50 protein-coding genes (1 of these 50 running past the window's edge) are annotated in these 57,671 nt (G+C 40.2%); 7 read left to right on the forward strand and 43 right to left on the reverse strand.

All coding sequences use genetic code 11. The annotated features are described in order from the left end of the window. Positions 1-457: 457 nt before the first annotated feature. From leuD to HF078_RS08720, 12 genes are all read right to left on the reverse strand, one after another. Positions 458-1,048 (reverse strand): 3-isopropylmalate dehydratase small subunit, encoded by a 591-nt coding sequence (leuD, locus tag HF078_RS08665; RefSeq protein ID WP_169290776.1) that lies wholly within the window; start codon positions 1,046-1,048, stop codon positions 458-460. Beyond that, complete coding sequence (gene leuC / locus HF078_RS08670; protein WP_169290777.1) at positions 1,048-2,469, reverse strand: 3-isopropylmalate dehydratase large subunit; 1,422 nt, start codon at positions 2,467-2,469, stop codon at positions 1,048-1,050. Before leuC ends, leuD begins: the two co-directional genes overlap by 1 nt. Positions 2,470-2,690: 221 nt before the next feature. After that, positions 2,691-3,782: a 3-isopropylmalate dehydrogenase gene (gene leuB, locus HF078_RS08675; RefSeq protein WP_169290778.1), complete on the reverse strand. Its 1,092-nt coding sequence runs from the start codon at positions 3,780-3,782 to the stop codon at positions 2,691-2,693. Next, positions 3,779-5,329, reverse strand: coding sequence for a 2-isopropylmalate synthase (locus tag HF078_RS08680; RefSeq protein WP_169290779.1), 1,551 nt, complete (start codon positions 5,327-5,329; stop codon positions 3,779-3,781). Before HF078_RS08680 ends, leuB begins: the two co-directional genes overlap by 4 nt. Then, positions 5,316-6,341: a ketol-acid reductoisomerase gene (gene ilvC, locus HF078_RS08685; RefSeq protein ID WP_169290780.1), complete on the reverse strand. Its 1,026-nt coding sequence runs from the start codon at positions 6,339-6,341 to the stop codon at positions 5,316-5,318. Before ilvC ends, HF078_RS08680 begins: the two co-directional genes overlap by 14 nt. A gap of 200 nt (positions 6,342-6,541) precedes the next feature. Next, on the reverse strand, positions 6,542-6,799 hold the full coding sequence (gene ilvN, locus HF078_RS08690) for an acetolactate synthase small subunit (protein WP_010192589.1): 258 nt from the start codon (positions 6,797-6,799) through the stop codon (positions 6,542-6,544). Then, entirely contained in the window at positions 6,796-8,511 is a 1,716-nt protein-coding gene (gene ilvB / locus HF078_RS08695; protein WP_169290781.1) for an acetolactate synthase large subunit, read from the reverse strand. Before ilvB ends, ilvN begins: the two co-directional genes overlap by 4 nt. 27 nt (positions 8,512-8,538) lie before the next feature. Further along, the gene (gene ilvD / locus HF078_RS08700; protein WP_169290782.1) at positions 8,539-10,206 is read right to left on the reverse strand and encodes a dihydroxy-acid dehydratase; all 1,668 of its coding nucleotides are present in this window, start codon (positions 10,204-10,206) and stop codon (positions 8,539-8,541) included. Positions 10,207-10,380: 174 nt separating this feature from the next. Further along, positions 10,381-11,325, reverse strand: a complete 945-nt coding sequence (ilvE, locus tag HF078_RS08705) for a branched-chain-amino-acid transaminase (protein WP_168866058.1) — start codon at positions 11,323-11,325, stop codon at positions 10,381-10,383. Between the two features lie 527 nt (positions 11,326-11,852). Further along, on the reverse strand, positions 11,853-13,115 hold the full coding sequence (gene ilvA, locus HF078_RS08710) for a threonine ammonia-lyase IlvA (protein WP_169290783.1): 1,263 nt from the start codon (positions 13,113-13,115) through the stop codon (positions 11,853-11,855). Between the two features lie 117 nt (positions 13,116-13,232). Next, positions 13,233-14,027: a (2Fe-2S)-binding protein gene (locus HF078_RS08715; RefSeq protein WP_169290784.1), complete on the reverse strand. Its 795-nt coding sequence runs from the start codon at positions 14,025-14,027 to the stop codon at positions 13,233-13,235. A gap of 60 nt (positions 14,028-14,087) precedes the next feature. Then, on the reverse strand, positions 14,088-15,077 hold the full coding sequence (locus HF078_RS08720) for an ABC transporter substrate-binding protein (protein WP_169290785.1): 990 nt from the start codon (positions 15,075-15,077) through the stop codon (positions 14,088-14,090). 232 nt (positions 15,078-15,309) lie between these two features. On the opposite strand from HF078_RS08720, the gene HF078_RS08725 reads away from it, so the two are divergent. After that, on the forward strand, positions 15,310-16,155 hold the full coding sequence (locus HF078_RS08725) for a patatin-like phospholipase family protein (RefSeq protein WP_169290786.1): 846 nt from the start codon (positions 15,310-15,312) through the stop codon (positions 16,153-16,155). A 20-nt stretch (positions 16,156-16,175) separates the two neighbouring features. Then, on the forward strand, positions 16,176-17,543 hold the full coding sequence (locus HF078_RS08730; protein ID WP_169290787.1) for an MFS transporter: 1,368 nt from the start codon (positions 16,176-16,178) through the stop codon (positions 17,541-17,543). A gap of 106 nt (positions 17,544-17,649) precedes the next feature. Here HF078_RS08730 and HF078_RS08735 read toward each other — a convergent pair whose 3' ends face one another. Continuing rightward, positions 17,650-17,799, reverse strand: a complete 150-nt coding sequence (locus HF078_RS08735) for a hypothetical protein (protein WP_169290788.1) — start codon at positions 17,797-17,799, stop codon at positions 17,650-17,652. A gap of 241 nt (positions 17,800-18,040) precedes the next feature. On the opposite strand from HF078_RS08735, the gene HF078_RS08740 reads away from it, so the two are divergent. Beyond that, positions 18,041-19,315, forward strand: a complete 1,275-nt coding sequence (locus tag HF078_RS08740) for an ATP-binding protein (protein WP_169290789.1) — start codon at positions 18,041-18,043, stop codon at positions 19,313-19,315. 68 nt (positions 19,316-19,383) lie between these two features. Here the strand turns inward: HF078_RS08740 and HF078_RS08745 are convergent, their stop codons facing one another. From HF078_RS08745 to HF078_RS08765, 5 genes are all read right to left on the reverse strand, one after another. Continuing rightward, positions 19,384-19,758 (reverse strand): TraR/DksA family transcriptional regulator, encoded by a 375-nt coding sequence (locus HF078_RS08745; protein ID WP_169290790.1) that lies wholly within the window; start codon positions 19,756-19,758, stop codon positions 19,384-19,386. A gap of 67 nt (positions 19,759-19,825) precedes the next feature. After that, positions 19,826-20,713, reverse strand: a complete 888-nt coding sequence (locus tag HF078_RS08750; protein ID WP_169290791.1) for a TIGR01777 family oxidoreductase — start codon at positions 20,711-20,713, stop codon at positions 19,826-19,828. A 63-nt stretch (positions 20,714-20,776) separates the two neighbouring features. Beyond that, positions 20,777-21,634 carry an STAS domain-containing protein gene (locus tag HF078_RS08755; protein ID WP_169290792.1) on the reverse strand — a complete coding sequence of 286 codons (858 nt, stop codon included), beginning with the start codon at positions 21,632-21,634 and terminating at the stop codon, positions 20,777-20,779. A gap of 88 nt (positions 21,635-21,722) precedes the next feature. Beyond that, on the reverse strand, positions 21,723-22,601 hold the full coding sequence (locus tag HF078_RS08760) for an alpha/beta hydrolase (protein ID WP_169290793.1): 879 nt from the start codon (positions 22,599-22,601) through the stop codon (positions 21,723-21,725). Between the two features lie 39 nt (positions 22,602-22,640). Continuing rightward, positions 22,641-23,291, reverse strand: a complete 651-nt coding sequence (locus tag HF078_RS08765) for an RNA polymerase sigma factor (protein WP_169290794.1) — start codon at positions 23,289-23,291, stop codon at positions 22,641-22,643. A 95-nt stretch (positions 23,292-23,386) separates the two neighbouring features. On the opposite strand from HF078_RS08765, the gene HF078_RS08770 reads away from it, so the two are divergent. Further along, entirely contained in the window at positions 23,387-23,812 is a 426-nt protein-coding gene (locus HF078_RS08770) for a VOC family protein (RefSeq protein ID WP_169290795.1), read from the forward strand. Positions 23,813-23,962: 150 nt separating this feature from the next. Here HF078_RS08770 and HF078_RS08775 read toward each other — a convergent pair whose 3' ends face one another. The 20 genes from HF078_RS08775 to HF078_RS08870 form a co-directional block, all read right to left on the reverse strand. After that, on the reverse strand, positions 23,963-24,622 hold the full coding sequence (locus HF078_RS08775; RefSeq protein ID WP_169290796.1) for a DNA alkylation repair protein: 660 nt from the start codon (positions 24,620-24,622) through the stop codon (positions 23,963-23,965). Between the two features lie 243 nt (positions 24,623-24,865). Then, positions 24,866-26,488, reverse strand: a complete 1,623-nt coding sequence (locus HF078_RS08780; RefSeq protein ID WP_169290797.1) for a long-chain fatty acid--CoA ligase — start codon at positions 26,486-26,488, stop codon at positions 24,866-24,868. Between the two features lie 39 nt (positions 26,489-26,527). Then, positions 26,528-27,625, reverse strand: coding sequence for a CaiB/BaiF CoA transferase family protein (locus HF078_RS08785; protein WP_169290798.1), 1,098 nt, complete (start codon positions 27,623-27,625; stop codon positions 26,528-26,530). Continuing rightward, positions 27,622-29,196, reverse strand: a complete 1,575-nt coding sequence (locus HF078_RS08790; RefSeq protein ID WP_169290799.1) for a fatty acid--CoA ligase — start codon at positions 29,194-29,196, stop codon at positions 27,622-27,624. The genes HF078_RS08785 and HF078_RS08790 overlap by 4 nt, the downstream gene beginning before the upstream one ends. Before the next feature lie 165 nt (positions 29,197-29,361). Then, positions 29,362-30,510 carry a thiolase family protein gene (locus tag HF078_RS08795; protein ID WP_169290800.1) on the reverse strand — a complete coding sequence of 383 codons (1,149 nt, stop codon included), beginning with the start codon at positions 30,508-30,510 and terminating at the stop codon, positions 29,362-29,364. Positions 30,511-30,528: 18 nt separating this feature from the next. Then, positions 30,529-31,704 carry an acyl-CoA dehydrogenase family protein gene (locus HF078_RS08800; RefSeq protein ID WP_169290801.1) on the reverse strand — a complete coding sequence of 392 codons (1,176 nt, stop codon included), beginning with the start codon at positions 31,702-31,704 and terminating at the stop codon, positions 30,529-30,531. A 12-nt stretch (positions 31,705-31,716) separates the two neighbouring features. After that, the gene (locus HF078_RS08805) at positions 31,717-33,240 is read right to left on the reverse strand and encodes a class I adenylate-forming enzyme family protein (RefSeq protein WP_169290802.1); all 1,524 of its coding nucleotides are present in this window, start codon (positions 33,238-33,240) and stop codon (positions 31,717-31,719) included. 281 nt (positions 33,241-33,521) lie between these two features. After that, positions 33,522-35,270: a sigma 54-interacting transcriptional regulator gene (locus tag HF078_RS08810; protein WP_169290803.1), complete on the reverse strand. Its 1,749-nt coding sequence runs from the start codon at positions 35,268-35,270 to the stop codon at positions 33,522-33,524. A gap of 259 nt (positions 35,271-35,529) precedes the next feature. Continuing rightward, positions 35,530-36,012, reverse strand: a complete 483-nt coding sequence (gene essA / locus HF078_RS08815) for a type VII secretion protein EssA (RefSeq protein ID WP_169290804.1) — start codon at positions 36,010-36,012, stop codon at positions 35,530-35,532. Further along, positions 36,002-38,863, reverse strand: a complete 2,862-nt coding sequence (gene esaA, locus HF078_RS08820) for a type VII secretion protein EsaA (RefSeq protein ID WP_169290805.1) — start codon at positions 38,861-38,863, stop codon at positions 36,002-36,004. Before esaA ends, essA begins: the two co-directional genes overlap by 11 nt. Beyond that, positions 38,860-43,281, reverse strand: coding sequence for a type VII secretion protein EssC (gene essC, locus HF078_RS08825; RefSeq protein WP_169290806.1), 4,422 nt, complete (start codon positions 43,279-43,281; stop codon positions 38,860-38,862). The genes esaA and essC overlap by 4 nt, the downstream gene beginning before the upstream one ends. A 26-nt stretch (positions 43,282-43,307) precedes the next feature. Beyond that, complete coding sequence (gene essB / locus HF078_RS08830; RefSeq protein ID WP_169290807.1) at positions 43,308-44,495, reverse strand: type VII secretion protein EssB; 1,188 nt, start codon at positions 44,493-44,495, stop codon at positions 43,308-43,310. A 14-nt stretch (positions 44,496-44,509) separates the two neighbouring features. Further along, positions 44,510-44,749, reverse strand: a complete 240-nt coding sequence (gene yukD, locus HF078_RS08835; protein ID WP_169290808.1) for an ESX secretion system protein YukD — start codon at positions 44,747-44,749, stop codon at positions 44,510-44,512. 110 nt (positions 44,750-44,859) lie between these two features. Beyond that, positions 44,860-45,153: a WXG100 family type VII secretion target gene (locus tag HF078_RS08840; protein WP_010192515.1), complete on the reverse strand. Its 294-nt coding sequence runs from the start codon at positions 45,151-45,153 to the stop codon at positions 44,860-44,862. 192 nt (positions 45,154-45,345) lie between these two features. Continuing rightward, the gene (locus HF078_RS08845; protein WP_169290809.1) at positions 45,346-45,684 is read right to left on the reverse strand and encodes a hypothetical protein; all 339 of its coding nucleotides are present in this window, start codon (positions 45,682-45,684) and stop codon (positions 45,346-45,348) included. Between the two features lie 5 nt (positions 45,685-45,689). Next, positions 45,690-47,729 carry a DUF6792 domain-containing protein gene (locus HF078_RS08850; RefSeq protein ID WP_169290810.1) on the reverse strand — a complete coding sequence of 680 codons (2,040 nt, stop codon included), beginning with the start codon at positions 47,727-47,729 and terminating at the stop codon, positions 45,690-45,692. A gap of 5 nt (positions 47,730-47,734) precedes the next feature. Continuing rightward, positions 47,735-48,394 (reverse strand): hypothetical protein, encoded by a 660-nt coding sequence (locus HF078_RS08855; protein ID WP_169290811.1) that lies wholly within the window; start codon positions 48,392-48,394, stop codon positions 47,735-47,737. 638 nt (positions 48,395-49,032) lie between these two features. Further along, positions 49,033-49,800 carry a 3-hydroxyacyl-CoA dehydrogenase gene (locus tag HF078_RS08860; protein ID WP_169290812.1) on the reverse strand — a complete coding sequence of 256 codons (768 nt, stop codon included), beginning with the start codon at positions 49,798-49,800 and terminating at the stop codon, positions 49,033-49,035. 173 nt (positions 49,801-49,973) lie between these two features. Next, positions 49,974-51,305 carry a DUF4179 domain-containing protein gene (locus HF078_RS08865; RefSeq protein WP_169290813.1) on the reverse strand — a complete coding sequence of 444 codons (1,332 nt, stop codon included), beginning with the start codon at positions 51,303-51,305 and terminating at the stop codon, positions 49,974-49,976. Then, positions 51,298-51,819: a sigma-70 family RNA polymerase sigma factor gene (locus HF078_RS08870; RefSeq protein WP_169290814.1), complete on the reverse strand. Its 522-nt coding sequence runs from the start codon at positions 51,817-51,819 to the stop codon at positions 51,298-51,300. The genes HF078_RS08865 and HF078_RS08870 overlap by 8 nt, the downstream gene beginning before the upstream one ends. 297 nt (positions 51,820-52,116) lie before the next feature. On the opposite strand from HF078_RS08870, the gene HF078_RS08875 reads away from it, so the two are divergent. The 3 genes from HF078_RS08875 to HF078_RS08885 all read left to right on the forward strand — a co-directional run bounded on the left by HF078_RS08875 (position 52,117) and on the right by HF078_RS08885 (position 54,399). After that, positions 52,117-53,079 (forward strand): D-2-hydroxyacid dehydrogenase, encoded by a 963-nt coding sequence (locus HF078_RS08875; RefSeq protein ID WP_169290815.1) that lies wholly within the window; start codon positions 52,117-52,119, stop codon positions 53,077-53,079. 59 nt (positions 53,080-53,138) lie between these two features. After that, entirely contained in the window at positions 53,139-53,984 is an 846-nt protein-coding gene (locus HF078_RS08880) for an STAS domain-containing protein (RefSeq protein ID WP_169290816.1), read from the forward strand. A 154-nt stretch (positions 53,985-54,138) separates the two neighbouring features. Continuing rightward, the gene (locus tag HF078_RS08885; protein WP_169290817.1) at positions 54,139-54,399 is read left to right on the forward strand and encodes a hypothetical protein; all 261 of its coding nucleotides are present in this window, start codon (positions 54,139-54,141) and stop codon (positions 54,397-54,399) included. A 49-nt stretch (positions 54,400-54,448) separates the two neighbouring features. On the opposite strand, the gene HF078_RS08890 is transcribed toward HF078_RS08885, so the two are convergent. The 5 genes from HF078_RS08890 to HF078_RS08910 all read right to left on the reverse strand — a co-directional run. Beyond that, positions 54,449-54,976, reverse strand: a complete 528-nt coding sequence (locus HF078_RS08890) for a mismatch-specific DNA-glycosylase (RefSeq protein ID WP_169290818.1) — start codon at positions 54,974-54,976, stop codon at positions 54,449-54,451. Between the two features lie 222 nt (positions 54,977-55,198). After that, complete coding sequence (locus tag HF078_RS08895; RefSeq protein WP_205831567.1) at positions 55,199-55,525, reverse strand: cyclic-phosphate processing receiver domain-containing protein; 327 nt, start codon at positions 55,523-55,525, stop codon at positions 55,199-55,201. A gap of 145 nt (positions 55,526-55,670) precedes the next feature. Then, positions 55,671-55,949 carry a hypothetical protein gene (locus HF078_RS08900; RefSeq protein ID WP_169290819.1) on the reverse strand — a complete coding sequence of 93 codons (279 nt, stop codon included), beginning with the start codon at positions 55,947-55,949 and terminating at the stop codon, positions 55,671-55,673. A 633-nt stretch (positions 55,950-56,582) separates the two neighbouring features. After that, complete coding sequence (locus HF078_RS08905; protein ID WP_169290820.1) at positions 56,583-57,320, reverse strand: YwaF family protein; 738 nt, start codon at positions 57,318-57,320, stop codon at positions 56,583-56,585. Between the two features lie 45 nt (positions 57,321-57,365). After that, positions 57,366-57,671, reverse strand: the 3' end of a protein-coding gene (locus tag HF078_RS08910) for a S66 family peptidase (protein WP_169290866.1). It continues 672 nt past the right edge of the window; the window shows 306 of its 978 coding nt (coding positions 673-978); its start codon lies off the right edge, out of view; it ends in the stop codon at positions 57,366-57,368.

The following is a 57,671-nucleotide window of genomic DNA, read 5'->3' on the forward strand; positions in this document are numbered from 1 at the left end:
TGTTGTGTTGATGCTTGTTATTAACAGTTGTATTTACAATTTCTACGTAGACCATTAGGGTGTTCTGTTTTTTTATGCTTCTTCTTCGACAACCCTTCTGTACTGATGGGGGTTTACGCTTTTTGGAAGCCTCTTATTTACGAGTTCTTGTTCTTAATATAGAGTTTAGTCCTTATAGAACGCTTATATGAGACAGTTTTTCCTATTAAGAGGGAGTTTCGGGCGTATAGAACGCTTCTATTAGACAATTCCTCCTCTTCAGATGGAGTTTCGGGCGTATAGAACGCTTCTATTAGTCAGTTCCTCCGCTTCAGACGGAGTTTCGGGCGTATAGAACGCTTCTATTAGACAATTCCTCCTCTTCAGATGGAGTTTCGGGCTTATATAGCCTGCCTATCCCATACATTTTCATAAAAAAACCATCACCCCTTCGTTCGAGATGATGGTCTTCACAAATTTAGTAGACTCTTCTTGTTTGCTCATATTCACAAATCTCTTCCATGTACATTTCGGTCAGGCCGATATCGTCCAGTCCTTTTAAAAGCATCTGCTTCCGATATTCATATGCTTCAAAGTGATACTTCACATCATCTCCAACACAAACCTCCTGGAACTCAAGATCCACCTCCAGTTCGAGAGTCTGATTAGAAGCTTTCTCAAAAAGTTGCTCCACCTCTTCTTCTTTTAACACAACCGGTAAGATTCCATTTTTAAAGCAGTTGTTATAAAAGATATCTGCAAATGATGGTGCGATGACCACCTTGATTCCATAATCTTTCAAAGCCCATGGTGCGTGTTCACGAGAAGATCCACAGCCAAAATTCTTTCGTGCCAGAAGAATAGAAGCACCTTTGAATTTAGGGTCATTCATGATAAAAGAATCATTCTTTTCTCCATTTTCTTCAAAGCGCCAATCATAAAAGAGAAATTGACCAAATCCTGTTCGTTCTATTCTCTTCAAAAATTGCTTTGGAATAATTTGATCAGTATCGACGTTGGCTTTATCCAAGGGGATAACTTTTCCGATATGATTGATGAGTGCTTCCATTAGACCACCTCCTCTTTTTCATATCGCCATTCATTCACATTAACAAATCGGCCGCTAATCGCAGCTGCTGCGGCCATCGCAGGACTAACCAAGTGCGTTCGTGCACCTCTTCCTTGTCTGCCTTCAAAATTGCGGTTAGAGGTAGAAGCACATCTTTTCCCTGGAGGGACAACATCTGGGTTCATACTGAGGCACATACTGCAGCCGGCTTCTCTCCATTCAAATCCCGCCTCTAAAAACACCTCGTGAAGCCCTTCTTCTTCAGCCTGTTTTTTCACCTGTTTGGAACCGGGAACGACAAGCGCCGTAACATGGGAAGAGACCATTCTGCCTTTTACCACTTCAGCAGCTTTCCTTAAATCTTCAATGCGTGAATTGGTACAGGATCCGATGAACACATAATCAATGGCAATATCAGAGATCTTCATACCAGGGGTCAACCCCATATAGTCAATTGCTTGTGCGACTGATTTTCTTTCCCCTTCATTTTCAATAGTAGCAGGATTCGGCACCCTACCACTGATACTTGTGCCCATTGAGGGATTCGTCCCCCATGTTACCTGTGGTTCTAAATTTGTAATGTCAAATTGGATTTCTTTATCATAAACCGCACCCTCATCTGAGCGTAATGCGTACCATTCCACTTCCGCCTTGTCGCGTTCCTCCCCGACAGGAGCATATTTTCTTCCTTTTAAATAGGAGAAAGTCGTTTCATCTGGTGCAACAAGTCCTGCGCGAGCCCCGGCTTCAATGGCCATATTACAGATGGTCATGCGTTCCTCCATGGACATCTCTTCCATTACCTTACCGGTAAATTCAAGTACATACCCTGTGCCAAAATCTGTACCGTATTTTGCAATCACAGCCAAGATAAGATCTTTAGCAGAGACTCCCAGTGGCCTGAGACCAGTAAAATCAACCTTTAATGTCTTAGGTTTTGACTGCCATAAGCATTGGGTGGCAAGAACATGCTCGACTTCACTTGTACCTATTCCAAATGCCAAGGCACCAAAAGCTCCATGTGTGGAGGTATGGCTATCGCCGCAAACGATGGTTTTGCCTGGTAAAGTCAAACCCAGCTCAGGTCCGATTACATGGACAATTCCTTGTTCTGTGCTGTGAAGATCTGCAAGTCTAATTCCAAACTCTTTGCAGTTTGCTTCCAGTGTGGTCATTTGTTTGGAGGCGATTTCGTCTGTCACATGGAACGGGTTGATGGTTGGGACGTTATGGTCCATGGTTGCAAATGTTAGGTCTGGTTGTCTTACTTTTCTTCCTGATAGACGGAGTCCCTCAAATGCTTGAGGAGAGGTGACTTCGTGCACTAAGTGGAGGTCGATGTATAACAGGCTTGGTTTGTTCTCTTCCTTTACTACTGTATGACGATCCCAGATTTTCTCGAATAGTGTTCTTGGCTGCATGTCACTCACCTTCCTTGTTTTATATGTGTATTAATTTGTTACAAAAAGTTTGGTTTTCTTTGAAACTCCTTTCGATTTCCGTTCCAGGTGTTCGCTTTCCGCGGGACGGTGCTTGAGCCTCCTCACTTCGTTGCGGGGTCTCAACCAACCGTTACTCCCCCGCTGGAGTCTCACACCTTGCACTTCAATCTACAGGTAAATACTACTTACTTTGGAACTTGCTAACTCTTTATTGGCGCTCTCAGATAACTCCTGACTGCTTCTCCCATTTGGGTTGTTCCTAGGACGCGTTCCCATTCTGTGCCGATGTCATGGGTGCGGTAGCCTTCTTCAAGTGCAAGGTCTACTGCTTTTTCGACAGAGGCTGCTTCTTCCTCTAATCCGAGGGAATGCCTGAGTAGCATGGCGGCTGAAAGGATGGTAGCCAACGGATTGGCAATATTTTTGCCGGCAATATCAGGTGCAGAACCGTGAATTGGTTCGTAAAGGCCTGGACCATCTACCCCGAGACTTGCAGAAGGCAACATGCCAAGGGAGCCCGTCAACATGGAGGCTTCATCGCTTAATATGTCTCCAAACATGTTTTCTGTCACGATTACATCAAAATGTCGAGGATTTCTGACCAATTGCATGGCCGCATTGTCTACTAACATGTGGTCTAATTGAACATCTGGGTACTCTTTTGCAATCCGATTAGCCGTTTCCCTCCACAGCCTGCTGCTCTCCAACACATTTGCTTTATCAACAGATGTAAGTATTTTCTTTCTTCCTTGCGCGACTTCAAATCCTTTTCGAATGATGCGTTCGATTTCTTTTTCCGTATAGTAAAGGGTATCGATTACTTCTAGTCCATCCTTCCCTTGTCGTCTTTCACGGGGAGACCCAAAATATATGCCTCCTGTCAGTTCCCTGACTATTAAGATATCTGTATCTAAAACCACTTCTCTTTTTAAGGGAGATGCATGGATTAGAGATTCAAAAAGTGTGACAGGGCGGAGATTAGCATAAAGTTTTAACTGCTTGCGAATTCCGAGCAATCCAGCTTCCGGCCTTCTATCCGGTGTTTCTTGATCCCATTTTGGTCCACCTACGGCTCCTAATAGGACTGCGCGGCTGTTTTTACATATGTCTACCGTTTCTTGTGGAAGGGGAGTTCCTGTCTCATCGACAGCAACTCCCCCGATTTTGCCATAATTAAATGAAAAAGTATGTTGAAAATTCTTGGCTACCTGCTCTAATACAAGGATCGCTTCCCTTACGACTTCCGGGCCGATTCCGTCACCAGGCAGGACACTGATGGTAAACTGACTCATCCTACCTCCACCCCTTTTGCTGAGTATCTTGCAAACTTTTCTTTTATAGATAAGCGATTGACTGCATCCAAATAGGCTTTTGCGGAAGCCTCCAGCACATCATGCTCAATTCCTCTTCCGCTTGATACTTCACCTTCACAGTTTATTTTCACATACACCTCTGCAAGTGCGTCACTACCATTTGTGGTAGATTGGATGCGATAGTCAAGTAAGGATATTTCCTTTTGCAGAATTCTACAGATTGTATTATAGACAGATTCGACGCTTCCTTTGCCTGTAGCAGATTCTTGAAGCACCTCTCCGTCTTCAGTTTTGATGGCAATAGTGGTCGTTGGAATAATATTGGAGCCGTAAGAGATTTGTAAAGTTTCCATCCGGTAATGCGGGAATAGTCCCTTTACAGACGAATCCATCATCAGGGCAAAAATATCGTCCTCCGTTACTTCTTTCTTTTTCACCGTAAGATCCTTGAATGCTTTAAACAGCTTTTTCCCTTCTTCCTCGTTTAAGAATAATCCGAGTTCCTCGCATCGTTGCTTAAAGGCATGACTGCCGGAGTGCTTTCCAAGGACCATTTTATTTGAGTGCAACCCGACCATCTCGGGATTGATTACTTCATAGGTACTCTTGTTTTTCAGTACCCCATCCTGGTGAATTCCTGATTCATGGGCAAAGGCGTTAGCTCCTACGACCGCTTTATTTTGTGGAACAATCATACCGGTCAGTTTGCTGACAAGATTACTTGTTCTGACCGTTTGTTTTAAATCAATATTTGTTTCCACCTCGTACACGTCTTTCCTTATTTGAAGGGCAACGATGATTTCTTCTAAGGAAGCATTTCCTGCACGTTCCCCGATTCCATTGATGGTTCCTTCAATCTGATCGACACCGCTTTGGATGGCTGCGAGTGAATTGGAAACAGCCATTCCAAGGTCGTCGTGGCAATGGGCAGAGAGTTTTACTTTATGGATATTCGGTACATGTTCGCGAATATATGTGATTAGTTGAGCATATTCCAGTGGAGTCGTGTACCCTACCGTGTCAGGAAGATTGATGACATTTGCCCCGGCATCAATAACCTTTTCAATAATATGAGCCAAGAACGGCCATTCGCTTCTTGTTGCATCTTCGGCAGACCATTGAACATGATCGAAAAAACGTTTTGCGTATTCGACTGCCTGAACGGCTGCTTCCACCACTTCTTTCGGCTTTTTCTTTAATTTGTATTCCATATGGATGGGAGAGGTTGCTAAAAACACATGGATCCCGTTGATTTTAGCATCTTTTACCGCTTCATAGACTGCATCAATATCTGATATTACTGAACGGGCCAGACCAACCACTCTTGACTTTTTAATGGTCCTGGCAATTTGCTGGACTGCTTGAAAATCCCCGTAGGAGGAAGCAGGAAATCCTGCCTCCATGACATCTACTCCGTATTTTTCTAACTGAATGGCAATCTCCAGTTTCTCGTGGGGATGAAGGTTTACTCCTGCTGACTGTTCACCGTCTCGTAATGTGGTATCAAATATGTCAACCTTTCGCACTGCCAACGACTCCTTTCTTCTTCGATTGGATGAATGGCATTTTCGCGCGGAGCTCCCTTCCTACCACTTCGATTGGGTGTTGTTTTTCTTGTTCATTAATAGAATGGAACATTGGGCGGTTTGCCTGGTTTTCAAGTACCCATCCTTTGGCGAATTGTCCAGATTGGATTTCCGAAAGGATTTTTCTCATTTCATCCTTTGTTCCGTCATTAACTACTCGTGGTCCAGCGGTAAAATCACCCCACTGTGCAGTGTCTGAAATAGAGTAGCGCATTCCCTCTAATCCATTTTCATATAAAAGATCAACGATTAATTTTAGTTCATGCAAACATTCAAAGTAGGCGACTTCTGGCTGGTACCCTGCTTCCACTAACGTTTCAAAGCCAGCTTTTACAAGGGCTGTGGTCCCTCCGCAAAGTACTGCTTGTTCCCCAAATAAATCTGTTTCTGTTTCTTCCTTGAAAGTTGTTTCCATAACGGCAGCTCTTCCCGCACCTACTGCTTTGCTGTAAGCCAATGCTACCTCTTTTGCTTCCCCTGAAGCGTTTTGATGGACTGCAAAGAGTGCAGGTACACCGCCGCCTTCTTCATAAACGCGTCTCACTAAGTGGCCAGGCCCTTTTGGTGCGACTAAGAATACATCCACGTCTTTTGGAGGAACCACCTGATGAAAATGGACATTGAAGCCATGGGCAAATGCCAATGCTTTTCCTGCTGTTAGATGTGGTTCAATTTCCTGTTTGTAAACTTCCGGTTGCCTCTCGTCAGGAAGTAATACCATTACCACATCTGCCTGGGCGACTGCTTCTCCCACGGAGTATACTTGGAATCCGTCTTCTTTTGCTTTATCCCAAGAGCCACCGGTTCGAACTCCTACTACTACTTCTACGCCGCTCTCACGTAGATTTTGTGCGTGTGCATGGCCTTGGGATCCGTAGCCTACTACTGCTACCTTTTTTCCGTTAAGTGCTGCTTGGGAGATGTCGTCGTTATAATACATGTTTGCTGCCATTTGAAATTCCTCCTTGGGAAAATATAAGTATTTGAACGAACTCCAGATGACTTTCGTTCCAGACGTTCGCTTTCCGGGGGACGGTGCTTGAGCCTCCTCACAACGCTTCAGGGGTCTCAACCTACCGTTATCTCCCCAGGAGTCTTACACCTTGCACTCCAGTCAACGGGTAAAACTGCATTATTAATAAGAATATTCGGTTAATTTGTTAGAGCGATTTGCTCGGAAATGTCGGTGATTTGGATGACGTCGATTTGTTTGTCAAGTTGGAGCTTTATTTTTTCCACTTCTTGTTCTTCCACCACGTTAACAACGATGGTCATAAGGGAAATGGAAGACTCATTGACAGGTGCTACTGCCAGGCTTTCAATGTTTAATCCCTTTCGCAAGAACAGATTGGTCAATCGGTTCAATACTCCAAGCTGGTTGTTTACTAGGAGCGACAATGTACGCTTCATGGCTTCACACCTTCCATTTGTTGAATTCCTTTTCCAGGGGCAATCATCGGATACACATTTTCCGTTGGAGTCACCCGGCAATCTAATAGATAGGGCTCATCTGTAGCAAGTGCTTTAGTGAATGCAGCTTTGAATTCTTCTTCATTTTGGACTACTACCGCCTTGATTCCAAAAGCATCGGACAGTTTTACGTAATCCGGTTGGTTCGGGAGCAAGGATTCTGAGTATCTTTCTTTGTAAAAGAGTTGCTGCCATTGTCGTACCATTCCCATAGATTGATTGTTTACGAGCACTACTTTTACCGGAAGTTTGTATTCTTTTAGGACAGCCAGCTCCTGTAGTGTCATTTGGAACCCAGCATCCCCAAGGACTGCTACAACTGTAGAGGGCCGTTCCGCCACCTGCGCACCAATGGCTGCCGGTAATCCAAAACCCATGGTTCCGAGTCCCCCTGAAGTTACCCAGCGATCAGGCTTTTGAAAACCATGATATTGCGCTGCCCACATTTGATGTTGCCCTACGTCTGTTGTGACAATCGCTTCTCCTTTTGTAAGTTCATGAACAAGTTCTACAAGCTTCTGAGGCTTAAATGTTTCTCCATCTTCTATATACCATAGTGGATATTCTTCTTTAGATTGCAAGAGTTGCTCCAGCCAACTACTTGTATCCGCCGTTTCTGGTAATTCCTTTAATAGTAATTGAAGTGACTTTGCGGCATCCCCGATAACAGGATAATCAGTCGGAACATTTTTGCCGATTTCAGAAGGATCAATATCAAAATGAACCACCTTCGCAAATTTGGCAAACTCTTGCAAGTTTCCTGTTAGTCTGTCATCAAACCTTGCTCCGATATTAATAATTAAATCCGCTTCATATAAGGCCATATTGGCTGTATATGTTCCGTGCATGCCCGCCATTCCAAGAAAGAGAGGGTGGTCTGCCGGAAAACTGCCAAGTCCAAGTAATGTATTGGCTACTGGGATTGTCGTTTTAGCAACCAGTTCCTTCAATTCACTCGTTGCTTTACTGTGGAGAACGCCTGCGCCAGCTAAAATGACGGGCTTTTCCGCTTTCTTCAAGGCCTGTGCTACTTTTTTCACTGCCTGCTGGTCCGGCTCAGTTTGTAGCTTATAACCCGGAAGGTGCACTTCTTTTGAATAGTCGTAAATACCTGACGTGGCAGTGATGTCTTTGGGAATATCAACCAATACCGGCCCTGGTCTCCCAGTGGATGCAATATGGAACGCTTCTTTAAAAATTCTTGGGAGATCCTTGACATCTTGGACCTGAAAATTATGTTTGGTAATTGGCATCGAAATTCCTAAAATCGGTGCTTCTTGAAAGGCGTCTGACCCAAGGACCTGCGAATTAACCTGACCCGTAATTACGACTAATGGCAGGGAATCAATCATGGCATCCGCAAGACCAGTGACGATGTTGGTGGCACCGGGACCGGAAGTGGCAATGACCACTCCAGGTTTCCCAGTTACCCTTGCATACCCTTCTGCAGCATGGATCGCACCTTGTTCATGTCGGGTTAAAAGATGAGGAATTCCGCCATCATATAGTGCGTCGTAAATGTTTAATACAGCGCCACCTGGATACCCGAATATTACTTCCACTTTCTCTTCTTTTAACGCTTCAACAATCATCCGTGAACCTGTCAGCAGTTTTTGCGCCACCTTTGTTCCGCTCTTTTCAACTGTACTCATTCGTTCTCCACCTCCTTGTGTTCGATGCTATACTTTTAGAATTCCTCCAGTATTAGCTGACGTTACAAGTGCTGCATATCTTGCAAGGTAACCGCTTTTCACTTTTGATTCTGGTGGTTGCCAGTTCTTTTTTCTCGCTTCTAATTCTTCCGTCTCAACCAATAAATGTATGGTTCGTTTTGGTAAGTCTATTTGAATGATATCTCCATTTTCCACAAAAGCGATTGGACCGCCTTCTGCTGCTTCAGGGGAGATATGTCCAATAGAGATACCCCTTGATGCACCAGAGAATCTGCCATCTGTGATGAGTGCCACTTTAGTGGATAGCCCTCTCCCAGCAATAGAGGAAGTTGGTGCAAGCATCTCAGGCATTCCAGGTCCGCCTTTTGGCCCTTCATATCTGATGACTACTACATGTCCTTCTCGGACTTGACCACTGTTAATACCTTCCTGGGCCTCATCTTGTGATTCAAAAATGATGGCTTCTCCTGTAAATGTTTTGATAGATGGATCTACTGCTCCAACCTTTATGACGCTACCATTTGGTGCAAGGTTTCCAAATAGAATACTCAACCCTCCGACAGGACTATATGGATTATCTTTTTTCCTGATGACCTGGTCATTTACGATCTGTGCATGATCTACCACTTCTTGAATAGATTGACCGGAAATGGTGAGACGATCAGGATGGATGGCACCTTCAATTTGGCAAAGTTCCTTTATGATGGCACTTACTCCACCTGCTTCATGGACATCCTGCATAGAATAGTCTGATGCCGGACTTACTTTGCATAGATATGGGATCCTTTCTGCGATTTTATTAATGTCTTCTAATTTGTACTCAATTCCAGCTTCATGTGCGATGGCAAGTGTATGTAGAACGGTATTGGTAGATCCGCCCATTGCCATGTCGAGTGCAAAAGCATCGTCGATTGCTTCTTTAGTGATGATATCTCTTGGTCTTACATCTTCTTCGATTTGTCTCATAAGATGTTTTGCAGCATCTTTAATCAGTTGGTGGCGCTCATTGGAGGTTGCCACCATGGTACCGTTCCCAGGGAGTGCCACTCCTAGCATTTCCATCAAGGTATTCATGGAGTTAGCCGTGAACATCCCCGAGCAGGAGCCGCATGTTGGACAAGCACTTGACTCAATTTCCAGCAGTTCTTCTCGGGACATCTTTCCTGAAAGGACACTTCCTACTCCTTCAAAAACGGATACAAGCGATAATGGCCTACCGTCTTTTGTTCTTCCGGCTTCCATTGGGCCTCCGGAAACGAATACTGCTGGGACATTGGTTCTAGCCGCTGCCATTAGCATTCCTGGTGTGATCTTGTCACAGTTCGGAATGTAAAACACGCCGTCAAACCAGTGAGCGTTAATGACAGTTTCTGCTGAGTCTGCAATCAGCTCCCGACTTGGTAGGGAATAACGCATTCCAATATGTCCCATGGCAATTCCGTCATCCACTCCGATTGTATTGAACTCGAAAGGAACCCCACCAGCTTCCCTGATTGCTTCCTTTACCACTTCTGCAAATTTATTTAAATGCATATGCCCTGGGATAATATCGACATAAGAGTTACAGACACCGATGAATGGCTTATCCATATCCTCCGGCTTTACCCCTGTTGCATGCAACAAACTTCTATGTGGTGCTCTGTCAATTCCTCTCTTGATCGTATTACTTCTCATCGATTGCTTCACTCCTTTAGAAGGGACCCTGACAATTTACTTGTGATGACATGGCCCCTTTTTAATGCTTTAACGTAGTGAGGGTCAGACCCCTCTTCAGCGCTTTAACGTAGCGAGGGTCAGACCCCTCTTCAACGCTTTAATGTAGCGAGGGGCAGACCCCTCTTCAACGCTTTAATGATTCAACGCTTCACCCAGCAGCACTCCACCGTTGATTTCCCAGCCTACTTGAGTTTCTTCTGGGTAGACTTTGTGGCCGTCTTCTACGACTAGCTGGCGGAAGCGGTTTAGGATTTTGTGGGTTTCTTTGCCTGGTTTTCCGTCTGCGATTTTCCTAGCATCAAGACTGATAACTGGGATTACTTCTGCTGCAGTTCCAGTCAAGAACACTTCGTCAGCTACATACACATCATGCCTTGTAAACGGTTCTTCTCGTACGTCATATCCCATTTCATTCGCGAGATCGATGATGGCATTTCGCGTGATACCTTCCAGTGCTCCAACATAACTTGGCGGCGTTAGTAGTTTATTGCCCTTTAGGATAAAGATGTTCTGTCCTGATCCTTCTGCAACATACCCTTCTGTGTTAAGCGTTAGGGCTTCATTGGCACCAGCCATATTTGCCTCCGCTTTTACCATGATGTTATTTAAGTAGTTAAGTGATTTTACTTTCGGACTTAAGATATCCGGACGGTTTCTTCTAGTAGGAACGGTTACCATCGTAATGCCTACGTCATAGAGTTCTTTAGGGAATAATGCCAGTTGCTCAGCAATGACAATTAGGTTTGGAGTTTTGCATTTTGTGGGATCTAAACCGAGATCGCCGACTCCTCTTGATAGGACCAGTCGAATATAGGCCGTATCATGCAATTTGTTCTTTCTGAGAGTCTCAACGATAATATCCTCAAGTTCAGACATGGTATAGGGGACGTCCAATAATACAGACCTTGCAGAATCATATAATCTTTCAAGATGTTCGCGAAGACGGAATACATTTCCGTTGTACATTCGGATTCCTTCAAAAACGCCATCGCCATATAGGAATCCGTGATCATATACAGATACAACTGCCTTCTCTTTTTCTACTAGCTGCCCATTCATATAGATGTATCTACACATAACTAATCTCCTCTTTCTATTTTTTATTGTTTGAATATTCTGACATATAACAGTTTAAAAGTTGCCCCTTGGTCAGGCTGAATAAACGTCAAGCGTTTATCAGAACCTATCCGTAGAGGCTTTTTTCCTCGCGGTGTACACCATCTGTCAAGATCGTGCTGGTATCGCTTGGACCAGTCATGATTGGAAAATTGGGCTGATATTGCAAAGATTTTCTTTCTTGCACTACCACTTTACTTTCCTGAAATCACCGGAACCCTAGACACCCTTCTGATAAGGGAAATGTTATTTCTTTTATCAATGTTTCTTTGAGTTGATGTTATTTTAATACCGTCGATACAGGCCGTCAACACCTAATTTCAGATAATTCAAATTTTACAGACAATATAAAAACGCTTTCATTTTTGTCCTATAAACAAAGAAAACGCTTACAAATGTTTGTTAAATTTTTTTACATACCCTTCTTTTTTCTCTCAAAACATAAAAAAAGAACGAGTTACCCCGCTCTTTTCTAAGACAATCTAACATTATATCAATAAATTAAATAACTGTTTGTCTTTATTAATTTCGATATAGGTAAATCCTTTCTTTTCCATACGTTCAATAATAGCAAAATAATCGTCAGGCTTGCGCAGTTCGACGCCGACCAACACCGGGCCCTTGTCTCGGTTATTTTTCTTGGTGTACTCAAATCGTGTGATATCGTCTGTTTCTCCCAAAACATCCTCCATAAATTCACGCAATGCACCTGCACGTTGAGGGAAGTTGACAATGAAATAGTGCTTAAGCCCTTCATAGATCAAGGACCTTTCTTTCATTTCTTGCATCCGGTCTAAATCATTGTTTCCTCCGCTCACAATACAGACTATCGTCTTACCGGCGATCTCATCCTTATAAAAATCTAGTGCAGCAATAGACAAAGCTCCTGCCGGCTCGGCAATAATGGCATTCTCGTTATACAAATTTAAAATGGTGGTACAGACCTTCCCTTCTGGTACCAATACCACATCATCTACGAGGTCTTTGGTCATTTCAAACGGCAGCTCTCCTACCTGCTTCACAGCGGCTCCATCTACAAAGCTATCAATCTCATTTAGTCGCACTACTTCATTTTGCGCTAATGATTGCTTCATACCTGGAGCACCGAATGGTTCCACACCAATTAATTTTGTATGGGGACGCTTTTCTTTCAGATAGGACCCGACACCCGAGATTAGCCCTCCTCCTCCTATACTCATAAACACATGAGAACACTCTTCCTGCAGTTGCTCAGAAATTTCCAAGCCTACTGTTGCCTGTCCTGTAATGGTTAACCTGTCGTCAAATGGGTGGATAAATTTCATCTCTTCCATTTCACAAACTTTCATCGCCTGCTGATAGGAATCGTCGTATGTGTCGCCTGTAAGAACTACATCTGTAAACTCGCCACCAAAAAACTCTACTCGTGACACTTTTTGGCGCGGTGTTGTCGTCGGCATAAAGATCTTCCCTTTTATTCCAAGCTTTTTGCACGCATAGGCAACTCCTTGTGCATGGTTGCCTGCACTCGCACACACCACCCCTTTTGATCGTTGTTCCTCTGTTAGACTATGAACCGAATAGTATGCTCCTCTAATTTTAAAGGACCTTACCACTTGTTGGTCTTCCCGTTTAAGGTACACCTTACAGTTATATCTTTCTGATAGAATGGTATCGAGCTGAAGCGGGGTTCTGACAACCACATCCTTCAGTACCTCATAAGCATGCTCCACTTCTTCAGTTGTTACTCTTGTCTGTAATGCTTTTGCCAATCTTACCGCTCCTTTCTTTAATCGAAAAATGAATATTGTGAATTATTGTACAACATATTGTTTTAAAAAGTCACGATGAAATTTTCACTAATACATATAAAAAAGCATTCGACATCTTTAACTCGTTGTCGGATGCTCTGCTAACACTTTATCAAATTTCTCTTGCCGTTCCGATTTTTTCATTCTTGGACAGGTATAACATAAATGCCCTCCTTCTGTTTGATAAGCAAGACAACAAGAAGGTTTTATAGGCATCGGATCATTTAAATTCCAAGGATTATCAATAAATATTAACTTTTTTGCATAGGGATGTTTTGTGGTATTCATTCCCATGCAAGATGAAGGATTTCCATTCTTAAACTTTCCCACGTTTTTTTCATATTGCAACTTATATCTTTCAGGAAGACTAGAATGCTTCATCCGGTCTGAAATCCAATAAAGACTATGAGTAGCCTGGTACCACATATGTAAAAGATGGTTGCTATCTGACCTAGAGTGCATTTGCTTATATACGGGATTCATTATATCTTTATAAAATTCTTCCACCCACTCTATGTCCCCTTTTTCAACTATATCCTTCGAATGAATGACAAATGAAATCAGCATCGTTCCTCGTTGATTTTTATATAGTTGCAGTTTAATATTTTCTGTAGTGATCTTCCATCCATCCGAAGATAAAAAATGCATAGACCCACATAAATATCCAAACCAGCCTGCAAGGTACATGACAGTAACATCTTTGGTCGTTGCCTTGATTTCCTCTCCATAGATATCCATTAATTTTTGTAGAATATCAGAATATACTAATTCCCTTATCCGACATTCCCAGACAGCATCCACTTTCTCTTGGTTCGTCATATAAAAGAAATTCTCCATCTGCTCCCATGTCCATCCTTGTGCTTGAAGCTCCATCTGCTCCCTCCTTTTATAAAAAGAAGGCTGACAGCATATGTCAACCTTCCCTATTCTTCCTTACATTTCTTCCATATACTTCACGATATCTTCTAATAGAAGATTTGCAGCTTTAATTCCACCAGATAGGTTCCAAATGATTTCATCTACTTTGTAGGCAGAATCCGTTTTTGCAACATTTAGCTTTTCATAAAGAGGATGCTGCATCCAAGCTTCTTGCATTTTTGTTCCGCCTTTTTCCTCATCATAGTCGGCATTGAAATAGAACATTATGTCTCCATCCATGCTGCTCATCTGTTCTTCTGTAATGACTTCCATGAAATCATCTTTATCTTGTGCTTCTGGACGTGCAAATCCTAAGTCAGAAAGAATCGTTCCAGCAAATGTATCTTTTTGATAGATACGAACTGTCGTCGGTAAGAAACGGACAACGGATATTTCCATATCCAATTTATCTGCAAGCTTCCCTTTCACTTCTTCTACATGCTTATCGTAATTTGCCATCGCTTCTTTGCCTTCAGCCTCTTTGTTCAATGCTTTTGCATATAGTTCAAAGTTTTGCTTCCAATCACCTGCTAAATCTTCTGAGAATACAGTTGGTGCTATCGCTTCTAATTGTTCATAAATTTCTTCATGACGGATCTTGTTTCCAATAATCAAGTCAGGTTGAAGACTTGCAATCGTTTCAAGGTTTGGTGCTGTTTCTTCCCCCAGCTCCGTTACCTCTTCCATTTCGTCTTTGATATGAGCGTACCATTCCGTCCCTACACCAGGACTAGCAGCACCGATAGGAGTTACACCAAGTTCCAATACAGCTTCTGTTCCTTCGTTTGTAAGTACAACCACTTTTTGCGGCGTATCTTCAATAGTTGTTTCCCCCATTGCATGTTGAACCGTGTATTCTGTCAGCTCTTCCGTTTTTACTGCTTCATCGCCCTTAGAACTGTTCACTGTATCGCTTCCTGTATTGTTTGCCCCGCATCCAGCTAAAATTAATGCCAATATACTGAATGCAAGCAGTAATTGAATAAACCCTTTATTCTTTCTCATTTCTATCTCCCTTTCTTTTGACTGTGATTCAGTCTATGTAATTGATAATGATTTTCATTATTATTATAGGTCGCATAGAATAGGAAATCTATGCACTTTTTGAACATTTTGCATGGACTTTTTGACACACGATTATTTTCAGGCACCGTTTCGGACAAAGGCTGTAGTGGTTTGTTACAATATGCCTTATGAAATAATGGAACATTTAAGCATATGAAAAGAGGGATAGAAGTTGTTGAACAGTGGGTTAGTGCTTGAAGGCGGAGGTATGCGCGGAGTATATACTGCCGGAATTTTAGAATATTTTATGGAAAAGGACTTATACTTTCCATATGTGATTGGCGTTTCTGCCGGAGCTTGTATGGCAGCTTCCTATCTATCCAGACAGCCAGGTAGAAACAAAAAGGTAAATATCGACTTCGTTGGAGACCCTAGATATCTTTCCTATCGAAACTATTGGAAAAAACGACAGATGTTTGACATGGACTTTTTATTTGATGAAATCCCAAATAAACTTGTTCCTTATGACTATGAGACATTCTTGAACAGAACAGAGCGGTTTGTGGTTGTGACGACGGATTGTCTGACTGGTGAGCCCATCTATTACAACATGGATCAACATGGAGAAGATATGCTCCAACTGATACGTGCATCAAGCTCTCTTCCCTTTGTTGCACCAAGTGTTGCCTATCAAGACAAAATGCTCTTAGACGGGGGAATCATTGATCCTATTCCATTAAAAAAAGCACAAAAAGATGGCTTTGAGAAAAATGTTGTTATCTTGACAAAGCCTATTGGCTACAAAAAGAAAGCAAGCAGATTTTCTTCTCTTTTCAAATACAAGCCGTATCCGATTATCTCAGATCGTCTTCAGACACGGTATAAGCTCTATAATGACACGTTGGACTATGTGGCATCAGAGAAGAATACTGGCTCTACTTTTGTATTTCAACCAAGCAAGCCTATCCCTGTAGGCAGAATGGAACGAAAAAAGGAACGCCTTCAAGCACTTTATGAACTAGGGTATGAAGATGCAGAAAAAAATTACAATGCACTACAAGATTTTTTACAAAACTAAGATAGAAACTGGTGAGACAAATGGCATCACACGCTGCCGATATTAAAGAATTAAATCAACCTGTATTAGAAGAAAATAAAATCATCCTTATCTGGAGCGCAACCGTTTGGCTTGTAGTCATGAATACAACGATGTTCAATGTTGCCTTGCCAAGTGTATTGAGCGAGCTGAGCCTATCCTCCTCCACCGCTTCATGGATTGTATCTGGCTATTCCATCGTTTTCGCCATTGCAACCTTGACATATAGCAGATTATCGGATTTTTTACCGATTAGGAAGTTACTAAGCATTGGACTTAGCTTGTTAGCCATTTCCTCGATTATTGGTTTCTTTTCGCAAGATTTTATCTGGTTATTGTCCGCAAGACTCTTGCAAGCTGCGGGTGCTGGGGCTGTACCGGGGCTTGCTATGGTGTTGGCGGGACGTTATATCCCTATTTCAAGAAGAGGAAAAGCGATGGCCTTCATTTCTTCTGCCGCCTCCCTCGGATTTGGACTTGGTCCAGTAATTGGGGGACTGATCACCCAATACTTGGGCTGGCATTTTCTTTTCGTCGTGACAGGATTCGTTTTATTGCTACTACCGCTGTTTCGAAAACTATTACCTCAAGAAGAAACACAAAAAATTAAATTCGACTACCTTGGTGGTTTGTTAATTGGGATTGGAGTAACAGGACTTTTACTATACCTTTCCACTTTTAAGGTTCCAATTTTGATGGTGAGTATTGCAGCACTCTTATGGCTATGGAGACATATTCAAAAAGTTTCTACTCCGTTCATCCAACCGGCATTGTTAAAAAACGGACAGTTTGTGAACCTATTGGTTATTGGATTTGGTGCATTTGTTTCGCATTTCTCAGCGTTATTCTTAATGCCCATTATGTTGGCTGTGATATTTAACAAGGAACCGGCAACGATCGGATTGCTTATTTTTCCCGGGGCGATTCTTTCTGCTATCGCCGCTCAATTTATCGGCAGATTTATCGACCGCTTTGGCAATATGCCACTGATTTTGTTCGGTCAGGTGTTTTTAATCATCGCGACATTATCATTCGGGCTGCTCGGGAACTTTTCCCCTTATGTGATTTTGGTTACCTATATGTTCATGAGTACAGGATTTTCAGCACTCACATCAAGTATTTCCAATGAGATTTCAAGGATTTTGGATAAGTCGGAGCTTGGTGCAGGTATGGGGATTGCCCAGCTTGTTCAATTTTTCGGCGGTGCTTTTGGAGTGGCATTGACTGGATTGTTGATTGTGTGGCAAGGAGACTTGCCTGAGGGAGAGATATATCGCAATATTTTCCTTGGAGTTACAGGGCTATTGTTACTTACCTCCATTGTGTTTTATCAGTATAAAAGAAGTAAGGTGAGACAGCTTGCTAACTAATTAAACGAGGAAAATGGCATCAAGTAGCAATATTTGTGGTCTTCGCTCCAAAAACGCTATTGAATAAATCGAACCTGGAATTGTTGAGCTTGTTCGATGCCAATACTTAATCATATAAAGTAAATTTGGCATCGTTCAGCTTCTTAGATGACAAATCTCCTTCGTATTGTGTAAGTTTGGCATCATTTAGCTTGTTCGACGACAAATCTCCATCATATTGTGAAAGTTTGGCATCGTTCAGCTTCTTAGATGACAATCTCCTTCGTATTGAGCAAGATTGGCATCGTTCAGCTTCTTAGATGACAAATCTCCTTCGTATTGAGCAAATTTGGCATCATTCCTTATCTTAGATGACAAATCTCCTTCGTAATGAACTAATATGGCATCGTATTAAAACATAAACTCCAGTCCATGCATATCTTTTGTTATTGCCTCCATTCCATTTTCTCAGTAAAATAAGGGAAGAAATAACTACAAAAAATGGAAGAAGGACATGCATGCAAAAAACACCTTACTTAATTCATTTCAATGAAAAAGACCGCGAAAAGATCGGAAGCTATTATGATTTTGGTTTTGTGGTCAGCAAACTGAAAAATGCTTTACACAATAAATATGGCACCGACTTTCACCTGTACGCAGATGATGAAACATCGAATGAAATTTGGGAAGTACTTGAAGAGGACTTGGAGATACATCCAGAAAAAGTGGAAGCTGTTACTCATGTATTTGATGGTTTAGAAACGAGAACAATCTCATCCAATCATAACCATGACCGGCTCGAATTTATTATTAAACCACGTCTTTCCAACACTCTATATTACTATAAAGAGTACGAAGTGGCTGTGGTCAGATGCCCTATTTTTCAAACTCATACCGAGACCAATCATGATTTCATTTTGGCCAAAAGCAATGATGGCCTCTTAACCTTTCTCAACTATGTAATTAAAAGGAAGCGGGACTACACCAAGAACTATGTCACAGTATTTACGGATACGGAAAATGGGATTGAAAGCACCAAAGAGAAAATCACCACGTTTGTTACACGTGATGATGTCTTTTTAGAAGACTCTCTTAAAAAAGAAATCTATCGTTCTATCGACGAGTTCTTTACAGATAGCGGCTCTTTTTTTAAAACTTATGACATTCCCTATAAAAGAGGGATCTTGCTTTACGGAAAGCCTGGTAATGGAAAAACTACTCTAGTGAAGTCCATTGCCAACAGCATTACCGCTCCTGTTGCATACTGGCAGATCACAGAGCATACTTCCAGCTACTCCATACATGAAGTGTTTTCAACTGTAAACAGAATGACACCTATGGCTTTGGTGATAGAAGATATTGATTCGATGCCAATAGAAGTCAGGTCCGTCTTTTTGAACACACTGGATGGTGCAACATCTAAGGAAGGCATCTTCCTCATTGGAACAACCAACTATCCGGAGAAAATTGACCCTGCCCTTATTAATCGTTCCGGACGTTTTGACAGAGCATACGAAATTAAACTACCTACTCTGGAGTTAAGAATGGGCTATTTGAAAAAGAAGAAGATGCTTCAATTTATTTCAGAGGAAGAATTAATGAAGATTAATCAGCTGACAGATGGATTCTCCTATGCTCAGTTGAATGAGTTGTACACTTCTGTCGCCCTGCAGTGGCATTATGAAAAGGAAGTCGATGTGGAAAAGATTTGTGCCGACCTGCAGGCAGATAACAAGAAAAAGAAAAATTTCAAATGGGATACGGATGCTGAACAAGTAGGATTTATTAGATAAGTAAAGCCTGAGACCTTATGCTGATTAGTGGAGGTCTCAGGCTTATTTATTGATTATGGGACTATTAGTTATTCACCTTTATCAAACTTCTCCTGCGCTCGAGCAGTTCGTTTCGCATATGGCAGTGCTTCAAGCCGCTCGAAAGGGATCTCTTCCCCAGTATCGACACAAATACCATACGTTCCTTCTTCTATTCTAGCTAATGCTTCTTCAATCTCACCTAGCAATTTTTCATCGATCTGTTCAAAAGTTTGTTCCTGTTCTCTTTCGACTCTCTCAGCGTTTCCTTCTGCTAAGTGGTTGCCAATCCCAGTAGTAATTTCACCGGAAGATTCGCGCATGGACTCGTCCAATAAACTGTTTTCCTGCTTTTCCTCTATGCTTTCTTTCATCTTTTCCAGTTTGGTTTGTAGTGTTTTCTGCTTATCTTTCGTTAGTGTCATTTCTATCTACTCCCTTCATCTATTGAAGGTATACCCTTAGGAGTACGAAATAAAACAAACCGTTATTCTAGGATAAAATTTCTGCTAATGCTTCATCTATTTTAGGATACTTGAATTGATATCCCTCTTTTTCCAACCTCTCAGGAATGACCCACCTGCTTTTCAAGATCAACTCTGTTTCCGTCCTAATGATGACAGCACCAATCTCGAGCATCCATCTTGGGGAAGGCAGCCCAATCTTTCTATTCATTTTCTCTCTCATTTCAGCCATGAATTGCTTGTTAGAGATAGGATTTGGAGCAGAGCAGTTGAAGAACCCTTGTAAGTCTTTTCTGTCTCTAATGAAAAGCATGATTTGAAAAACATCCTCTATATGTACCCAGCTGAATATTTGTGTACCTGGCCCTTGAATCCCCCCCAGTCCATATGTGACCAAGTTTTTAAATGGAGTCATCACACCACCATCTTTTCCTAAGACAATGGCAATTCGCAATGCAGCTTGTCTTGTTTGTGGCAAGTTAAAATCAAAAAATGATTTCTCCCACTTTTTTGCAACCTCAACGGAAAAACCTTCTCCGATCTCCCCGGTAGCTTCCGACATTGGTCTGTCCTCAGCATGTCGGTAGATTGTTGCTGTACTAGAGTTGATCCATAATTCAGGAGGATTTGAAGAAGATTCGATTGCTTCTCCGAGAATTCTTGTCGTTTCCGTCCTAGAATCAAAAATTTCCTGTTTATTTTTTTCATTATAGCGGCAATCAACCGATTTTCCAGCCAGATTGATGACCAGCTCTGCATTGTCGACCGCTTTGGCAATTCTCTTCGTATCTGTCCAGGCCACGTGTTGAGGCTGTCTTGAAATGATGATAACTTCATAGTTTAGTTGAATGAACTGTTTTTCTATGTATTTTCCAATAAATCCGGTTCCTCCTGCGAGAACAACTTTTTTCTTCAAGGGTGTACCTATTTCCTTATCATTATTTAAAAAGCAAGCATTGATTTAATCTCACTCCAAGCCTTATTGTAAAATTCTCTTTTTTCGAAACTCCCATTTCTCCAGTGCTTTTTGAAGAGAAGAGTAGATAGTGATATGGGAGAAATCAAGTCCCAGATGGATGGCTGTTTGTGCTACTTCTGGACGGACGCCTGTAATAATGCTTTTTACTCCAATGAGCTCTAAAGCGGTTACAACAATAAATAACTGATTAGCTACCATCGTATCCACAATAGGTACACCAGATAAATCGATGACAAGACACTCGACATTCTTTTCCTGACACTGTTTAAGGCTTGTCTCTGTAATAACTTTCGCTCTATGTGTATCAATGCTTCCTATCAATGGAAGAACACTGATTTCATTCGTCAATTTTATAATTGGCGAACTTAACTCTGATATCATTTCTTGTTGTGCCAAGAGTGTCGCTCGGTGATAAGCTGTATAGGTTGCAACGAATTCTTCGATAACATTGTCAAACGCATAATGGAAAAGATTAGACCAGGTTAACAGCTTCTCAGGAGTAATCGAGTTGGTAGGTTCTGAAGCAAATTCATTAATCTTATTCCAGTAAATTTGACGGAAAACTTTAAACTGAGGAATGATTTCATTTAATTCCGTATGGGTGGAAACTCTATCTTTCGCAACATCAGAAGCCCATTGTTTAATAGCATCATAGTTTGAGTCTTTATCAGGATTGATAAAAATATGGGCAATTGTTGTAATGAACTTCTGGTTTTGCACACGCAACTTCTCACAAATGGTAGGAGCAGAACTCGAATAAATACTACCTTCTTTCGCTTTTTTAGACTGGAACCAAGCGTTAGTTAAGGAATCCGTATTATTTACAATAAAATCATGCAATGCCACGTTCTTTTCCATAAAAAGCCCCTTAATTAATTTATTTTAGTATATTATAACGGTTTCAGACAGGAAGAGCACTATTCTCTGAACGTTTCAAAAAATATTATTAATCTTCAACTACTTCTTTCATTTTCCTAGCTATCAACGCCCAAGCCTCTTCGGCTCTTTCTTTTGGGCCTAAGTGGGTAAACGCATGGAAACAGTCTTTATAAAGCTCATATTGAACGTCTACCCCTGCTGCTTTTAATTTCTCAGCATAACATTCGGCCTCTGGTTTAAATGCGTCATACTCTGCAATCAGAATAAGTGCAGGAGCTAAGCGGTCGGTAACTTTAGCTAGAACAGGGGATGCAAGTGGATGGCGGGCGTGTTCTTTTTCAGCTAAATAACACATATTGATAAAATTTGCTGCTTGAGGGTATTGCGAACGCCACCGATCTGGTTCTGGTTTATCTGCATGAGGAGTGACAAAATCAAGCATAGGGCAAGATAGCACTTGTAGAAGTGGCTGATTGTCCCCTTTCTCTTCTAGGTATAGGCATAGCGCAGCTGCGATATTTGCACCTGAACTTTGGCCGCCAACCATCAGTTTTCCCATATCAATATTTAACTCTTCCGCCCTGCTTTTCAACCATTTAATGATGTCATAGGCCTGTTCAATCGGTTTAGGAAAACGATGTTCCGGTGCTTTCACATAATCAATATTAAGAACAACACATTCTGCCTGATTACAAAGGAAGCGACAATAAGGATCATCCATTTCCTTATTGTTCATTATAAACGCTCCACCATGGAAATTAATGTAGACAGGGAGCTTCTCCTGATTAGCTTTCAAGGGATAATATAAAGAAGTAGGAGTATGTTGAACAGATGTTTCAATTAACACATCTTTTTTCATTTTTACATTTTGGTGAGGAATCATTGGTGTTTTCAATGCTTTATTAGGTAAGACCCGTAGTAATTTTGCAACAACAGAAGTGAACATCAGATTAACCTCACTTTCTTAACCAATAAATATAGGTATTTAAGATACAATTTCTAAAATATTTCCATCTGGATCTATGACATGGAATACAGAATGCAGAGAACTTCTTTTCACCTGAAAGTTTTGCGTTTCTAACAGTCGATAATAATAGAATATCTCTAAAGGATTACCATTTCGAATTGATTTAGAGAGCAACATAATAATTTGATGATTAGGAATTAGAATTCCCGTTTCGATATTAGTTGTATTTGTAAATTTTAATTTCTTTCTCGAACGATGAAGTGCTGTTTTAATAGACTCATCACTCACTCTTAACATGGATGCTATTTCTTTTGAAGTGTATCCGAATACATCCTTTAATATGATTAGCATAGACTGCTTCAATGGTAAACTGGTAAATAATATTTCAATTAGACCGTAGTATTCTATAAAATCGTACTCTTCTCCCAATAAGTCTTCATTAAATTGAATACTTTCTCTATACTTCCTTTTTTCATCCATATACATATTTTTTGCAACCGTACATAAAAAAGAAAATGTAAGTACTCTACTCGGTTCGGACTGTTTAATTTTATATACTTTTAACAAGGTTTCTTGGACTAAATCCTCAGCTGTCCAAGGTGAACCTGACAATTTTAAGCAATATTTATAAAGTTTGTTAATCTCATACTCTATATCTTCTAGAAACATGTTTTAACACCTTTTCATTTATTTTTATTGATCGTGTAACTTTTACACTATAATTAACGTTAATAGTAAGAAATTTTATTTGGAGGAGGAAGGTTATGTTTAGAGTTGGTAGTATTTTCATTCCAGTTACAGACATGGAAAAATCAACAGAATGGTATGAAAAGTTTCTTGGTGCAAAAATGATTGATAGTTGGGGAGATGGTGTTGGCTTTTATTTATCAACTGGACCAACACAATTAGCCTTGGTAAAGGTGGAATCCCCTCAGCCTACTGAGTTCAGAACCCATGGTGATCAAAAAAATGGATATTTTAATTTTGTTGTTGATGATATTGAGAAAACCCATCAACATTTTAAAACCAATGGTATCGTTACCTCTGAGATAGATGATTTTGGCGGAATGAAGTTTTTTGATTTCTTTGACCTAGATGGTAACCCATTTAGTGTAGTTAATGAAGTCGTCGGCTCCCCCTACCATTCAGATAATGTTAGAAAGATGCAGGAACGAGACATAAAAAATTAATAAATAGTGAAAAAGAATTACCAATCATTAGGATAGGTAATTCTTTTTGATTTACTGTCTTTTCTTGGCCAAGTAACTTCTGTATCATTTCAAGGTGAGCCTGTCCCTTAATTGAAATGAACGCATGCACTTCTGAAAGAACTTGCGTAACTACTTATTAATTCGTTTGTTAACTTCAATCGTTATGAACTCTGGCAAATAATTAGGAGTACACCCTTTTGATACCATTTCATCTTTGAAAAGACCCGTTTTCTCACCAATTTTCATACAACGTGCTCGATATTTTTCATCATAGACACCTATCCAGCCTGCGGTAAAATTCATGGCCCATTGAACTTCGGGTTCTTCCAGAGTAATTGTAGCTTCAATTGCAGATAGTAAGTCTGCCGTATTATCTGGCGGTGTTTGTCCTGTCCATCTTAATCTCGCTTGGAAATACCAGAAAGCTCGCCTTTGAAGAGCAGAAGGACTATTTTGCCATGATTCCATCAATGCAATGTTCTTCTTGTCTTTGGTGAGCTGATTAGCCATTAACCAATCCATTAAGTTAATTCTCTCATCAAATGAGTGAGTCTGCATATCCTTATCAAGCTCATTTAAAACATCTTGTGATAGAAGTTTTTTATCCATAATTAAGATTGACAATAGCCTTGGCAAAAACTCTCCGGTTGACCAAACTTCCATAGCTAATTCGTGATCTTTTTTTATTTCCTTTGCGATTTTTCGTAAGTCGCCTAGCTTAGTTTTACTATTAATCTGAGATCGAATGTTTTCTGCTTTTGATGAGTGTTTTTTTTCTGTGCTACTCATTTTACACAACTCCTTATTAAAGCACTAATACCTAAAAATTCTTTATTAGTTTTAATGCATACAATTGTACCATAACAATTAGGAGTGATTCACTTTGCCGTTACTTGTGATACGGTTCCCAGCTACTAGTGCTAAATTACAACTTCACAATTGCCCGTTTGAAAAATACTGTTGTCATCCTCTCTCCATCAAAAAAACAGGCCTTCCAATAAAAGAAAGGCCCATTCTCCCCTTAGAAAACTCCTATTCCACCGTACTCTTCATCTCTTTCTCCACAATGTCCCTTAGTGCCCTTTTTAGGAATTTCCCTACCGATGTCTTCGGTATTTCTTCCATAAAAATTACTTCATCTGGCAGCCACCATTTGGCGAACTGAGGGGAAATGAAATCAATGATCTCTTGCTTGTTTACTTTACCAACATAGGCATCTTTCAGAACGACGCACGCGACTGGTCTTTCCTGCCACTCGTCATGTGGAATGGCGACGACGCTTGCTTCGAATACCGCCTCATGGGCCATGATGGCGTTTTCCAGGTCGACAGAGGAGATCCATTCGCCACCGCTTTTTATTAAGTCTTTTGTACGGTCGACGATTTTGACAACTCCTTCTTCATCTACTGTAACCACATCACCTGTGTGAAGCCAACCATCGATAAAGGCATCTGCCGAACGCTCGTCTTTATAGTACTCGTCTGCAATCCATGGACCGCGGAGGCATAGTTCTCCCATTTCCACGCCGTTCCATTCAACTTCCCCTTCTGCACCGACAATTTTCATCTCAAGGCCTGGTACCAACAACCCTTGCATGGAGCGGATATCCAGCATTTTTTCTTCATCTAGATCTGTTTGATGACTTTTTAACCTGGAAACTGTGGCAAGTGGCGTCGTTTCTGTCATGCCATAAGCATGTAAGAAAGGTATTCCGTATTTTGTTTCAAAGGCCTTGATCATCCCGCGAGGTGCGGCGGATCCGCCACACAATATTGCCCGCAAGCTTGAGGTGTCATATGATCCCTTTTCCAATTCATTCAACAAACCAAGCCAAATGGTCGGAACCCCGGCAGTCAAGGTAATGTTCTCGCTTTCAATCAACTCTGCCAAAAGTTGCGGTGTGAACTGTGGTCCAGGAAGCACTTGTGTCGTTCCAAACCAAGTGGCGGCAAACGGTAATCCCCACGCATTTGCATGGAACATCGGCACAACAGGCATGCATGTATCATATTCTGATAGCCCTGCCGTATCCGCTAATCCAAGTGCATAGCTATGAAGCACCAATGAACGATGGGAGTACACGACACCTTTCGGATTACCGGTGGTGGCGGAAGTGTAACAAATTCCAGCCGCGTCGTTTTCATCGATATCTTTAACAAAGGAGAAGTTCGGGTCCCCTTCTTCGAGTAAATCTTCATAAGAGAAAACAGGATGTAAGGAAGTTGCTGGGAGTTCTTCTTTATCTGTCATGATGATGAATGCTTTTACTGTTCCCAATTGATCCTTAACCCGTTCCACTAACGGAAGCAAATCTTCATCCACAAAAAGCACCACATCGTCTGCATGATTAACAATATAAGATACATGCTCTTGAGCCAGCCTAATATTAATCGTATGAAGCACTGCCCCCATTCCTGGAATTCCAAAGTAGGTTTCTAAATGGCGGTGATGATTCCAAGCAAAAGTTCCGACTCTATCGCCTTTTTGCACCCCAAGCTTTTCTAGCGCACTGGATAATCGGCGCGTCCGTTCCCCAATTTTCCTGTAGGACAAACGCTGCACTCCAGATAGAGTTCTTGACACAACCTCTTTATTCGGGAAAAATCTTTCCGCTCTTTCCAGCATGGAACTGACGGTCATTGGTACATTCATCATCTAACATTACCCCTTTCAATTAAATGAATTTAGCTTATATTAAAGCTTGTCCAGCAATCTCACAGTATGTTCCCCAACAGATGGTGCAGGCTTAACCTCTTTGTAACTTCCACTATGCATAGCAACCTTTACATTTCCTATTTCATCATGAAAAATACTATTCTTCTCTTTAAAATATGGATAACTTGAAAGTTCCCCTACTTCCAACACCGGTGTTAAGCAGCAATCGACCTGTTGGCTAAACGTTGTCCACTCTTCAAAAGTGCGACTAGCAAACAACTCTTCCATCCCTTGTGCAATAGGATTGGTGTTTCTTCTGAAAGAAAAATGTGCTCCAAGCCATTCCTCCCGGTCTACCGCTTCGCAGAAATTCTGCCAGAATTTATATTCTAGTGCGCCGAGAGCCATATATCGCCCGTTCTTCGTTTCATAAATTCCATAGCTGATGAGTTCCCCGTTCAGTAGCGTGATGCCTTGCTCCTCTCCTACCTCCTGATGAATGGACAAGTGGGTCCCCATCAAGGAAGTGGCAACATCTGTCAGACTGATAGAGTGGTAGCCTCCTAGACTTGAACGCTCCTTTTTCAATAATAGTGCTAGCACCATTTCACAAGCCGCCATACTGCCAAAATAGTCGGCTATGGTAATGGAAGGGTGAATGGTACGTCCAGATCTATCCTTTAATTGAGCAAGCAAACCGCTTAGTGCCATATAGTTAATATCATGGCTTCCAAACTTGCTCCAATCACCATTGTTCCCGTAACCTGTAATAGAACAATAGACGATGTCGGGCTTTCGCATTTTAACAGTTTCATAGTCTAGTCCAAACCGAGACATAACACCAGGCCTGAAACTTTCAATAATGACATCGCAGCCTTCGACCAAACTCAAGATTCTTTCCCTGTCATGCTCTTTTTTCAAATTGACTGACACACTCATTTTCCCACGATTATTAGCGAGATAAACCACACCAGTTCCTTCATGCTTTATTCCAGTGTGACGGGCGGGATCTCCTGCTAATGGTTCCACTTTAATGACCTCTGCTCCGAGATTCGCTAGCCGTTGCGTGGCATACGGCCCTGGTAGATAGTTGGTAAAATCTAATATTCTAATGCCTTCCAGCAATTTTTCTATCATCGGGATGGTGCTTCCCCTGTCGCAATCTCTTCCATCTGCTTTCTCAAGACAAACTTTTGAATTTTCCCGCTCGCATTTCGAGGCAGAGCATCCACAAACATATATTTGCGTGGGCGTTTATAACGAGCAAGCTCGGAACTGTTTAAACAGAAAGCATCTAGTTCTTCCTCTGTCACGGCATCATTCTTTTTCACCACAAACGCAGTCACCGTCTCTCCCCAACGGTCATCTGGCAGGCCGACAATGGCTACATCCAGAACTGCAGGGTGCTCATAAAGGACATCCTCGACTTCCCGTGGATAAATGTTCTCCCCGCCGCTGATAATCATGTCATCGACCCGGTCTTTTACATATAAAAAGCCTTCCTCATCCAAATAACCAATGTCGCCCGAATGATACCACCCTTTAAACATGGCAGCTGCTGTTGCTTCTTCCCTGTTAAAATATGCACTCATGATGCATGGGCCTTTTACAAGGATTTCTCCTGCCTCTCCTGCTGGCAACCTATCATCCGGGTCACTTGGTCCATCTTCGTTCGGGCGCACAATTCGAATTTCATGATTCAAGCATGCCTGTCCAGCGGAACCAGCTTTCCTGAGCTGATCTTTTTCAGATAGGAAAGTGATCGCTGGTCCCATTTCGGTCATGCCATATGCTTGGACAAGGGAAATTCCCAATAAGTCGTGACACGCCCTGACAAGTGCCGGTGCCATTGGAGCTGCCCCGTATAACCCAAGATTCAGGCTGCTCAAATCATACTCATTGAAATTTTCTTGCAGCAGCATATTCCACATGGTTGGGGCGGCAAAAAACTTTGTCACCTTTTCCTCCTGGATCAGCTGGAGCACCTTTTTCGGTTCGAAATGATGAAGGATGACATTTTTCCCACCTACATGAATCCTTGGAATAACAGCACAGTGCAGTTCCGCGCAATGGAACATTGGGGCGGTCACCAATCCAATATCCTCCGCTTCCAGCTTGGTGGCGGAAATGACAATTAAGCTCTGTTCTGCCATGTCCCTATGACGATGAACGACTCCTTTTGGTCTTCCTGTTGTTCCGCTCGTGTACATGATGGCATATGTGTCGTTTTCCAGGACGTTGATAAAAACTTCATCAGTGGAAGAAGACTTTAATTTTTCGTGATAAGCGGAGGAATAGTTGGTTTCTTCCCCATCTATAACCCAGAACCCTGTTTCTTCAAAGCGGGCCGCAATAGAAGCAATTACAGGCTCCAATGCTTTTTCATACATTACGACTTTCGGCTTTGCGTCGTTTAGAATGATTGCCACTTCTTCTGGTTGTAAGCGAAAATTGATAGGATTGAAGACTGCTCCAATTTTCGCACATGCAAGCATGGTTGTTGCCAGTTCCTCTGTGTTAAAAAGGAGCGTGGAGACCCGGTCCCCTTTTTTTACTCCTTCTTCCAGAAGTGCATTGGCTAATCTGTTCACTTCCATATTCCATTCTTCGTAGGTATAACGTACATTTTTCTTCACATCATAAAGCGCTTCTTTATCCGGAAACTTTTGTACTGTAAGATCAAAGATTTTTGCAATCGTTATCGACATCTTTCATCCTCCTACTTTTCATGAGTTGGTTTGTCATTTCGTAATCACCATCAAAGGTGCCTAAGGTTAATACTTTTATTAGACAGGTTCACTGTTTCAGGACCAGCTATGGATTTTTAGAGACCTTCAATTTAGTTTCTTTTTTTATTGAAGGGCTTTGGGCGTTTAGAGCCTTTCAATGATGGTTGCGTTCGCCATCCCATGCCCCTCACACATTGTCTGTAATCCGTACCTTCCACCAGTGCGTTCGAGTTCATGCATCATGCTGATCATAATCCTTGCACCGCTAGCTCCAAGAGGATGACCTAATGCAATAGCTCCCCCGTTCGGATTAAGTTTTGCTGGATCTGCGCCGGTTTCCTTTAACCATGCCATCGGTACCGGAGCAAATGCTTCATTAACTTCGAACACATCAATGTCATCAATGGACAGGCCTGATTTTTGCAGTACTTTTTCCGTAGCCGGAATTGGCCCTGTCAGCATCAAGGTTGGATCAGACCCGACCACCACTCTTGTATGCACTTTAAATCGCGGCTTTAATCCAAGCTCCAATGCCTTTTCCTTCGTCATCAAAAGAAGGGCAGCTGCTCCGTCACTGATCTGACTTGCATTCCCTGCATGGATAACGCCATCTTCTTTGAACACGGTTTTTAATCCACCAAGCGCCTCAACGGATGTTTCCTTACGAGGACCGGAATCTTCCTTCATCATAAATGTCGAGCCATCCTCCAATGTCACTTCAATTGGCATAATCTCTTTTGCAAAATAACCTTCTGCTTGCGCTTTTAATGCTTTTTGGTGGCTTTCATATGAGAAGGTATCTAACTCCTCGCGGGTAAATCCGTATTTCTCCGCAATTCTTTCCGCGGATAGCCCTTGATTGATGATTTCATATTTTTCCTGCAGTCTGTCACTGAATGGCGCCTTTTGATAGTTGGATCCCATCGGCACTCTTGTCATATTCTCAACTCCGCCTGCAATGACGACGTCCATGTCACCCGAAAGAATAGCCTGTGCCGCAAAGTGGACAGCCTGTTGACTGGAGCCACATTGACGGTCAAGTGTTGTACCTGGCACTTCTATTGGAAAACCTGCAATTAAAGCGGCCACCCTTGCTATGTCCCCGGCCTGTTCTCCAGACTGAGTCACACACCCCAGGATGACGTCCTCTACAAGTGCTGCCTCAATCCCGGCACGATTAACAAGTTCCTTTAATACTTCCCCAGCCAAATCATCTGGCCTGTAATCCTTCAATAAACCCTTCCTTCTCCCGACTGGTGTTCGTACTCCTTCTACAATGACGACTTCTCTCATGGTGAAAAATCTCCCTTCCTACAACCCTAAATTTTTGGCAATGATTGTTTTCATAATGTCATTGGTCCCTGCATAAATACTTGCAACTGGAATGTCACGATATCTTCTTGCAATCTTGTATTCTTCCATATATCCGTAACCGCCATGAAGCTGCATACACTGGGTTGCAATGTTCCTTGCAATCTCTGTGAGCTTCCATTTCGCCATCGATACCTTTGTCACCACATCTTCCCCGGCAATATGATCGGCGATGAGCTGGTCCAGAAAAGCTCTTCCCATCTCTACTTCTGTTGCCATTTCCGCTATTTTAAACTGAGTATTCTGAAATTGACTGACAGGTCTGCCGAACGCTTCCCTGCTTTTTACATAGTCAATCGTGGATTGCAGCATTTCTTCAGAAGCGACCTGGGCTCCAATGCCCACCAACAGCCTTTCTTGCTGCAATTTATCCATTAAGTATAGGAACCCGCGACCTTCTTCACCAAGGAGGTTTTCCTTAGGAACCTTACAATCCTCAAAAAATAATTCTGAAGTATCTTGAGAATGTAAACCTACTTTGTCAAGCTTCCGTCCTCTAGAAAAGCCTGGATGTCCCCTTTCGATTACAAGCAGACTAACTCCTTTATGCTGAGGGCGAATTTCTGTGTCCGTCTTCACTGCCACAATCACTATATCGGCATGGATGCCATTTGTGATGAACGTTTTAGCACCATTAACAATATAATGGTCCCCTTCTAGTCTTGCAGTTGTCTTGATATTTGCTAAATCCGATCCCGTACCAGGTTCTGTCATTGCAATAGCCGTAATAGTTCTTCCAGACACACAGGAAGGCAACCATCTCTGCTTCTGCTCCTCTGTCCCAAAGCTTGTAATATAAGGAACCACGATATCGTTGTGAAGTGCAACGCCAATTAGGCCAGTTCCGACACGCTCTAGTTCTTCGTTAATGACGACGGAATAACCCCAGTCCGTCTCACTTCCACCGTATTTTTCATCGATATCAGGGCAAAGGTAGCCCTGTTCTCCCATCTTTGTCCAGAAAGAACGAGGTATGATGCGATCACTTTCCCATTCATCATAAAAAGGAACTGCCTCTCTTTCTAAAAACTTGCGCAAAGACTTTCTGAATTGTTGATGGTCCTCTGTTAAATATGGATGTTTTCTTGGTTCTCTTTTTGCTGAAAGCGATTTCAAAATACTCCACCCCTATGCTTTTACTTGATTAAATTGCTGTCTCAGTTGATATTTCAGTATTTTTCCAGAAGCATTTCTCGGTAGCATCTCTTCCACAAATATTCTACGTGGAACCTTGTAGCCTGCAAGCTTTTGACGGCAGAACTGTTTTAATTCCTCTTTATTGACCACTTGATCCTTATGAGGAACCACGACTGCACATACCGCTTCTCCCCATACCTCATCCGGCAGTCCGATAATAGCCGCCTCAAGAATTTGAGGGTGTTCGTACAACACTTCCTCTACTTCAATAGAATAGACGTTTTCCCCTCCTGAGATAATCATGTCTTTTTTGCGGTCCACTAAGGTGATATAACCTTCTTCGTCAACGGTGGCCAAATCTCCTGTATATAACCACCCATCTTTTAACGCAGCTTTTGTTTCTTCCGGTTTTTTATAATATTCTTTCATGATGGATTCACCTTTAAGGACAAATTCTCCCACTGCACCAACTTCAATGTCCATACCGGTTTCATCGACAACTCTCGCTTCTGTTAGAAATGAAGGTTTCCCATTTTTCCCGAGGTGTTTTTTGTGACCGTTAGGATCCAATAATATACCGTTTGGACCAGCCTCCGTTAAACCGCATAGATTGAAGAATTGATGATTTTTAAATAAATTCATGCTCTTTTTTACAAGCTCTGGAGCCATTGGTGCCGCTCCATAACCACATCGCTTGATGGAGGAGAGGTCATAGCTATCAGCATTAGGTACCTGTAAAAGAAAATTGAACATGGCCGGCACTCCAAAGAAATGAGTGATCTTATGTTCCTGTATCGCTTGGAGTGTATGAACTGGATGAAAATCACGATGAATGAAGTGTGTCGCCCCAAGTACCGTTCCCGATACAAGGAATAAATTCAGTTGTGCAGAATGAAACAACGGTGCAATATGTAAAAAGCGCTCTTGCTGATTGATGCCCATACTGATCATCATAGAAAGGCCTACATTGAAGATTCTTCTGTGGTCAAACAAAGCACCTTTCGGACGTCCGGTCGTACCAGAAGTGTACAGAATTTCTAAATCATCCGTTTCCAGCACTTCCACTTTTGGATCCTTTTCATTGGTTGAAAGTACTTCCTTATAAGACCGGTTTTCAGCAATGGTTGGCGTTCCTACCACAATTACATTTTCCACAACACTGCCTGCGATTGCCTTTGCAATAGTTCCTTCAAATTCTTCGTCACAGATTACTACTTTCGCTTCTGCCTGCCCTAAAATATATTGAATTTCAGAGGAGGTTAAACGGAAGTTCATCGGTACGATAACGGCACCTATTTTTGCACCTGCAAAATAAGAGAAAACAAAGGTATCCGAGTTTTTCATCATGAAAGCCACTTTGTCGCCTTTGGAGATACCCAGCTTTAACAGTCCGTGAGAGAGTTTATTTACTTCCCTATTGAACTGGTCGTAATTATACTGTCTCCCTTCACAATCAATAGCAAGCTTCTCTGGTACTTTTCTGGCATTTTGAGATAAATACATTCCAATGTTCATACACTTTCCTCCCTTTTATTTTATACAACTTTATTTATGCAAGAAGTATGCCATGACTGGTAGTTTGTTTAAAAGGGGTTGCTTACTTCTCCATTAGCTTCTATATGAAAAAAAGCGTCCAATATCTGGACACTTCTGTACAAACACTTTTGTTTTCCAATTGATATTTGTCCGAAGGGAGGATGGAAGTGTCCGAACAAAATTATACTAACAAAAATAGAGGCTTCCCCATCAAAACTGCCATAAAAGGCGAATACCTAAAGAATCCGCCTTTTCACCATTTAATTCTCAATCAACTGGTACTTCCTCAATTTATCATAAAGACTTGACCTGCTGATTCCTAACATCTTCGCAGCTTTGGCTTTATTACCTTTTGTTTTTGTCAAAGCTGATTCAATGGCACGCCGCTCTGCACTCTCAACCATCGACTCTTCATGCGTAGCCGCAACTTCTTCCACTAACATGTGCGCACTTCCGAGCATATAGTCCGGGAGATCTTCTACTTTAATCTTCCCATGCTCCGCAAAAGTCATCGCCCTCTCCATCACATTTCGAAGTTCACGTACATTTCCTGGCCAGTGATAAGACATCAAGATATGTTTTGCCTGTGGCTCGAAACCAGTAATGCTCGTACCAATAATCCCGTTTAGGTCACTCATCAATTTTTCGGATAGAATTTGTATATCCCTCATCCTTTCCCGTAGAGGTGGAATGAATAGAGAAATGACATTCAAACGGTAATAAAGATCTTCGCGGAACGTCCCTTCCTTCACCATTTCTTCCAAGTTACGATTGGTAGCTGCGATTATTCTTACATCTACATGAATCCTTTTCGTACCGCCTACTCGATAGAATTCTCTCTCTTGAAGCACCCTTAATAGCTTGGCCTGGAGATTCAAGGACATGTCCCCTATTTCATCTAAAAATAAGGTGCCACCATTTGCTAAGTCGAACTTTCCAATTTTCCCTTTAGATCTGGCCCCTGTAAACGCACCATCTTCATATCCAAAAAACTCGGATTCTAACAGATCTTCTGGTATCGCTGCACAGTTCACCACAACAAATTTTCCATCTTTCCTAGCGGAACTGTTATGAGCCGCATGTGCAAATAGCTCCTTACCTGTCCCGCTCTCCCCTCTGATTAATATGGTAGAACGACCTTTGGCTGCTTTTGCCGCACTCTTTTTTATTTTTTCCATTACAGGGTTCTCGGTTATGATATGATCCCAAGTAAATCTTGCACTCTCGGATTTTTTCAGTTCTGTATGATAGAAGCTTGCTTTGTTTTCTGCCTTTTGAAGTCTTTTAAAAAGTTCATTGACTTCATTCAGCTGCCTGTACATAATCTTCACAATTGCACCGACCATACGTCCTTCTTGCAAAACCGGAATGCGATGGATAATATACTTGATTCCATTGATTTCATGGAAATCGCTAACTTCCGCTTCTTCGGTTTCAAAAATTTTTGATAGTTGAAAGTGTGGAAATACCTTATCTGTTTTTTTATGTAATACATCCTTATACTCCATGTTGAACAATTCCAAAAGTGAAGGGCTGACCATTTGAATCGTTTGTGTATCGTCTGCCAATAATATTCCATCATAAGCATGATCCATTGCAGTCTGTAGCGATTGCTTCAAATTTAATGTTCTGGTAACATTCAGAAGGCCCATCACCATTTCCGCTTTGGTAAATAGACCAAGGACTCTATTTTCAGCATCAACAACGACACCAGTTCCTACTGAACTATTTCGAACAATTTCCTGCAATTCTTTAAACGGAGTATCCTCCTTTAATGAATAGACATCTTTTTTGATGAAATCCTTGATCGGAGTAGTGAGCGTCTTCTCCTGTTTCACCATTTGAAAAAGTCTACTTCTTGTAAAGACACCGATTAATTTTTCATCTTTGTCCACAACAGGCAAGATACTATATTTTTCTTCATTCATTATGTTTAATGCGTCTGCGAGTGTTGTGCTTTCTTTTATTTGATATGGAATTGGCGTTATCATTTCTTTTAAGGAGATCACAGACTTTCCACCTTCTTGTCACAATGTAACTCTATTGTAGCTTATTTTTGTATTTTTTTGAATATTTTATCTTTTTAACAGATAAAACTTCCACTATCGCTGAACTCCGTTCCAGGCGCTTCGCTTTCCATGGGCGGTCGGGAGCCTTCCTCCCATAGGAGTCTGCGCGCCTTCCACTACGTTCAGCTAGGTTACTATTATACAGATTGGTCACACTAACACAATCAACCCCCCTCTCATGTTGAGAAGGGGGGTCGTGTTATGCTTTTCCTTTTGCCATTCTTGGTAGGATGATTGCTAGCATTAGGATCAAGGCTATGGCTAGGAATCCGTATAATAGAATGGTTATGCTGTTGGTTTTGGACGAGCTATCGGAGGCAACGGCCGTTTGGTACCTTGAGTTGTCTTCTTGTGTAAATAGTTTCCACTCTTGAGAGGTAGCTTGGATGGTGGTAGATTTTTTTTCACCTGTCATAAATAAAGTTCCGACGAAGTCCTCTTCCTCTTTTTTTTTCCGTTTTTTGAAAGTTAGTAGCTTCTGTTCTTCTGGTACAGATTCCCTGCGTTCATTGAGATTATTTTCACGCAGGAAATCGGTATTTTCTTTGAAATCCTTTTTCTCATAACTGTTCGGCTCGAGAGATTCAATATCAGATTCAGCCATAGTAACTATCCCGTTTAACGGCAGTAAAGCAGTCAGTACACATATTGATATTAAAAGTAATGCAACCTTAGCCTTCATAAGCTTCATCTTCATTCTTTTTATCGTTACTACTCTTAAATAATTTCACCATTTGCGGTAAAACAAGAAGCAACAAGAGAATGACGATTAAGGTGATTACCGCTGTCATAAAGAGTGAGCTAGTGCCGTATTGAATGGACATGTACACGCGTGACATTGGATCTTCATAATTAATATTTGGAGCGGTCAGTGTAAGGAATGGGCTGATAAAGAAAATAATCAGACCAACACTTGCAATCCATCCGACTAATTTGCCCATGCTGAACCCTGCAAGCACCACAGCAGAAGCAGCAGTAAGCAAAAGGATGGTAAAGATGGACCATTGTATCGCACGATCTTCTGCTAATGGATAGATGTTTAAACCATATAGGCTGATGATCAAGCCAACAATGATATTTAATAGAATAAACATAGAACCTTGCACGAGCATTGGTGCACTGTTGAAATAGTGGCTGAAATACCCGATTAATAGACTGCTAATTAAAATAATTGCAAGTACTACAACTGGAGGAATTCTATTATCCTCTGTGCCGCTCGCCGCATCTCCGCTTATTTGCAACGGATTAGAAAGGTGCTCATAAACAGGCCCATTTTTCTGTCCGTCCACATAAGCATTTCCTAGGACATTAAAGATATCATCTCTATACATTCTAGTTGCATCTACATTCTCTGCCCACTTGGCATTCAGTGTGTCTGCATCATTTTGTACATTTTCTACATTTGTTTGAAGCTCTGTCGTATAAGAGACAATGTTGGACTGACTTTCCCCTACGGAAGTGACCAGCTCATTCAATGTCAATAATTCCTGGCTAATAGTCTGCTGTCTTGTAACTACTGTATTGCCATCATTACCATTCGTTGGAGTTGGCTCATTACTAGCAAATAATTGAACCTGCTCCATAACATTGTTTGCACTCTCTTCAAGGGAAGAAATGTCGTTCATGATAGCTGTTTGCTGCTCTTCAACATTTGCTCTGTATTCTTCCATGAAGACTTTGAAATTGTCCTGAAGGGCTTGCATCTGTTCCATGGTAGATGGTAGGGCAGCTGTAATACTGTTCCATTCTTCTTGTTCCGGGTCGGACACATTCAAAATGGTTTGGATATCTTCAAGTAATGCTTCCACATCTTCAGAAACATCCCGATTTAATGTTTGTTCGTATTGAACAAGAGAAGCATGATAATTCAATAGATCCTTGGTGTTACTATTTTTGATTTCCTGTTTAAATATAGTATCTAATCGCTTCTTTCTTTCTTCACTCTCAATCTGATCTAGGATTCCTTGTTCTTGCTTTTCAATTTCATTAATAACTGTTTGAAGGTTATTGGATAAGGATTCTTTATCCCCTTCTAAAGACTCAATTACTTCTTCTAGTTCAGAAATCTGTTCCAGATATCCAATTATTTCTTCTTCTAATGCTTGCTTTTCTACTTCCAGCTGCTCAATTATCTTCAATAATGGATTTTCATCTTCTAATCCTTTAAGACTTTCTTCAACAGCAGATATTCTTGAAGAAAGACTTTCTAAAGGGCTTAGAACTGTCATTACTTCTTCTGGAACTATTTCTCCCAGGTTATCAATATTTGTTTTGATCGTGTTCATATCAGTAGCAATTGCATTTAATTCTTTGATTTCATTCTCAAAACTTCTGTTTTCTGGAACCTCTACTTCGGATTCATTATCCTTCACTTCATTATTAGTCGAAGTGGTTATAGCTGAGTTAGGATTTTCTGGCTTTCCTGGTTCTTTTTCGCCTTCCTTTTTAAGTTCATCTTTAAGATTCTCTATCGTTACTTCCAACTCACTTAGGTCCGCATTCTTTTGTGACAAAGCAATTTGTTCTTGTTGTTCAAAAAATGCTTGCATATCACCTGCTTGCCTGTCAACTTCTGACTTTCTTAGTTCAGAAAGCTCGGAAAGCGCGGTATTGTTACTCTCCATGCTGCTATTAACGGATTCAAGCCCGTTATTGATCTCTGTACCTTCTTGAGACAAATAATCTTGTACCTGTGCATGTCTGGATGGTTGAGCCGTTGCTAAGAGCTGAATACTTCCCATACTCTCATCCTGCAGTTCTTGTAACATCAATTGTTGGTTATCTTGATATTCTCTAAATTCTTCAACAAACTGCACAAAAGATGTTAGGTTGTCTTCGAACTGTTGAACTGTGTTTTCTCTTCCCGGTGCGTCTTGGCTGACAGTTGCAACGGTTGATTGGAGGCTTTCGAGCATCGAACGCTGTCTTTCAATTTCAGATGCAAGATTTAAGGAAGTAGGTTTGTAGAATGCTAGCATGGCATTCTGGAAATCTATTTCCTTTTGCAAAATCGTATCGAAATGAGTTCGGACGTTTTCTAAGTCCTGTGAAACATATGTCCAATAAAGCGTTGAAATTCTACTATTGACCTTACTAGTCGCTTTTTCTATTTCGCGAAGCACCTTCTCGCGATCAATGACATTCAATTGATCTTGAACCGTGTATTCAAAGTTCGCTTTTTCGGGCTGATTACTTTCATAGGTCATAATGTTGGTAGAGAAATTGGAAGGAATATAAACAACTGCATCATATTTGGAATCCTTCAGGCCATTGACTGCCGCACTCCGACCGATTACCGTCCATTCATATTTAGAATCTTCCTCAAAAATGGAGGAAATCTCCTTTCCAAACTCAAGGGCCTTATCATCCTTTTCCATTCCTGTGTCTTCATTTACTACTGCAATTACTCTTGAAGCAGTTCTTTTCACTTCCATAGGGTTTTCCCCGACAGATCCAAAGAATAATGCAGGTGTCACGAGGATTAGGAGAATAACCAACACCATTTTTATGAGATAGGTGGTTTTTCCCGTCATGTAAATACCTTCCTTTCCGTTGTGCAAAGCGGAATCTGAATTTTCATTTCTTTCCCGTTGATTACATAGTAACCATACCCAGGATGTATTTCTTCTTCGTTTCGCTCATATGGCAGAGTGAAAATATTCTGCTCTGACTTTTTCATCAGTACTAGTGCTTGGCGGATCTGCTTTACTTCCATCGTAAGTGTATCGTAGCCTTTTGACAGATCATTGTTGCTGCCTGAGGCAACGATGTTAAATCCTAAGTGGCTAAAGTTTTTAATTAGCCTTGCAAACTTGTCTTGCAGCATCGGGTCAAGTGTCTGAATAAACCTTGCATACCCGTCTATAACAAGGAAAATCGGTGGATAATCCATGGATGTGTCACCGAATTGAACCTTTTTTAGGTAATCACTTTCTCTAGCAAACAACTTCTGCTCTACTTCTTCCACCCATTGGGTTATCTGCCCTTTTGTTTCTAAGTAGGTGACATTGTCTTCTTCCGAATAACTGGAAAGGCTTCTGTCAAAGGAATCAAAAAGTCCAATAGATTCAGCACCCTGATCCAGTGTCGTATTCAATATTACTTTCATCACATTTGTTTTGCCTTTTTGAGCTTGTGCTACCACGATGCAATGCTTGTATTTTTCAAAATTGATAAATACAGGTTGGACATGCTCATCATCCAGTCCGATAGGAACCAGGCCTTTTCTAAGCTTGCCTTCTGTATATTTTGCAAAATTAATGACATTAAGATCGGAAGGAAGCATTGGAACGGCTTGCGGTTCCTTGTATTCTCGATACTTTTCTTTAATAGATTCGACATCTCTTCGAATGGAATCTAGTAATTCAAAATCATCTTTCCCTTCTCCAGGTAAAAAGACTTGTGAGAAGAACGCTTCATCTTTTTTTATAATCGCTCTACCTGGAATTGGTTCAGGATTATAAGGGACCCTCCCTAGAATAGTGAAGGCTTCACTGTTATCCATCAGATAGTGAACAATTTTTGTTTTCAAGTTGTTCATTAACGATTGTCTGATAGAGTTGACCCTTGTGGCCGTAAATATCATATAGATTCCCAGTGACTGACCATCACGAACAAACTGGTTGATTTGCATTTCAAGATCTTGCATTTCCTCTTTAATAAGATCAAAATTATCAATTGTCATGAAAATGATAGGTAATTTTTCTTCACTCAGAGAATTGAACATTTTTATGGAACTCACTTCTTGCTGTTGGAACAGGTTTTTACGTCTAGCCATTTCATCCTTCAAGATACGCATGAACTTCTCGATTTTCCTTTCTTCATCCATCAAGAAGAAATCTGCCGTATGTGGAAGCTGACGCATTGGTAGCAAGGTTCCATTACCGAAATCAAAGATATAATAATGCAACTCTTCTGGCGTATACTTTTCTGCCATACTTAACAATAGCATCAAAATCGTATGGGACTTACCATAACCGGATGAACCAAATATTCCGATATTTCCATCCTCCATAAGTTCATATTCATAAACTGTTTGCGATTGTTTTTCAGGCTCATCCATCAATGCAAGCGGAATGAAACCTTGCTCCTCTGCCATATAGTTCTTGCGTGAAAGTCTTCCTTCTAAAGGAGGGAGCCATGGGCTGTTAAGTTGTCTGATGCCCATATGTTGCTGAACGGAATGGATTTCTTCCACCACAGCTCCAATTTCCGTTTGTGCACTTTTCTTTTTCTTTTTGGATGTCGATACATCAGACAATGGGACAAGCCCAAGGTCTGTAACAAAAGCTACCTCATCTTCTGATTCAGAAGTATCCTCTTGATAAGGTGCCCCACTCCAAGCAGATTGGAATAGTTCATAAACTTCGTTATTCCCTACTTGAAGATAACCCCTACCGGTAACTGTAATGGATGCGGCATCTCCATTTTTCAAAATCTCCCTGCTATCATCTGCATCTTGCACTTTTAACGCCACTTTAAAGCGGGCGTTACTCCAGATTTGTTCATCAATGACTCCACCTGGTTTTTGAGTCGCAAGGATAAGATGTACACCTAAGCTTCTTCCTATACGTGCAGCACTAACCAATTCGCGGATGAACTCCGGTTCTTCCGCTTTTAATTCCGCAAACTCATCAGAAATGAGGAATAAATGCGGCAAAGGTTCTTCTGCTTTATTTTGCTTATACAGGTCTGTGTAAGCATTAATATGATTGACTTTGTATTGATCAAATAACCGCTGACGCCTTTTTAGTTCACTTTTTATGGAAGCAAGCGCCCTAGCACTAAAGTTTTTGCTTCCTTCTATATTAGTGATGACTCCTAGTAAATGAGGCATTTTTTCAAACGGCTGGGCCATTCCCCCACCTTTGTAGTCAATGAGCAGGAAAGCTACTTCATGCGGGTGATAGTGAATAGCAAGTGAAAGAATATAAGTCTGCAAGAATTCACTTTTCCCAGATCCTGTTGTACCTGCTAATAGGCCATGTGGACCATGTGCTTTTTCATGTAAGTTTAGTACAGAAATGTCTTCTTTACCTTTTAGACCGATTGGAACTGCCAAAGATTTAGAGGACTCCCTTGAAAGCCAGTTTTCTTGTATCGGCAGCATCCCCACTTCTTTTACTTTCATCATTTCTAAGAAAGAAATACTGTTTGGAATGGAGTTTGTCATACCCACCTGGTGGTCGAGGGTTCTAAGCATTCTCGAGAAGACTTCGTTCCCTTCTCTTTTATGAGAATCCAATCTAAAAGGAATGGAAACTGCTTTTTTGTCTTGGATTAGAATGTCCCCCTCTTGGGTATTGATATACCTCACAAGGGTTTCAATATTATCAGACAGACTTTCTTTTGAATCCGCAGCGAAAATGACTGAAATACCAAGGTCTTTATGATCTCCCTCGAGATATTCAAGAATGACATGATCTGCTATTAATTGCTGTTCTGTAATAATAAAAACGATATGCGGTGAAAAGGCTACCTTCTCTTTGTCGTCCAATAAATCTCTTTCTCTGAGCATTTCATAAATGGAAGAAAGCAATTGATCTCTTGTCTGATCATTATAGATTAGACCTTTTGCAAAGGATTGCGGTATCTGAAAATGCGGAAGCCACTTCACCCATTCCCATTGTTCATATTCTTTTTCATTAAAAATAAATACAAATCGCAGGTCATGGTAACTGTGAAAGAAGGATAACTGACCGATAATCTGATGGATTTCATTTTTCATGACGGACTCTTTTCCAATTAATCCGATCGCTCCTTTAGATAAATCCGCTACCACCGGAACATGGTCTATTTCCCGATATACTTTCTCCAAATGCTGAGATTGTTCTAGTAAATCATCAATCTCCCTATTTGCCATATCACCGGAATTGATGGATATTTCATAACTGGATGGTACTTTGCCTCGTCCTAAACGGAATTGCAAGAAATCATGGCTTTCCAATGACCTTTCCCATATTCGATCGGAAATTTGTCCTGTCAGATATTTCATTCGTTCAAAAGATGGGAAATGAAACGTGAGCACATTAGTCTGCCTATCGGCTAACGATTGTAGCTCTCTTCGCTTATTTTCCAGGTAAAGGGTATATACTCTTCTTCTGCGCTCTTCGCTTCTTCTGCGGTTTGCTTTTTCTTTAAAAAATTGGACTGTAGACGTAATAAGTGTAGTCATAAACATAACCATGGAAATGATGATGAATATGCCCCTAGGTGCAACAAGAGCAACCACTCCCATGACAATAAGCATGATAAGGGGAGGCATGATAATCAGCCACAGACCCTTATTATTATCATCCGATTCCTGTGTAGGAAACTGCAGCGAAACCTTATCATCAGGAAGCTCATAGACCATTCGAGGTGTTCTACGGTAGCTTGGATACTTCTTTTGCATTTCTGATTGTGGTCGCTTTATGTCTGAGAGGTCTGTCTCATACTCTTTAAAGCTTGAAACTTCCAATAAATCTTCTTCTACCACCCTTATCTCCAAAAAAGAACATAGCAGAAGATCTCCTACCTCTAGAATTGTATCGTTATAAAGCTTATGGCCATTCAAGAAACAATTTTCATCAGAAATATTTACAATCCATTTTCTTGAAAAGTTTCTAGTAAATGAAATCATTTCTCCATCATGGAGGGAAAAAACTACCTGGTCTCTACTACCTAAATAATAGGCTTGCGAATAGGATGGTCTGGGAGAAAGCACCATCTTTAACTCTTTTCCATTATCTTTCCATTCAAACGGTTGGGTGTATGTACCGCTTCCTATCATTCCACCCTTTTGTTTTACTGTGAATTTGTCATGTTGGATATCGACAAGTAATGGACCATCAATAAATGGAAAATTACGGACAGTAAATTGGTCCTCAACCTCAGAACCTATAGTAATAATCCCAGTCTCTATAGATTGCTTCTGATAGTTATCTTGATAGAACAACCAGAAATTACTCATATACTCACCTCATTTCAACCTTACAGTTAGTTTGACTCTTCATCTTTCTCTTCTTCTAAAGCTTCAATTGCCTCTGCATACTCATCAATCTCATCTTGGACTTCTTTAAGTTGATTCTGTTTTTCTTCACCTGTAAGATCGTCCTGAGCTCTTATTTGTTCTTTGTATTTCAATAAAGCATATAGAATAATCTCCGAATCTTCTAATGATCTCGCGATATCTAGTGCCTCTTGTGCCTCCCCGCGGCCAATATGTATCCAATACTGATAGTACTGCGGATCGGATTGCAAGGTTATCCGGTTCTGAAGAGCATCTTTCTGCTCTTCATTTAAAGATTCATTGATAATATAGGATGTTGCCAACTTATATTGCACTACTCTTGGCATTTCTTGTGCCTCATATCCACTTAATGTATCGACTACCTGACTGTATTCACTTTGTAAAAAGTGTTCAGAACTCTGTACATACGCCGCCTGTTTCGGTTGAACGAAAAGAAAGGAATATATCACTAATACGAGCGCAGGTAACAAAAGAACAGTAAGTCCGATGGTGGCATATTTAGTGAACTTCCATCGCTTTTCAGGAAGTTGAATAAATTGTTTTTCCTTCTCTTCCAACCCTTTTATTCCATTACGGATAAACGTTAATAGTTCTTCTTCATTCTTAGCGTTCATGATAGATTTGGCTGTAGGTGAAAGTTCCAATGTTTGATAAAGTTTGAGATATTCTTTGAAGGAGTATTTCCCGTCAATGGCAGCAGCAATGACCGCTTTGGTTTCCTGCCATAGCTTTTCTGACTCTTTTTCATAAGGTGGTAGACTTTCCATCACGCCATAGTGAAGAAAATAGGGCGTTAAACTTTCATCCACCACCATATTTTCGGGACATATAAGAAGATGTAGTCTTGAAAGAGAGTGATTTCTAACACTCTTAATTAATTGCGAGGCAAAAATCCATCTACTTTTCTCATCCTTCTTTTTTACTTTTGCGAAAGACGAAAAGGAAGGAGGGGGATGATAGATCAGTGTTAACTCGTCTTCTGTTTCTTTAATTTTCTTATGTATGACTGTATTTATTTCTTGAAGCATCCGAATTTCAGCAGCATCTTCCAATTTAATTTTCTCTTTTTGAAAGACCAGCTTGATCGTTTCACCTTCTTTAGAAAGTGTTGCACCTATTTCTTCTTCCAGATATGTTCGACTTTGATCTGCCATAATAGATTGCTCCTTTATAAAATTTCCAAACGGTCACCAGATGTAATGCCATGGTCTACAAGTTTGTCTGAACCTGATAGTATCAAGTGTTTGTTTACTACTCTTACCCATTCCCCTTCCCTTGGAGGTGATGAAGGAGAGACGGCTTGCCACACGATATCGACCACTTTTTTTACGGTATGGTAATTAGATAAACGAAGGTCAAACGATTCCTTTTGGTAGTTTTTTAAGTCGATGGTTATTTCTATGTACATTGTTTTTCACCTCATAAAAGAAGGAACGCATTCAACTGTTAAAGAATGGCGCTCCTTCTTTCTTTTTGGCTGCCCCATTTTAGAAGGGGAGCTATTTGTGTTAGAACAGATTACCCGCGGATCTGGCTTGCAATTTGAGTATCAGCATCTTCAAGAGCTCTAGCTGTATTGCTAAGCTGCACGGAGATATCCTCAAGTAATTGTTGCATTTGAATGATAGAAGGCTTCAAGGATTGGTATTGATCGCTGAATGCGCGGCTAGATTCACCTTCCCATACACTTTCAAGCTCACGAATCATGTTGTCCAAACGGTTGATTTGATCCCCAACCTGGCTGCTTTCACTTCTGTAACGAGTGGACATTCCAACTAACTCTGCAGGGGTAACGCGAATGATTCCTGACATTTAACATCTCTCCATTTCATTTATAGGTTACTTTTATTGTAAAAAACACACAACTTAAAGGTCAATTTACAAATAGGAATTTCAGTAAAATAAGTAATATATACCCACCGATACCCCTATTACCAAAAAATAAAACCTCTAAGAATAGTATTTTTTTCACAGATTGATATTTTTCTAGGTATTTCGACTAAATCAACTAATTGTTTCATTGACCTCTTCGTAGAAGATGGTCAACTCTTGCCTGTTCATCTCATCCACATGTTCGTGGTATTTGTTGGAAAGGGTGGTCATAAGCCTTGACTGATCATTGGTGATAATCGTAAACAATCTATGATTCTTATTAAACTCCAATAGTGCTTGCTCAATCACTTTACCTTTGCTCATGTCAAGTTCGGCATTAATGATTCTTGCCAACTCATCACTAATCACTCGTACTTTTTCTAGCTCCGCATTGAAAACAAGATGCTTAAATCGCAAATCTTCGTATGGTGCGAATACGTAAGAAGTTTTATACTGTCCTATTCCTACCACCCCCTTTACCGTAATTCAAACAACTTCGATATACTTTGATCTTCTTCAAATAGGTCTTCAATTGACTTTCTAACCCTGGTAATCATGGCCTTTGCTTTTTCAATTTCCTCTCGAAGATAATGATACATACCTTCAAAAGAATCCTGAAACATAGGATCAAGTGGTCTGATATACTCATGTACATTAATCTTGTTAACTTTCACTTCACTGCCTGATACCGGGAGTAGATGACTGTAATTCCTCGGATTGGCTTCCATCTGGTGGATGGCATTCATCACTCTCTGTTTCCTATATTCCAGATCGTCAACGTATTCTGTGTAATAAAGTCTCCTCCAGGCAGTGAGTGCCTCTTCCTTTTCCATACATTTATCCAGACCGAGCTGATAGATCCTCACTGCAGAAGAAAGGTTGACCTCAATGGTCCTTCCATCTGTAGCGTTTTTATAACGAATTAAATCAGATCCTTCGTAGCGTCGTCCTTCTACCTGATTTAATGAGTTAACTACATGCTCCATGCCATGAGCGTGGGCAGCATCCCCAAACTCGCCAACAAACTCATTCGTGTCGTCTATGATTGCTTGATAGCTGTTTTGTATATTGCCACTTTCAAGCTTTATTGTTTCCGAAAGCTCTATCATCGTCAGAATATTCTCATGTTGAGATAGGTTATGGGTAAAGGAGCCTTTAACAAGGTTTTTGCCTATATCTAAAGCAGCACTACCAATCGCCTCAATCATCCGTTGTATACTACCTAGCATTTCCTCAACATGAACTTGGATCAGCTTCAACAGGTCCTCACTTATCTCTCCAACCAAGGCTAGTAAGGAAGGAAGAACTTGTGTCAAATCTTGCAATTTAGCTCTAATCTCTAAAGCCCTTGAGACAAATTCCTGTTGTCTAGAAAAGAAATCACTTGGAAATTCTTTTACTGGATACGCAAACGGCATATCCACTGTAAAGCTTCCAAATCCAATGACTCCAAGCGTCATCGGTACCGCTCCACGCTTCCACTTTGGAGGTTCGAATATTTTCTTCCAATCTTGTTTGATGTCGTCAATCAGAATGAAGAGTTCTTGGTCGATACCGAACATGCTTCTGTTGAGGCCATCAATTCCTGACTTTTCGTAGGCTGGGGCGTGTTTGGCGACGAATTGTTGGATATTGTATAGATTTTCGTCTGAGACTCTATTCATGTATTTGGCGATACCGTCTGTGTGCGGGTAAGTTTCTAAAACTTGTCTTGAACCTATGTCTAAGAAACCTCGGAAACCGATTAATGAGAATAAAAATTCTTCTTTTACGGTTAGGTGATGGATACTTTGACCTTGTTCTTCATAATATTTTTCTGTGAAAGCTTTGAGTTTTTCAGGACCTATCGTATAAATTTCTTCTATATCAAATTTAGAAATCTTAAATTCTTCGAAAACTTCATCCCTGAATTGGCTATCAAGGAGTGCTAGTTGATATACACTTGGTGGGGCATCATTTATAGCAAAAACATTTTTAAACGGTTGATCCAACAGCTGCAAGGTTTGGATAAGATTACCACCTAGAGAATGGCCTATTCCATATTTATTTAATGGTAATTCTGAACTGTCATAAGTAGATTGTTGGGTATGACTTTTTATTTCATTTTCTACAGCCTGATTAATATGTCTAGTTACTTCGAAATCAAATGCTTGAGCATCTTGATATTGATTTTTAACTTTGCCCGCGAAGATGCCGAATAAATTATAAAACCAGTCACTAGGGATACCCTCTCCACCATTTTCACCAGGCTCACTTCCCCTAGTAATCGTATAAGATTGATTAATTCCTGTTTCAACATTCAAAAAATGAATTACTGTCCCATCAAAACCGGAATCGTATTCTGAATTCACTTGAGGAAAATCATCCGAGTGATAAAGAGTTATTTCCCCTGGCGGCTCTATTCCAGTCTCTTCAATGTATATTCTTCTTATGTTCTCTATAGTGATGTCTTCATACTCCAATTGAGCTATTCTGGCCTTCAATATTTCAGACTCTAAAACCTCATTTTCATCCATTTAACTCACCCTTGTACAAAATCAATAGATTTGATGACTCTCATCATCTTATCTTCTAGCTCTTTAGAATCTAGATTGCATGACTTAACAGAATCCTTACAGGCAATTCGGCCAATAAAGCTTGTTCCTTTATCTTGATTATTAGAATTTATATATGCATAATACCAATAGGTATTTTCTCCATTACCCTCTGAAACTTTTTCAGCAAAGTAGAATGTGTTTTCATTGTGTGTAAACTTTTCAAATTCCCCTTCATAATTTGCATTATTGGAAAGAAGGTGCAGGTTCAACTCTATATCACTTGATCTGGTACTATTTTCATAAGTAAAGCTATAATACATTGAAGTGTTTGCTTCCACACTTTCCTCTAAAAATGCTACTGCTTCAAAACCGTTACCATTTCTTTCATATGTTCCCTTTTCCACATATGCATCTTTTGGAAATAATAATGTGAAACCTTTGGTCATTGATTCAAAAAGATAAAAACCTTCTTCTACTTCTTCTGTGGATTTTAAAAAATCCTTGGTAAACTCATCATTATATGCAACTGATTCATGTGTAGTATCATCATCAGTATGCTGATTTCCACCACTATTTAAATTCATTCCACATCCCCCTAACAAAAGTACCGAACCTAATAATCCTAGAAGCATTGATTTCTTCATAGCCCTTCCCCCTAGGCAACGCCATCAACGTGGCATAATATGTATTTTCTAAAGACTTATTCCCTATACCTTATACAAATAATCCCTTTTATCTAAAAATTATATTAAATTATTAAAAGTTTTTTTGGGTCTTTTTTATAGCTATATAATAATTACCACGTGATTTAAATGTAGTCAATTTGACTGAAACGATTGTCGAATCCTGTCTGTTAGTAAGGTACTAACCAGGAATTAATGTTGTACGTATTTTATAGTTCATTAGCATGATTAATTGTTTATAAATGTAGATTTCTTAATTAATAATTGTATAAAATATGTTAAAAAATATTTAATCAGGCCTTTTGTATCATTTTTGTTTTTCTTTTTACGATGACACAAAGTATTAACACACCTTCTCTCTTACCGTTTGAACTTCTCTTCCACTGCTTCCGGTCTTGAGACGTCCTCTCTGTTACCGTTTGACCTTCCTTACCTCTGTTTTTGGTCTTGAGAAGACTTCTCTGTTACCATTTAACACCTTCTTCAACAATTTAAGGACTTGAGACCTAAGGAGTTTTTCAAAAAGTTCAGTTAAACAAAAAAAAAAAAAACGGATCTCCATTATGAAATCCGTTCGAAACTCTTCCTTATAATATATTTTATTTCGGCTGCATTCTAATTGCTCCATCTAACCGTATAGTATCACCATTCAACATTGGATTTTCTATGATACTTTGAACCAGTTGGGCATATTCTTCAGGGTACCCCAGTCGGGATGGAAATGGCACCATCTTACCAAGGGAATCTCTTGCTTCTGCTGGTAAGGAATCAAACATTGGGGTGTGAAAGAGTCCTGGAGCTATGGTCATAACTCGTACTCCAAATGACGCGAATTCCCTGGCAATCGGCAAGGTCATTCCTACTATTCCACCCTTGGAAGCTGAATAGGCTGCCTGGCCGATTTGACCGTCGAATGCTGCGACGGAAGCGGTATTAACAATGACGCCTCTTTCCCCTTCTGCGTTCGGTTCGTTCTCCTTCATTCGTTCAGCTGCTAAACGAATGACATTGAATGAACCTATCAGATTAATAGAGATAACTTTCGAAAAGTCATCAAGCGAATGAGGCCCTTTTCGGTTCAATACTTTTTGGGCCACTCCAATTCCAGCACAATTCACCACCGTATTTATGTACCGAAAAGTTTGAATGCCATTATCTAAGGCGTTGCAAACATCTTCTTCCTTTGTAACATCTGTTTTTACAAATAGGAAGGAATCACCTAACTCTGCCTTTAACCTTTCACCTCTTTCTTCTGATAAATCTGCAACAACTGCTTTTCCTCCTTTAGAAACAATATTTCTGACAGTTGCCTCCCCAAGTCCGGAAGCTCCCCCCGTCACAAGAGCTACACAGTTTTGAATGTTCATAGAAAACTACCTCCTTTAATGTATTACTAAAGTTTATGCAAAAAGCATGCCAGTAAAGTTAGTAGTGTTTTCAAGATAAGTGTATGGAATCTGTACAACATGTATGAATACCGGAACCATCTATATAAAAGAAAGGGACACATCGCTTTCCAAGATGTGTCCCTCACCTTCTCTTATTTTATTTTCACTTTGATTTGTTCTGTAATTCTTGCAGGGTATTCTACAATTTTCAACGTAATCGGATTGACCATTTTATCCGTATCCAAGATCATCCCTTGTTCAAACATATTTGTTCCATCGATATATGAATATGTTCTAGTGTTATATTCATGAATGGTCCCACTTGCATCCACGATGTTGTTATCAAAAAGTGAAAAGAAGTAATTATGGTCCTCTGGGTCGACCTCAATCTGAAAATATATCCCTTTCACGTCTTTTTTTCCATCTTCAAGCCAAACCTTTTTTAACCGCTCATCACTTGGTGCCTTGATGAAGCTTTCATTTTCTAGGTCTATAACAACTTCTAATTCGTTTTTAGGGAGAGCGGTAAACGAGGAGAAGACCAGGTCAAGTTGCTGAGGTTCAGAAAAGTAATTGCTCTCAAAGTACATTACAATTTTGTTATCATCCATTGAAGAGCCACCGTCTGAAGTCCATCTATTACCTTTTTCATCTTCTAGTGCAATATCATCAAAACGAAATATTTCGTGTGTATTAGACTCGTCATATTCTAAGAATAACGCAATTCGGGTTGGATGAATTTCCATCTTTTCAAAGTAGATGGACTGTCCGCCTCCTTCTACGGCCTTGTCAATTAAAATCTCTTTCGTAATTGCTGAAAATTTTCGTGTATCAACTTCAATAGGAAAATTCAGGCCATTTATAGCCTCTACTTCATTTATATTAATGCCAGTTTCTAAGTTAAATTTTTCAGGAATTATCATTCCATCGGGATAGGTAACTTTTAATTCACCTGAAACCTTTTCACCTTTCCTTACTTCACTATGACTTCCATAAGTCATCCCGTACTCACCGAGTTTTTCACCTGACTGTGATGTCAATTTGATATTACTCAGGTTTATTGTGGAATGATTGTTATCACTTTCAATGGTATAAAACACAAGCATCTGCGTTTCATCCACTATGATGGCATCTATCGTCAATGACACTCCATCTTCCTCTTTTGTGAATCCCACTTCTTGAAGGTATTCGTTTTCTACAGCGGACATAATTCCTTTATTATGACGAATCAGCTCCACTATCCTCTCCATTCCCGGAATAGTGCTGACGTAGTGTGCGAATGCCGGGGATACCCTAATGGTGGTAAGGAAAATGATAAGGAGGATGCTTGCAGCAACCATGCCAATTCTCCAGAAAGGAGGTCGGGTAACCTTGTTACCTTTTCTGATTCCACTTCTAATGTAATCATCAATATCACGAGGGATTTCTACATTACCGTACTCCTTCTTTAACTCATGCAACTTCTTTTCTTCTTTTTCAAACATGCTTGCTTCCTCCCTTCTCATCCCAGTAAAGACGTAATTTTTCCAAGCCTTTTCTTAACCACGTTTTCACGGTATTCTCTGAAGAATCCATTACTTTAGCGATGTCTTTTATCATAAAGTCCTCCATATAACGGAGTTGAATGACTGTCTGATATGGATCACCTAACAATGAAATAGCCTCTTGGACTTCCAATTGCAGTTCATTATCCTCTGTATACGGCTCTTCCATCTTCATTTGCATATTAGGCTCCCGTTTTTTCTTTTTCCATTCATCCCTGCAGTAATTGATCATGATCTTTACAAGCCACGTGGAAAAATAGTCTGCCTGTTTAAGTTTTTTTATCCCTTTGTATGCTCGGTAGGTTACCTCTTGAATGGCCTCAAGGGAATCCGCTTCATTTTTCAAGTAGGAATAGGCAATTCGATAGAGTTGTTCCTTATGTGTTGAGATCAAGGTAAAAAATGCCTCTTCATCCCCCTTTTTTGCTTTCTCCACCAACCATTTCTTCTCCAAAACCTCACGCTCCTAAAAGCTCTTTTGCTGTCATCTACTCATTAGACATTTTGATCTATCAAAAAGTTTTAACAAAATAAAAAAATCATCTGTTGTCTTTCCGAACAGCTGATTCCATCTAGAATATACAATATTTTAACATCCATTCTTATATTTTTTCTTTATTACCCAGGCATTCCACTTCAATTATTCGACATTTCACCCTTAAATACTAGATACATCAGCTTAAATTTCTAATAATTATTTATAATCTGTTAAAATGATTACAAAGATACCAATTGAAGGAGTTTATGCCAAATGACCAAACGATTAATGCTTATTACCCAAAATATCGGAGATGCATATACTCAACAAATTAAGGAAATCGCTCCAGACTTTGACCTTATAATAGGCAAAGACAAAGAAATCTGGGCACCCCATTTAAAGAACGCTGAAATAATCGTTGGCTGGAAAAAGGAACTAGATAATCTTTCGCTAATCAAAGGCTCTCCACTTAAGTGGATACAATCCTGGAGTGCAGGTGTCAACAACATGCCCCTGTCTACACTATCTGAAAAAGGAATTATCTTAACAAGTGCAAATGGAGTTCATGCTTACCCAATTTCTGAGACGATCTTTGCTTTGATGCTAGGGTTGACTAGAAAAATTCATACATATGTGAAGCAACAACAGCAAAAAGTATGGCATCATGCACAGATGAACCTTGAAATTCATGAAAAGACTTTAGGTATTATCGGTGTAGGAGAGATTGGAAAAGAAGCAGCTAAAATTGCAAAAGCTTTTCGTATGAATGTTTTGGGTGTTAGACATTCTGGTAAACCCACTGACTATGTTGATGAGATGTATACCCCAGACAGGCTCCATGATATTTTGCCAAAATGTGATTATGTAGTCATTACACTTCCTTTAACGGACGAAACGGAAGAAATGTTCGGAAGAGAAGAATTTAATCGTATGAAAAAATCTGCTTTTCTCATTAATATAGGGCGCGGCGAAGTAATAGTAGAAAATGAACTTGTACAGGCCTTACAAGAGAACATAATTGCTGGCGCAGGGCTTGATGTCTTTATCAAAGAACCGTTAAATGAAAACAGTCCTTTATGGGATATGAATAATGTCATCATTACCCCTCACACCTCAGGGTCCACCGAACATTATTCTAAACGTGTAATAGAGGATATATTTATCCCAAATCTCAAACACTATCTAGAAAATGAAAAGCCCTTAATAAATGTTGTGGATTATAATAAAGGTTATTAAAAATGGTTTAACCCGCTAGGTTTAAGGGTAAATACGGAGAGAGTTAGGGGGAACTATACATGCATCGGAATAGTCAATTACATAACTTTTTATTAGAAAAAGCAAAAGTTCTTACAGAAGAATGGTATGAATCCTTGGATAAAGTCAATGCCAAGGGGGTTTATGCCTCCACAAATCCTGATATAATTGCCACATTAAAAAAGCAAAATTTTGAATTTCATCTACAATTATGTAAAATTTTTATTGAAGAAGAAGAAAAATTCTTCAAGGACTTCGAGACTTGGATATTGTCTATTGCACAGGATGATCAGCATCTAAAAACGCCAATACACCATATTTTAAAGGAATTCTTTCGGGTTCGGGAGCAGTACTTGGAATTTATTGACGAATTTGTTTCCCTGCACCAAGAGGAAAAAGAGCAACAGTTGTTATATAACCATATGATCACGAAAGCTTTCGATAATGTAGTGTTTAAGTTCGTTGAAGAAAATCAAAAATATGCAGAAGAACGCCTGCAAGCACAGCAAGACATGATTAAAGAGTTAAGTTCGCCAGTCATTGCCCTTGATAATAACCGAGCACTCTTGCCTTTAGTTGGAGATATTGATACAAGCAGAGCAAGATTCATTCTCGAAAACACCTTGGAGCAATGCGGTGAAAAAGGTATCAATCATTTATTTATAGACCTTTCAGGCGTGGTAATTATAGATACACTTGTTGCCGACCAAATATTTAATCTCATTAAAGCGCTGAATCTAATTGGTGTGAAGACGACCTTATCTGGCATCAGACCGGAAATTGCCCAAACCACTGTTCAATTAGGTTTATCTTTTCAAAACGTATCCATCAAACCTACATTGGCAGGCGCACTGACGCTGCCTCCTGTTACTACTACCCGACGCTAACATGTCGGGTTTTTTCTTTTCTAGCCTGATAAAAAATGGTTTATTGTGTTTAAAGTCTATCTAGAAAGAGTATTTAAACTATATATATCTGAGTAGGTAAGATATATGAAAAATAGGAAGAAATCCCCTTCTTCTTATAAAAGGAGTGAAAGAGATGGAGAAGTTACTTAATGAGATACTAGCAGAATTAAAAGAAATAAAAGCATCGCAATTAGCGATTATGAAAGAGCAAGAATCTTTGAAACAAAATTGCGTTGATTTAAAAAGAGGTGTTACCAACCTAAAGGATGGACAACAAGAGAAAAATACGTTAATTAAGCACACCCTTACACTCCAAATTGAAAATATGCTAGAAATAAGGAATGCGCTAAGAACATTGGAGCAGAACCAGAAGCCATCTGTCATTCCAAAATAGTCGTTCGAAAACAGAAAACACTTCGCTCAATAATGGAGGAAGTGTTTTTCTATTTTACCTTTTGAGCAACTGCACTATTTTTCAATCTATTTAATTCCCGGTAAATGTCTAAAATCTCTTCTTTTTTCATTCTCACCAGACCACTGGATGATGGTGCCACAAAATCAATGGTTCCCTTAACTAAGGTCCTATTTTGTATGCCCCAATCTACTTGACGTACACCGCTATATTCCTGATAAACCCCTTTTCCTACAAAGCAGACTATTTTCGGTTGAAAGTGTTCTATCTTTTCTTTCAACTCCAATCTACCCTTTTGGTACTCCTCTTTGGTAATGTCCGCCGCTCCTACAGTCGGCTTCGAAACGATATTAGTCAAACCATAATGTAACTCTACTAACTTGAAATCCTCAGTTGGGGCATACTTTCTTGGAGTAAGTCCTGATTCAAAAAGGATGGTCCAAAACCTGTTAGTTGGGTTTGCATAGTGATGACCAGTTTCACCAGAGCGGATACTTGGATTGTAGCCCACAAAAAGAATATCTAGATTATGGTCGATATGGTCAAATATCTCGTCCATATTTTCACCTCTCTTCTTCTATTCATTTTATCAAGATTAATAAAAAAGACCAAACGGATGCTTCCCGCCTAGTCTCTTCATTATCTATTATTAAGCGGATAATTTTCTGCTTGCATTAAATAATCCCGACTTTTACTCTAGTTGAAAGATCCGATTTATGTGAAGTACGAACCCTTTTGCGGTATCTTGGAATGGAATGTAACGAAGATGTAGGGGCAACGCCTAAAAAAGCGGAAGAGGTCTTAGAAGTATTTTAATGTTTGGCGGCATTTTCATATCTTCTTGCGCTTGCTTCAGATAACGATACATTGCTTTACTGCCAACCGAGTTTGCAGAATGAATAGTAATTCTTTCCGCATACAGCTCGTTCTCCACCATCTTATGAACGAGCAGCAGACCATTTCGATGTTTATTCAACAAGTCATGGTCCAAAGAGAGATGCCCAATCGCATGGTTCTCTAACAAGGTGAGGCACTGGTCAATGTCTTCTGCGAGTATATACCCATCAGGACATGTTCGACTATCATCTAGAAAAACATTGATTTTCAAGATGACACCTCCAAATATTCGACTTAGCTACAGTGTAACATACTTTCGTTACTAATTTTTTCCTAGATGGTACAAGCTTTCTCCTAAACTCTTTCATAGCAGGGCTGCCAAGAAAAAAATAGGAATAATGTACCATTTTTAATTCTTAAGGTTTTTTGAATTCAGGAAAATCAAATACCCACTTCATCCAAAAGGATTGTAGTCTATTTTGGAGGCGATCATATTCTTGATATTCCTTTGTGTATTGTTGCTTAAATGAATACGGCACTTCTCCTTCTGCCTCTTTTTTTATATATTGTTCTTCTAATACTTCCAGCTTTTCCATTTTAATCTGTATGCTATTATAGCTTAATACAGAGAACAGCCCATACAACAACCCCATGAAAGCTACATACAATAGTAAGAATTTCTTGACGTTTCCCACCTGCATCTCTCCTTCGTTTTTCTACATAGTATGACGTAATGCGGGATTGTGACAGGACTATTACAAATAAACTCCACTGCAACATAATGGTTTGCAACTTGGTGGTAATGAAGATAGAATTATAGTAAAAGTGGTTGTGCTGGAGGGCTATGGTTTAAATGGGTATTTTAATTGATGTCTTAATTGTTGTCGTTTTTTCTCTAATTTTTTTTGGTGTGTATAAATACGTTATGAAGACGATTAGGAAGTATTAAAAAAACGCTCCCAGGGTAAATTGGGGGCGGTTTTGTATTTATTTTGAGGTAACTTATTTTATGAAGATGGCTATTTTACTGATTATCTCTCATAACAAGGAGAGGGATAGAAAAGAAGCGCTTTATTTTACAGAAGATCCTATATATAGCTCAACTGTCTAATAGGGGCGCTCTATTTTACCGAAGACCCTTTATTTATAGCTCAGCTGTCTAATAGGAGCGCTCAATCTTACCGAAGACCCTTCATATGTAGCTCAACTGTCTAATAGGGGCGATCTATCTTACCTAAGACCCTTGATTAATCGCTCAAAAGTCTAATAAGAGCGGGAGTGCTCTATCTTATCAACCTCTCATTCTTATAAGAGCATCAATATACTATTTAAACCTTGGCATTTTCATGCCTCTTCGAATAGATTTTTTCCTGAATAAAAAATGGAGCATACAATAGGAAAAATATAACCAGCACAACAAGTTCCAAGGTGAGGATATACCAAGGATAAGGACCTAGAAAGTCTATTAGACTTGCATTGGTAGGCTTCTTCGCAAGGAACATGTAATTTCCTCCCGTCAGTCTGTTCATAAAAAACACGACAACAGCTATCACATTCAATGCAGCAAATGCTTTCCAAATGGAAATAAACCTAACCCTGAATTTTTCAACCCATAGCATATAAAATACAGCCATAATAATAGATATGTGAGCAATAAAGAAATGCAAGAAACGGAAATGCGGAAAGTCATAAAACAATTCCGGAGTTAATAATGCCTGCAGGGCACCCCCGACACCCAAAAAATACACCACTTCAAAAACCAATTTCTGCTTAGTCAGGAGCATCCATACACAAAGATATAAACTTATTGAACATAATTGAAGCGGCAATGTGTCACGTATATCCCACATGCTGGTGGAAAAATACCAATAGTTTAGCCATATCTCTGATCCAGCAAGGCCAAAAATTATTACCCATCCTCCACCCGCCTTCATCCATGATCTATTTCTTGAAAGAAAGAGAAAAAGAAGGAGTGCTAAAGTTACGCATAAACTTAAGTAGTGGGAAGTTGTGAAAAGGAGCGAGCCTTCCATATAAGCTTCCGGATCAGTATAAGTATTAAACATCTGCACTGGACCTCCTTTTTAAGAGAACTATAAGAGAAAGGGAAACTATTTATGCAATGTAATTTTCACTTCATTTTGCTTCACTTGTAAATTTACTTTCCCTCCTATTGGAAAAGTGAACATCGGACTTGTATGGCCAAAATCCGCGTTCGCCACTACTGGAATATGGGAGAGCTCCCTTTTTGTTTGAATGATCGTTTGAATCAGCTCGTTTGAAACATTGGACACTTTTTCAAAACGACCTATTACAATTCCTTTTACGCCGTTAAAGCCTGGTTGGTGGATGAGAGATTGCAAGTCACGATCAAAAGTTTTCGGGCACGTCAATTTATCATCTTCTATAAATAATAT

The sequence above is a fragment of the Bacillus sp. RO2 genome (assembly GCF_012911845.1).
GTDB lineage: Bacteria > Bacillota > Bacilli > Bacillales > Bacillaceae_I > Sutcliffiella_A.

Bases quoted from the DNA above. Each gene is read 5' to 3' on its own strand.
- HF078_RS08795 (WP_169290800.1), bottom strand. From the start codon at position 30,510: ATGAGAGAAGTCGTCATTGTAGAAGGAGTACGAACACCAGTCGGGAGA.
- ilvD (WP_169290782.1), bottom strand. From the start codon at position 10,206: ATGAGAAGTAATACGATCAAGAGAGGAATTGACAGAGCACCACATAGA.
- HF078_RS08760 (WP_169290793.1), bottom strand. From the start codon at position 22,601: ATGTTCACTTCTGTTGTTGCAAAATTACTACGGGTCTTACCTAATAAA.
- HF078_RS08720 (WP_169290785.1), bottom strand. From the start codon at position 15,077: ATGAGAAAGAATAAAGGGTTTATTCAATTACTGCTTGCATTCAGTATA.
- leuC (WP_169290777.1), bottom strand. From the start codon at position 2,469: ATGCAGCCAAGAACACTATTCGAGAAAATCTGGGATCGTCATACAGTA.
- ilvN (WP_010192589.1), bottom strand. From the start codon at position 6,799: ATGAAGCGTACATTGTCGCTCCTAGTAAACAACCAGCTTGGAGTATTG.
- essA (WP_169290804.1), bottom strand. From the start codon at position 36,012: ATGAAGGCTAAGGTTGCATTACTTTTAATATCAATATGTGTACTGACT.
- yukD (WP_169290808.1), bottom strand. From the start codon at position 44,749: ATGTACATAGAAATAACCATCGACTTAAAAAACTACCAAAAGGAATCG.
- HF078_RS08775 (WP_169290796.1), bottom strand. From the start codon at position 24,622: ATGAGTAGCACAGAAAAAAAACACTCATCAAAAGCAGAAAACATTCGA.
- HF078_RS08790 (WP_169290799.1), bottom strand. From the start codon at position 29,196: ATGTCGATAACGATTGCAAAAATCTTTGATCTTACAGTACAAAAGTTT.
- HF078_RS08885 (WP_169290817.1), top strand. From the start codon at position 54,139: ATGGAGAAGTTACTTAATGAGATACTAGCAGAATTAAAAGAAATAAAA.
- leuD (WP_169290776.1), bottom strand. From the start codon at position 1,048: ATGGAAGCACTCATCAATCATATCGGAAAAGTTATCCCCTTGGATAAA.
- esaA (WP_169290805.1), bottom strand. From the start codon at position 38,863: ATGACGGGAAAAACCACCTATCTCATAAAAATGGTGTTGGTTATTCTC.
- HF078_RS08770 (WP_169290795.1), top strand. From the start codon at position 23,387: ATGTTTAGAGTTGGTAGTATTTTCATTCCAGTTACAGACATGGAAAAA.
- HF078_RS08715 (WP_169290784.1), bottom strand. From the start codon at position 14,027: ATGGAGCTTCAAGCACAAGGATGGACATGGGAGCAGATGGAGAATTTC.
- HF078_RS08785 (WP_169290798.1), bottom strand. From the start codon at position 27,625: ATGATAGAAAAATTGCTGGAAGGCATTAGAATATTAGATTTTACCAAC.
- ilvB (WP_169290781.1), bottom strand. From the start codon at position 8,511: ATGAGTACAGTTGAAAAGAGCGGAACAAAGGTGGCGCAAAAACTGCTG.
- HF078_RS08855 (WP_169290811.1), bottom strand. From the start codon at position 48,394: ATGAAGAAATCAATGCTTCTAGGATTATTAGGTTCGGTACTTTTGTTA.
- ilvE (WP_168866058.1), bottom strand. From the start codon at position 11,325: ATGTGTAGATACATCTATATGAATGGGCAGCTAGTAGAAAAAGAGAAG.
- HF078_RS08745 (WP_169290790.1), bottom strand. From the start codon at position 19,758: ATGACACTAACGAAAGATAAGCAGAAAACACTACAAACCAAACTGGAA.
- HF078_RS08805 (WP_169290802.1), bottom strand. From the start codon at position 33,240: ATGAACATTGGAATGTATTTATCTCAAAATGCCAGAAAAGTACCAGAG.
- HF078_RS08880 (WP_169290816.1), top strand. From the start codon at position 53,139: ATGCATCGGAATAGTCAATTACATAACTTTTTATTAGAAAAAGCAAAA.
- HF078_RS08840 (WP_010192515.1), bottom strand. From the start codon at position 45,153: ATGTCAGGAATCATTCGCGTTACCCCTGCAGAGTTAGTTGGAATGTCC.
- HF078_RS08755 (WP_169290792.1), bottom strand. From the start codon at position 21,634: ATGGAAAAGAACGTGGCATTGCATGATTTTATTGTAAATAATACGGAT.
- HF078_RS08730 (WP_169290787.1), top strand. From the start codon at position 16,176: ATGGCATCACACGCTGCCGATATTAAAGAATTAAATCAACCTGTATTA.
- HF078_RS08875 (WP_169290815.1), top strand. From the start codon at position 52,117: ATGACCAAACGATTAATGCTTATTACCCAAAATATCGGAGATGCATAT.
- HF078_RS08890 (WP_169290818.1), bottom strand. From the start codon at position 54,976: ATGGACGAGATATTTGACCATATCGACCATAATCTAGATATTCTTTTT.
- essB (WP_169290807.1), bottom strand. From the start codon at position 44,495: ATGGCAGATCAAAGTCGAACATATCTGGAAGAAGAAATAGGTGCAACA.
- HF078_RS08765 (WP_169290794.1), bottom strand. From the start codon at position 23,291: ATGTTTCTAGAAGATATAGAGTATGAGATTAACAAACTTTATAAATAT.
- essC (WP_169290806.1), bottom strand. From the start codon at position 43,281: ATGAGTAATTTCTGGTTGTTCTATCAAGATAACTATCAGAAGCAATCT.
- HF078_RS08865 (WP_169290813.1), bottom strand. From the start codon at position 51,305: ATGTTTGAAAAAGAAGAAAAGAAGTTGCATGAGTTAAAGAAGGAGTAC.
- HF078_RS08860 (WP_169290812.1), bottom strand. From the start codon at position 49,800: ATGAACATTCAAAACTGTGTAGCTCTTGTGACGGGGGGAGCTTCCGGA.
- HF078_RS08740 (WP_169290789.1), top strand. From the start codon at position 18,041: ATGCAAAAAACACCTTACTTAATTCATTTCAATGAAAAAGACCGCGAA.
- HF078_RS08850 (WP_169290810.1), bottom strand. From the start codon at position 47,729: ATGGATGAAAATGAGGTTTTAGAGTCTGAAATATTGAAGGCCAGAATA.
- leuB (WP_169290778.1), bottom strand. From the start codon at position 3,782: ATGAGTCAGTTTACCATCAGTGTCCTGCCTGGTGACGGAATCGGCCCG.
- HF078_RS08780 (WP_169290797.1), bottom strand. From the start codon at position 26,488: ATGATGAATGTACCAATGACCGTCAGTTCCATGCTGGAAAGAGCGGAA.
- HF078_RS08905 (WP_169290820.1), bottom strand. From the start codon at position 57,320: ATGTTTAATACTTATACTGATCCGGAAGCTTATATGGAAGGCTCGCTC.
- ilvC (WP_169290780.1), bottom strand. From the start codon at position 6,341: ATGGCAGCAAACATGTATTATAACGACGACATCTCCCAAGCAGCACTT.